The following is a 57,671-nucleotide window of genomic DNA, read 5'->3' as shown; positions in this document are numbered from 1 at the left end:
CTTGGCCTTCCAAAGCGGGTAAAATCCTTTGTGCTCCGCCAGTCCGGCTGGGCGAGGATCGCCACCTTGTATCCGAAACGCTCCAGCACTCTGCTGATAATTGCCGTTCCGAAGGACGGATGATCCACGTAAGCGTCCCCTGTCACCAGAACGAAGTCCACCTGCTCCCATCCTCTTTCCTGCATATCTTTTTTTGAAACCGGTAAAAACACGATTCCCTCCTTTTGAACTGCAAAATTCCCTATTGAGTTTTTCTCCAAATAGGGAATTCTGTCTGTCTGATGTTTTTTTCTTAATGTTTTTTTGTCTTACTCTGTCTTATGGTCAAAACTATTTCACCCTGGTCGTATAGGACAGCTTGATCCAATAGCCGTTGGTTTTCAGTTTGCCCCATCCGTTCTTTTTCTGCTTAATCACATAAGTTCCTTTTTTGATTTTGCCTTTGCTCTTATATTTGGTGCCCGGACCGCTTCGCATGTTCAGGCCGGAAACCTTGATTTTCACTTTATAGCTTGCCTTGGAAGCGGAACTGCTGGATGAGGATGCCTTTGTATATGCCAGACTGATCCAATAGCCGTTTTTCTTCAGCTTGCCCCAACCGTTTTTGGTCTGCACCACCTTGTAGGTTCCTTTTTTGATCTTGCCCTTGCTCTTATAATTCGTGCCCGGACCGCTCCGCATGTTCAGCGAAGTCACTGCTATTTTAACTTTGGTCTCTTTGGACCTGGTAATTTTTATCTGGTAATTCTTTACGGCCCCGTTCTGGGCGGTAACTTTTACGTTTTTCGTGTTGGTGCCTGTGGAAAGTTTCACTGTTCCCGTACCGGAAACCTTTGCCTTGGAGTCAGCCTTGGTCGCCTTAATTTTAACCGAGGAAACGTTGCTGGGCACGGTCAGCGAGTAGGATGTGGTTCCGGCTTTAAAGGCCGGTGACAGGGAATATCCGCTGACGCTGAGCGACTTGAGGCTGTTGCTGCCACTGTCGGAATTGGACACCCTTGTAGTATATTCCAGGCTGATCCAGTATCCGTTGTCTTTGAGCTGGCCCCACTCGCCGTCAGAGGTGACAGCTTTCAGCTGATAAGTGCCCTTGGCGATCTTTCCCATGTTGGAATAACCGGTTCCCGGACCGCTTCGCATGCGCAGATCCGACACATCGACCCTTACGCTGTAGTTTGCCGATACGCTGCCCTGGTTGCTGGGCGTTTTATCGGTAACGTATATGTATCCCTTTGGAGTTCCGTTGCTGCTCCATGGTTTACCATAATGGAAGAAGAAATCGTCTGTGGAGCTGGGTCCGTAGGTTCTGGTCTGCCATCCCGATTCCGAAACGTAGATCTGCCCGCCGACAACTTTTTCTATGAAAGCTACGTGCGTTCGATATACGACCAGCGCTCCTGCTTTTGGCGTTGAACCGTATGGATAGAATCCACCTTTTTTATTGCACTCCCACCAGTCTCCCGCATTTCCGCGCAGATCGGGATTGAGAGGCGCTCCCAGGACTTCACTGGCTCTGCTGTAAGCCCACCATGTACAATTTCCCCAGACATAGCCTCCTGTCTTTCCATCGTCCATGATGCCCTTGTAGTATTTGAAATCCGGGGCCAGTCTGCCCGCCTTCCAAAAGCGGTTCAGATCCGAATAATAAAATCTGGCGTTGGGATCGTTGAGCCTGGGCATGCTTGTCCGAATGGTAAAGCTGGCTGCCGCCGCTTCTTCCGGCTTTGCGCCCATAGGGGCCAGCATCGTCACTGCCAGAAACAGTATGAGCAGCGCAGACAGAAATCTTCGTTTCATAGTTGCCTCTCCTTTGTTTACATAAAATCTTTGTCTATTGTATCATTTGTTGTTATTTTTTGTCAAACTTTGTTTATCTGGTTGATTCTTCCTACGAATTTAATCCTGCACTTTTCTACGATTATATCTTTTTTTGCAAAAAAGAACAATATTTCCAACGCAAACTTTTTCCTCCAAAAGCTTGAAATTTCAATGTATGCAGTGTAACCTTCCCGATTGGCGCAATGGATAACAAGATATGGTGTAGTGAAAAATAAGATGGTACTAGGGTTGAAGAGAGGCTTTTGGCGATCAGGCGGCTTTTTCGCTCAGGCGATGGACTCTGCCGGAATCTGCTGGACTCTGCCGGACTCATAGCCTGAGCGCTCTTGGCGCTTTTTGATTTTAAATAAGGGCTGAGCGGACGAAAACAGTGGGTTTGCGGGATTTTAGCCCGCAGCTTTCATCAAATCCGGTATCTGAACAGGCTGAAATGGCGGGAAACGTTGAAAAAAGATCCGCTTTTAAACTTTTATTATGGGTAAAGCGCCGGAATCGCTTTATCAAATTAAATTGCGAAAGAAAAACGATGGCCGCCATCTGAGAAGTCATAGTGCATATCTTCATTTTCATGATAATGCGCCGCTTCTTTTCTTGAAAATCCGCATTTTAAAAAGATTTCATGGCAAAAAATAAAGATAAAAACACTTAAATTGACATATATGGTAAATTATGTTATATTCATTTTAAAGAGCAATCGTGTTGCAGGGTGGTGTTGGCCTTCATTCTAACTTACATAGAATGGAGGTGATGTCTATGAAACATTTCGATTTTAAAGATCTTATGGCTTTTGGAATGTTTATTTTAGCGTTGCTGACATTCATTTATTTGATTTGTCACTAACTTAACATAGAAAACCACCCCAAAACTTGACCGGTTGGAGGGTGGTTTTTCTAAACTCATAATCAGGTCAACCCACCTTATGGGCGGTTGCTCTTTTTGTATTTATATCATAGCAGGTTCCAGTATTTTATTCAAGAGTTTTTTAGCGCAGCGCCGGAATCTGCTGGGCTCAGAGCCTGAGCGCTTTTGGCGCTTTTTGATTTTAAATAAGGACTGAGCGGACGAAAACAGTGGGTTTGCGGAATTTCATCTTGCCACTTTCATCAAATCCGGCATCTGAACAGGCTGAAATGGCGGGAAACGTTGAAAAAAGATCCGCTTTTAAACTTTTATATCGGGCAAAGCGCCGGAATCGCTTTATCATATTAAATCACAAAAGAGGGACGATGGCCGCCATCTGAGAGGTCATAGTGCATATCTAGTGAAAAGTTAAAACTCCCCGCAGAACAGGAAGTTTTAATATAGACTTTTTTCATTTAAATTCTTGGCCTGCAGATTCTCTATCCCGGTCAACAGCTGAATATCTTCAAGTTTCCAATCTTCATTTTCATGATAATACGCCGCTTCCTTTCTTTTCTTAAAAATCCGGAAAGGGAAATCCGTATTATCATAGATGTGACAAATATCACAGCACTCAACTACACAGGATAAAAGAGCAAGAGATTTATCATAGCGTTCCATAATTTTTTCTGTTGGGACATCATGCCCACCCGTATACACTCGCATTTTTACTCTTTCAACATTAATCATGGGGTCTGCAGTGATGACATAGAACCCACGAATAAAATATCCGGCTGCTTTCGCTCTTTGCAGGAGCTTTAAATTTCTATCGGTAGATAAAACAGTTTCAAACGCAAAGTTCTCTGATTTTTCCAGATAGGACTCTCTTCGCGCTGTTGCCAGTTTAGCAGCTTCAATATCACTGCAATCGAGAATTTTTTTAATTTCATCCGCATTAATATATTTATATGGCGGACGAATCAAATCAGTAATTGTGCTTTTCCCTGATCCATTGGGACCGGCAAAAAACGTAATTTCCGGTTTCCTATTTCTTTCGTTCACTATATCTCCCCCGTTTTGATCGTGATCCGACTTTTACTAGTTCTCCACCGGACATTTCATGAAAAATCTCTCCTGTATCCCGATTATATCTTACGATTGGAGCTCTCATAGCCTTACGCCGTTCTAACTCAATAGCTACTGATCTTTTTACGCGCAGGTCTAATTCAGCATCATTAATAATATGTGTATTTTTTCCAGTCACTGTTTCACCAACTTTCTAAACTTCCAAATTTATTTATGCCTTATACCTATTATACACGAAATAGTTTAAAAAAGTTTAATCTCTTTCTTATCTTTAAAGGTTTCCAGTATTTTATTCAAGAGTTTTTTAGCTCAGAGCCGGGATCTGCTGGGCTCAGGGCCTGAGCGCTTTTGGCGCTTTTTGATTTTAAATAAGGACTGAGCGGACGAAAACAGTGGGTTTGCGGGATTTCATCTTGCCACTTTCATCAAATCCGGCATCTGAACAGGCTGAAATGGCGGGAAACGTTGAAAAAAGATCCGCTTTTAAACTTTTATATCGGGCAAAGCGCCGGAATCGCTTTATCATATTAAATCGCAAAAGAAAAATGGCGGCATTAAAGGCCCCATTTCTCTCGCTATCCCCTTAATCCTCCTAAAGAAGCATAAACAAAAGAGCCAGCCCCGCGGGGTCGGCTCCATTCCTTATATAAAGTGAGTTTTACAGCAATTCTTTTCTGGAAAGATTGATTCTGTTCTGGCTGTCGATTTCGGTTACTTTTACTTTCAGCTTGTCACCTACGCTCACCACATCTTCAACCTTTTCCACACGATGCTTGGCCATCTTGGAGATATGCAGCAGGCCTTCCTTGCCAGGCAGGATCTCAATGAAAGCACCAAAGTTCATCAGTCTGGTGACGGTACCTTCGTAGATTTCGCCCACTTCAACGTCCTTGGTCAGCATCTCCACTTCATTGAGGGCCGCATGGGCGCTTTCCATATCAGGAGCTGCGATATATACAAGGCCGGTATCGTCGATATCGATCTTAACACCTGTGTCTCCGATGATCTTGTTGATCGTCTTGCCTCCCGGTCCGATGACGGTTCTGATTTTATCCGGGTCGATCTGCAGCGAGATAATTCTCGGAGCATACGGTGACAGTTCTTTTCTCGGCTCAGGAATTTCTTCCAGCATTTCCTGCATGATGTGCATTCTGCCTTCGTAGGCCTGGGCCAGCGCGTCCTGCAGCACCTGCTTGGAAAGTCCGTGAACCTTGATATCCATCTGAATGGCAGTGACGCCCTTCTTGGTTCCCGCAACCTTAAAGTCCATATCGCCCAGGAAGTCTTCCATGCCCTGGATATCGGACAGAATAGCCATCTTGCTGCTGCCGTCTTCTTCTACCCGCTCAATCAGTCCCATAGCGATTCCCGCTACCGGAGCTTTGATGGGCACGCCGGCATCCATCAGAGCCAGACAGCTTCCGCATACGGACGCCTGGGAAGTGGAACCGTTGGAAGATAAAATTTCCGATACCACACGAATGGCATAAGGAAATTCTTCGACGCTTGGCAGCACCGGGATCAGCGCTCTTTCCGCCAGAGCTCCGTGGCCGATCTCTCTTCTTCCCGGGCTTCTCATCGGCCTTGCTTCACCTACGGAATACGGCGGGAAGTTGTAGTGATGCATATATCTCTTTTCCGTCTGCTCGGTAATGCCGTCGATAGTCTGGGCATCTCCCATAGCGCCCAGGGTAGCAACAGACAGAGCCTGAGTCTGACCTCTCTTGAACAGGCCGGAACCGTGAGTTCTCGGAAGAACGCCGGTCTCCACCCAGATCGGACGGATTTCATCCAGTTTCCGATTGTCGGGACGGATACCATCGTCCAGAATCATGCTTCTCACCTGTTCTTTGGTGATGGCATAGAGAACATTATTGATATCCTTTGCGTTCTCCGGATAGATTTCTTCGAAATGCTCCTTGGTTTCCGTTTCCACGGCATCCATGTTGTCCAGTCTTTCCATCTTATCGTAAGTCTGGATCGCAGCGCGCATTTTATCTTCCGCGTAAGCTCTTACAGCGGTGTTGATCTCTTCCGGAACTTCGTAAAGATCCAGTTCTTTTTTCGGTTTGCCCACTTCGGCTACAATGTCCTCGATAAAGGCAACAATCTTTTTAATTTCTTCATGAGCAAACATGATAGCGTCGAGGATATCCTCTTCCGCAACCTCATTGGCTCCTGCTTCTACCATCATGATGGCTTCCTTTGTACCGGAAACAACCAGATGCATATCGCTGTTTTCTCTCTGCTCCAGGCTCGGATTGACAACGAACTGTCCGTCCACTCTGCCGATGAGAACCGAACCGGTCGGTCCGTCCCACGGAATGTCGGAAATAGCCAGCGCTACGGATGATCCGATCATAGCCGCGATCTCCGACGGCGCATCGTTATCCATGCACATTACGGTGGCAACTACCTGTACATCATTGAAAAATCCTTTTGGAAACAGCGGGCGAAGCGGCCTGTCCATCAAGCGGCAATTCAGGATCGCTTTCTCGCTGGGTCTGCCCTCTCTTTTGATAAATCCCCCTGGAATCTTTCCTGCTGCGTACATCTTTTCTTCATAGTCGCAGCTGAGCGGGAAAAAGTCGATGTCCGGTCTCGGCTCTTTGGACATAACGGCGGTGACATTGACTACCGTATCTCCGTATTTTACCATAACCTGACCATTTGCCATCTCGCAGACTTTTCCTATCTCCAGCTCCAAAAGCTTGCCTCCGACAGCAGTTTTAAACGTTCTGTAATCTGTGAATTTCATTAACAACTACCTCCTGTTAATTTCTTCTCCTCAAAATCTAAAAAAATGCGTTTTTCGCATAAAAAAAGTAGAACCGACAAAATCCCCCTTCGGAACTCCGTCAATATCGTCTTGAGACGATATTTCCTACATATTAAAAAATCAAGCGGGAGCAGATCTCCCGCTTGTATTTCTTTCCTATTACTTTCTTAATCCTAAACGGGAAATCAGGGTTCTGTAACGTTCCAGATCCTTTTCCTTCAGGTAATTAAGAAGATTTCTTCTCTGACCTACCATCTTCAGAAGTCCTCTTCTGGAGTGGTGGTCCTTCTTGTGCACCTGCAGGTGCTCGTTGAGATCGTTGATTCTGTAAGTCAGAATGGCGATCTGCACTTCCGGGGAACCTGTATCCCCTTCTTTTAACTGATACTCTTTAATAATCTCTGCTTTTTTAGCCTGATTGATCATTCTTCTTTCTCCTTTTCTTTTATTCACCTTCAGCCGGGCCTCCGCCGGAGCGTCGTAAAACTCAGCAAAAGGTAATTTTTCTAACGATTTATGATACCATATAGTATAGAGGCTTTGCAAGTAGTTTCGGTTTTATTTTTTTATCAGCGCCGATTCCTTCATTTTGGCCACCAGCGGGATTTCCAGGGCCGTAAGGATCACGACGCCCAGCATCGGCACGGTGATGCCGCCAAAAGCTCCGCCTGCCAGCTCGAAGAGGAATACGAAAAGCACGCCTGAAATCTGGCCCATCAAAAGAATCATGCCCAGGGAAGTCCCCTCCTGTATCGGATAGGCCACCTCGGAGCCATGCTGAAAGAGGATCGGAGCTACGCCCATGATGGCAAAACCGGCTACAGCAGCGGTGACCGTCAGCAGTACAAAGCCCTGGAGCAGGGTCAGGCCCAGGTAAAGGGGAACCAGCAAAACGATCGCTGTAATCAGGAAAGGAATTCGTTTCCCCGCTTTATCGGAAATAATCGGAAGAATAATTGCACCCACAACGCCGGCCAGCACAAAGGCCGCGCCAATGATTCCCGCCTGGGCGGAAGTGATGCCCCGCGGCATGAGAATGCTTTCGATCAGAGTCAGCAGCGTATTGAAGATACCCATGGAAATAAACGCCACCAGCATAGCAATGATGTAAGCTCTATTGCGGAAAAGCTCTTTCAGCGTGGAAAGGCTGAAATCTTCTTTCTCCGCTGCCGGTCCCGGAGGCGCAACCGCCGGCCTCTCTCTGGAAAAGATGAGTGCCAGAGCGCAGGCGATAACCCCTACGACTGAAAATACCTTTAATGTTCCCGGCAGTCCGTACTGCTCCGAGAGCATTGGTGAAAGGACCATGGGCAGCGCGAATCCCAGATACTGCGCCATTGTCAAAAGCCCTGCCGCTGTCGCCCGTTCATCAAAGGGAAACCAATTGGCCGCCACCTTTGTTGTGATATTCAAAAGAAACGGCTGCCCGGCCGCAATGAGAAACTGGGAAACGATTACCGCAGTAAACGAGTCTGCCAGCAAGCCGCGGGTCAGGCCGAAGATCCCGGTCAAAAGCGCGCCGATCCACAGCGAAGCCCGAAAGCCAAAACGGTCGATCACATAGGCTGCCGGTATGCAGAAAACAATGAACATGAGCATATAGCTTGTGGCCAGCATCGTCACAGCTAAAGAGCTGACCCCGTAAAATTTCTCGGCAATGCTGGAGATCGGGGAAAATGTCAGCCACATCATCTCGGTGGCAATGATCGCGGGAATCGTGGTAAAAAGAACAACCCAGCGATAAGGGGATACGTTTTGCGCTTTCATATTCATCAGCTCCTTTTATTCATCCTGCCAAAGTTCCTGCGGTTCTTTTTATACAGCTCCTGAAAGACCTCAAACAGCTCTTCATATACAGCAGTGTTCTCCGGCCGGGGTTCATACACTCCGTTGACCGGAATCATCTGCTCGATCTCTTCAATGGAGGAAATCACGTTCAGCCCCACAGCCATGACCGCGGCCGCACCTACGGCCCCTGCGTTCTGGGGATTATCCACAGTCTCTACCCTCCGCCCCAGAACATCGGCCAGAATCCGGCAGGTCAGCTGCGCCAGCGCGCCTCCGCCCGCGAAACGGATCGTTTCCGAAGTCTTTGTATGTTTTTCCATTGCCCGAAGCTGCCATTTCAGGTGCAGGCAGACGCCTTCGATCACAGCATGGATCATGTCGGGAGCCGTAGTCTCGATTCCCAGATTGAAGAACATGCCTCTGGCATCGGGATCTTCAAAAGGACAACGGTTTCCATGGAGCCATGGAGTAAACAGGACGCCGTTGCTTCCGGCCGGAACATCGGAAATTTTTTCCATAATGTACCCGTAAATGTTTTTCTGCCGGCTTTCCGAATCCTCATAGGCGAACTTTTTCTCTTTAAAAATGCCCAACTCATCCAGACCGATATGGTCCCTTGCCCATTCCAGGCATTTTCCTGCGGTTTCCAGTTCCGCAAAACAGTTGAACCGCTTTGGATCCGCCCCGACAATGGAAGCGATCATGGAACTCACGTCCAGCCTCTGTTTTTCCACCACGGTCGACACCCACCCGGAGGTTCCCATATAGATATGCGTCGCCCCGGCAGCTACGGCTCCCGCACCCACTCCTATGAGCGAAGCGTCTCCGCCTCCGGAGAACACCGGAGTTCCCGCTGCCAGTCCCAGCTCTTCCGCCGCCTTCTCAGTGACAGCGCCCGCCTGATCCGAGCATTCGCAGATCTCCGGCAAATGCGCCATATCCACGCCCATCATGGAACAGATCTCCCGGCTGAAGCCTTCCCTGCCTCTCCTGGTATCGTACAGCAGTGTAGCAAATGCGCTATCCCTGGACATGACAAAGCTTCCGGTGGCCCTGCAGACCAGATAGTCCTTCACGTCCAGCCACTTATGCACCCTCGCAAAGACCTCCGGCTCATTTTCCTGCACCCATTTATATTTCCAGAGCGGATCTTTGACGCTGGCGGAAACCGCTCCGCTGATCATAACCGAACGCAGCAGCTTGCGGACGTTCATGCCCATGACTTTAAGGCCCCTTTGCAGTCCCTGCTCCATTTGCTTTTTACCCCGGTTATCCATATAGCTCATGGCGTTTCTCACCGGCTGACCGTCCTGGTCCACCAGAACCACGGCCTGCATTTGGGCGCAGAAAGAGATTCCCCGGATCTCCTCTTTGGGGATTCCGGTTCTTTTCAGCAGAACTCCGGTGGTATCGCACATCGCCTGCCACCACTGATAAGGGTCCTGTTCCACCCCGCCGTTTTCCAGAACATACAGATCGTAATCCGCCAGTTCTCCGGCAACAAGCTTTATGCGCTGCCCCGCGGATAGGGAAAAGAGACAGCATTTTACACCGGTGGTTCCCACATCGTATGCGATCACATACATAGGCGTCACTCTCCTAACTTTGAATACTTTCTCAGATAGAACTGGCGCATCGCCAGGCACTCCCAAAACTTGATGGGCTTTCCGCCGCCCGCCCTGGCCGCGAAATATGCTTTACAATTCTTTTCTACCAGCATGGAAAGCGCCTCCGCATCGCTGACGTTTCTTCCCACACAGAGGGCGCCCCGTCCTTTTATCAGCATGGACTTCCCGCCTTTGACAGCTGACTCGATCGCTTCGGGGCCGGCCAGCTTCATGCTGGTTCCCGCCATCTGCGCAAAATCGTCCAGATAAGGTTTCAGACTGATGCCTTCCCGGAGAAATGCCTTCACCACCGGGCTGCAGTTCCAGATAACCGCCTTTTCGTGCTGATTCTGAATGAACTCTTTGCTGGTCGTATGACGGGTGATTTCCGGGTGGAGCTGCTCCAGATACCGGCCGCAGGCCTCTTCCAGGTTCTTGGCGATCTGAAAAGCCTCCTCATAGCTGCTGCCATAGCATACGGCTCCGTGATGCTTGAGGATCACTGCGTTTCCCTCCGAAGCCTCCACCGCCTTAACCGTATTGGCGCACAGCTTATCGGTTCCCGGCAGCCCGTACTCCGCGCAGATCACCCGGTCTCCGATCCCCTCATATCCCTGATCGAATTTCACTTCCGCAAGTCCCATGGCGGAAATCGCCGAAGCGTTCTCCTGGTGGGTATGTATGACAAACCGCACATCCTTTTTCAGACGGTAGATCGCCCGATGTATCTTTTTTTCAGAGGAAGGCTTGATATCTCCCCCATAGCTCAGGTCAGCGATTTTAACTTCCACCACTTCATCTTCGGTCAGGGTAAGATAGCTGCGGCCGCTGGCCGTGATGGCAAAAGTCTCATCATCCAGCCTGCAGCTGACGTTCCCCCAGGTTCTGGCGATGAGGCCCGTCTGGGACAGCTCTTTTCCCGCCCGGATCACTTGTTTTTTCGCTTCTTTTTTCTCCATTATCCTAACTCCTCAACATTGGAAAGTACCCGGTCAAAACGGCTGAGAATATCCGGGAGCATATCTTCTTCGTAGGCCCCGCTGGTATAAAGCCGGCTGCCGGCCAGCGTCACGATTCCCTCCGCCATGTAAGCAGCGCCCATATGTTCCATTTCCTGCTTTCTGGCGGAAGTTGCTTTCAGCACCTCCGGAATCTGCCACGGTCTGTGCCAGTTGATGGCGTAATGCATGGCCCCCGTGGTGTCCAGATGGCAGATGGACCCCTGATTAAAGGCCACAAAAGGCAGCCTGTATTTGTCGATCATCTGATTCAGGCCCTCTGTCAGCCGGTCGGCAAACTTTCCGGCTTTTGGTATGGCGCCCGACTCTTCGATCTCGCACAGCGTGTAATACCCTGCCACACAGCTGATGGGCGCCGCGGCCATAGTTCCGCCGACCAATGCCTTGGGATGCTTGGCTTCGCCGCCGATTCCCGAGGACAGATACTTCATGTATTCCCGCTTGCCGCCCAGGCCGCCCGCGCCCGGATAGCCGCCGGCGATGACCTTGCCGAAAATCGTCAGATCCGGAGAAATGCCGAAATACCCCTGGGCACCTCCCATACCGATACGGAAACCGCAGACCACTTCATCGCAGATGAGCAGCGCACCGTACTGTCTGCACAGTTTTTCAACGCCTTTGCAGAAATCGTAATCCAGCGGTCTGGTCCCGCTCTCCGGTCCCACCGGCTCCAGCATGACGGCGGCAGTGCCGCCCTTCATTTTATTGCGGCGCAGTTTCTTTGCCAAATCGCCCAGATCATTGGGGAAAAATTCATCCGTGTATTTGAACATGCCCCTGGGCACGCCTTTTGCCTGGGTCCATTTGGAGCCCGGTATGCGGATTCCATACGCCAGCTGGTCGCTCCATCCGTGATAGGCGCCTCCCATTTTGAGAATCCGCTTGTTTTTCGTAGCCAGCCGGGCCACCCGAATCGCTCCCATGCAGGCCTCTGTTCCCGATCCCATCATGCGGAACATTTCCACCGACTCCACGCTGTCACAGATTTTCTTTGCCAGCTTATATTCATATTCGTGGAAGAGACCGGTGGACGGACCGCAGTTTTCCAAAAGCTCTATGACCTTCCGGCGGACGGAAGGGGGATTGCTGCCCAGCACAGTGGGGCCTCCCGCCTGGAGAAAGTCGTAATACTTGTTGCCGTCCACATCGTACAGATACGCGCCCTCCGCCTTGTTGAACGCCAGCGGAAAGGGATGGTTAAAGGCCAGATTGTGCTGCACGCCTCCGGGAATAATATTCATGGCTTCATCGATCATAGCCTTGGATTTCTTGCACTTTTTTTCAAAATACTCTTCTTCGTATGCCTTCAGCGCCGATGGTTTTATGGAATAGATGGGCTGTTTAATCAGCTCATCCAGTTTTTCCGTTACTTTCGCCGCGTCCGGATAGTTTGTGATTGCATATTGTTCTTCCATGTCTTCCTACCTCTCTATCTGATATACTCCTGCCAACGCCAGGTCTAAAATATGATTTACTTTCTGTTGGCACATCTCCTTTGTATAGGATTCGATGCCTTTCCACTGGAACTGGGAGTTGAGATAAACGCCCATCAGGATATCCAGAATATCCTCGCCGGAGACCTCCTCTTTGAAAACGCCGTCCTGCTGGGCCTGTTCCACCAGCTCGCCGAAAAGGGAGCGGATCGGCTCCGTTTTCTCGTACAGAGGGCTGCTCTCGCAGGAGTTGAGATACAAAATTTTTCTGGTAACTCCGATAAAGGGAATACTGTCTGAAATCAGAAAAGCCAGGGCCTTTCGAATCCTTTCTCCGCTTTCCGTCTGTGCCAGCTCCTTATCCACGTAGCGTTTAAACGTCTCCGCTTCCTCCTCCGCAGTACCCGCCAGCAGGCTTTCTTTATTGGGGAAATAATTATATAAAGTGGCCTTGGAAATTTCCGCCTTTTCCGCCACGTCTTCGATCATCGTGTCTTCATACCCCTTTGCTCTGAAAAGCCGCCGGGACGCTTTGAGGATCTTTTCCCTGCATTTGATTTTATTGGCTGCTCTGCGGGATTCTATCATGCGCTCACCTCTTTTCCTCTTGTACTTACAGGATACTCCGTTCCTGTCAGAATTGCAAGTATTTTTATACCCGGATATAAATTTAGAGGCGTGTTTACAAATTCAGGTGCTGCGCGGCGGCACAATAAAAAAGAGCCAAATGTATCAGCTCTTTGTAAATTCGTGTTTTAATATTTTTTTCCTGCCCGCTGCCTGTGATAGGATCTGGCCGTGATGCAGTCATCGGTAATCTGTTTTGACAGGGCCTCCACGCTTTCAAACTTCCGTTCATCTCTGGTTTTTTCCAGGAATTCCACGCGAATGTTCTTTCCGTAAAGCTCCTTGTCAAAATTGAAAATATGGGTTTCCACATTTTTGTGATAGGTTCCGATGGTTGGTTTGACGCCTACGTTGGTGACGCTGGGATAGCGCACGCCGTTATAGGTACAGTAGGTGACGTAAACACCGTTGGACGGTGTTACCATGGTCTCGTCGATCATGATGTTGGATGTGGGAAATCCGATGGTTCTGCCCAGCTTATTTCCTACCACCACTTCTCCCCCGATGGAATAGAGGCGGCCCATATATTTCATACACTGATCCACTCTTCCTTCCTGAATGAGATTTCTGATAAAGGTACTGCTGACCAGATTGCCGTCGATCTCATAGGGCTCCTGAATATGGATTCCAAAACCTTTTTTCATCCCTTCCTTCATCAAAATCTCCGCGTTCCCCGCCGCTTTATAACCGAACCGGTAGTTAAAACCACAGTATGCCTGCCGCATACGGAAGGTGTCGATTAAAAGGCCGTCGATAAAATCAATGGGATCCATGGTCAGGATATGCCTGTCAAAAGGAATGTTGAACATGTAGTCCACGCCCAGGCTTTCGATGATCTTCGCTTTTTCATCCGCATAGAGAATGTTTTTCACCACGATTTTATCAGCCATCAGGTTCTTGGGATGGTTGGAAAAGGTGAATACGGCGCTTTTATAGCCTGCCGCCTCCGCGCTTTTCACGGTGCGGGAAATGATCTGCTGATGGCCTTTGTGGACACCGTCAAAGTTCCCCAGGGCTACCACCGTTTCCTCTATATTCTCGATTTCATCCAGTGAATTAAAAATTTTCATATGCTAACCTCTAAAAAATACTTTATCCGCTACTAGTTTTTTATATTTGCTGCTGTAAAAGGCGACTCCCAGAAATGTTTCCTGCGCACCGTCTTTTCGATAAAGGTTATAAGCCTGCCGGTATTCCGGCCGCAGCTGAATATGGGGCTGCTTTTCTTTGTAAGCCGGTTCCCGCCCAATGGTGACATCCCTTGGCGAAATGTGGCCACCGTTGCAGAAATATGCCGCCTGCTCCTGATCCAGGAGGACTTTTCCAAAGTGAATCAGCGGAAAATCCGGCGGCAGCAGCAGTGCCCGCGCTTCTTCCTGGTCCATGTTCCTCAGACGCTCCATATCCACGGCATCTTCCAGAGAAAAAGCGCCGCTGGCCGTCCGCACAAGGCCGGACATGACCGCGCCGCAGCCCAGGTTCTCGCCCACGTCCCGGCAGATGCTCCTTATGTAAGTACCCTTGGAGCAAGTGACCTGCCAGAGGATCTTTTTTTCCGCAAGGTCGATCTTTTCTACGGAAAGGTCCCGGATAAAGACCTCTCTCGGTTTGATCTCCACGGACTCGCCGGCCCTGGCGTACTGATACAGCTTTTTGCCGTCAACCTTTATGGCCGAATATTTTGGCGGAATCTGTGAAATGTTTCCGCAAAAAGGTTCGAATGCCTTGCGAATCTGTTCTTCCGTAACTGCGGAAGCATCGGCCCTGCCCGTTATCTCTCCCCAGATGTCCAGCGTATCCGAGGTGAGTCCCAGCTGCATTTCACACCGATAGGTTTTAAAGTCCAGATCCAGATATTCCATGATTCTGGTAGCGCTGCCCACACAGATGGGGAGAACCCCCGTGGCCATGGGGTCCAGCGTTCCGGTATGGCCCACTTTTTTAATGCCCAGCACCCTGCGCATCACCGCCACGCAGTCGTGGGACGTCCAGTCAGCCGGTTTATTCACATTTATTATGCCGGTCAAATTCATGCTTTCGCTTTCCTCAGACTTTCTTCAATTGCTTCTTTTAATTCTGCCTGGGCTTCCGCGAGCCCTTTGCGTATCGTGCATCCGGCTGCCTTTACATGACCGCCGCCGCCGAACAGGGCTGCGATATCCGCCACGTTTCCGGAAGTCTTCGCACGCATACTGACTTTAATCAGATTTTCATCCTGCTCCTTAACAAAAGCAGCGACTTCTACGCCCTTGATGTTTCTAAGGGTTTCCACCACGCCTTCCGTCTCTTCCATTTTGGCGCCTACCTGCCTCAGCATGTCCTGTGTGACATAGGCCGCGGCTGCTTTGCCTCCGGCAAAGACCTCCAGGGTGTCCAGAATTTTGGACGTAATGCGTATCTTTTCCACTCTGGTATTCTGATAAATCTCCACCGCGATCCGTGAATGGTCGATTCCTGCGTCATACAGGGCCGCCGTAATGAGGTGGCTCTCCTTGGTAGCGTTGGAATACTGAAAATTACCGGTGTCCGTACAGATACCGGTAAAAATCGCTTCTCCGATCTCTTTGTCAATGGGCAGTCCCATGGCCGACAGAATCTTATAGATAATTTCCGCGGTGGCTGCGCTGCTGCCATCGATGTAATTGTAATCGGCAAAAGGCTCCGAGGTGGTGTGATGATCCACACAGATGGTTGTTTTTCCTTTGAAAAACGCCTGCTCCCGTCCGGGAAAGCGGGAGGTTTCGCCGCAGTCTATACAGATACAGACATCGGGATCCTCTATGCAGTCCTGATCTTTTGTGCAGTACCCGTTATCCAGGAAACTGAGAAACTCCGGCACTTCATCTTCAATAAGAATAAAGGCTTTTTTGCCTGCGTTTCTCAACGCTTTGCAAAGCGCTGCGGAAGAGCCCAGAGCATCGCCGTCCATCTGAACATGGGGAAACAGCAGTACGGAACTGGCTTCCGCCAGCTTTCCGCCTATTTGCTCTAATGATTGATTTTCCTTCTTCATAGTATCCACACTTCCGCTATTTATCCAATCCTTGAATGATTTCTTCAATATGACGTCCATATTCCAGGGAGGTGTCCATTTTAAAGATCAATTCCGGAATATGGCGCAGCTTAACCTGTCTGCCGATTTCCCGTTTGATCAGTCCCTTGGCGCTGCCCAGCGCGGCCAGCGTATCCTCCTGAATTTTCTTGCTGTCCTCGTGCTTTAGATCCAGGCCTAAAACCGTGATATATACGGTAGCGTAACTGCCGTCAGAAGTAACCTCCACGGCAGAAACGCTCACCATTCCCGATTTCAGTCTGGGATCTTTCAGCTCTCTCAGGAGCAGGTCGCTGATGATCCTTCGGATTTCTTCACCAAGCCGCCCCTGTCTGTGTCCTTTTCCCATATTTATTATTTATCTCCTAATCTCGTTTGATCTCTTCCATCTGGAAGCATTCTATGATATCGCCCTCTTTGATGTCGTTGTAGCTTTCGATTCCAATACCGCATTCATATCCCTGGGCCACTTCTCTGGCATCGTCTTTGAATCTCTTGAGGGAAGCGATTTTCCCCTCGTGGATCACGATACCGTCGCGAACCAGACGAATCTGCGCATTGCGGACCGCTTTACCGTCAGTAACATAGGCTCCGCCTACGATGCCGACGCCCGGCACCTTAAAGGTATTCCTTATTTCTACTGTTCCCAGAACCACTTCTTTAAATTCAGGATCCAGCATACCCTTCATGGCATTTTCCACATCATCGATAATATCGTAGATGACTCTGTAAGTTCTGATCTGAACATTATCCCGCTCGGCCATGGCGGAAACCGCTGTGCTCGGTCTTACATTGAAGCCGATAATGATGGCATCGGAAGTTCCGGCCAGCATGACGTCGGACTCGGTCACGGCGCCGACACCAGTGTGAACGATCTTGACTCTCACGTTTTCTGTGGACAGCTTTTCCAGAGAGGATACAACGGCGCCGACAGAACCCTGTACATCGCCCTTGACGATCAGGTTCAGTTCCTTCACTTCGCCTTCCTGTATCTGGGAGAACAGTTCCTCCAGCGTTGTACTGGAATTTCTCGCCAGCACTTCTTCTCTCTTCTTTTCCTGTCTGTGTTCGGCGATTTCTCTGGCAATCCGGTCTTCCTTAACCGCATTGAATTCGTCGCCTGCGTGAGGCACCTCGGTCAGACCCAGGATCTCCACGGCTGTAGCCGGTCCTGCCATTCTGATCTTTTCGCCCTTGTGATTGGTCATGAGACGGATCTTACCGGAACAGGTTCCGGCAACGACGCTCATGCCTGCCTTCAGGGTACCGTTGAGTACCAGCAGGCTGGCTACCGGTCCCTTGGCCTTATCCAGCCTTGCTTCCAGTACGGAACCCATGGCCAGGCGATTCGGGTTGGCTTTCAGCTCCAATACTTCCGCCTGCAGCAGAATCATTTCCAGCAGGTTGACAATGCCGTCTCCAGTCTTTGCGGAAACAGGAACGCTGATTACATCGCCGCCCCATTCTTCCACCAGTACGCCCTGATCGGCCAGGTCCTTCTTTACCATATCCGGATTAGCACCCGGTTTATCCATCTTATTGATAGCAACGATAATCGGAACTCCCGCAGCCTTAGCATGGCTGATGGATTCGATGGTCTGAGGCTTTACACTGTCGTCAGCGGCAACCACCAGAACGGCGATATCCGTAGTATGAGCGCCTCTGGCTCTCATCGCGGTAAACGCTTCATGTCCCGGCGTATCCAAAAATACGATTTTCTGACCGTTGATCTCTACTTCGGAAGCACCGATGTGCTGGGTGATTCCGCCTGATTCGGAAGCCGTAACATTTGTCTTACGGATCGCGTCCAGCAGAGAAGTCTTACCGTGGTCTACGTGACCCATTACCGTAATGATCGGCGCTCTCGGCTGCAGGTCTTCTTCCTTGTCTTCAAAGGTTTCCAGACCTTCCTCTTCTTCCTCGTCCTCTACTTTTCCGATAACGATGCTTGCGCCCAGCTCTTCGGCCAGCAGCAGCACGGTATCTTCATCCACGTTCTGGTTTACGTTGGCCATAACGCCCATTTTCATCAGGGTCATGATAATCTGGGAAACCGATACCTGAATCTGCTCTGCCAGTCCGGCTACGGTAATCGGTACATTGATTACCGTAGTTCCTGCTGGAATCTCAGCTACTTCAACTTCCGGTTCCGGAGCAGGCTTTGGTTTATTCTGCTTTTTCGGACGGACTTTCTTTTCCAGAGAACGGGTTGGCTGCGGCTTGCCGCCTTTTCTTCCGCCTCTCTCCAGCTTGGCGAACTTATCTCTTTCTTTTTCCTTCTTTTCCTTGGTCTTATCGACTTTTTTATGAGCGGACGGCTTTTCCAGCACCGTATCCACGGTCTTTTCTTTTCTGGCAGGCCGGTTTCCGCCCTGTCCCTGCGCATTATCGCGGTCGCGGTTATCTCTTCTTGGAGGTCTTGCTCCATCGCGTTTCGGGCCCTTGTTGTTATCTCTGCTGCTATCTCTGCCGTTGTCTCTTCTCTGGTTCCGTTCTTTATCGGCAGCGATCTTCTTTTCTTTTTCAGCCGCTTTTCTTTCCGCTGCGGCTTTTTCCTTTTTCTCCCGTGCAATACGCTCTTCTTCATGGACTTCCGAAGCTTTTTTAATAATCTTCAGTCTTTCCTGGCGAATTACCGGTCTTGGCTCTTTCTTGGCTGCCGGCTGCGCGTCCTTGGCCTTTTCAGGCTTGGCTGCCGGTTTGGTCTGTTCAGGCTGCTTTGGCTGAACCGGCTCTTTTTTCTCCGGTTTCACAGCGGCAGTCTGATCGGCCGCCTGGTTTCCTTTTCCCCGCTCCGCCAGCTCTTTGGGAACTACCGGCTTGCCCATGGGCGGCTTCGGCCGTTTTTCCAGATCCTTCGGCACAACCGGCTTTCCTACCGGCGGTTTTTGTGTCATGGATTTATCCTGGGTCTTTGTCTGCTGACGTTTTGCCGCTTTCGGCTGGACCGGTATGGCAATTTTCGCTGCCTTTACCGTTACCTTGGGCTCATCAATTTCCGCCTTCTTGGCGGCCGGCTTTTCCGCTGTCTTGGGCTTCGCTTTGACGATTTTCGTTTCCGCTCCGCTCTTGCTTCTCTTTATTGTATTCTTTACCGCTGTGGCGTCAATATCCTCCAGCGTGCTGTTTTTGTCCTTGGCTTCGATACCCATGGATCTGGCTTTTTCCAGAACCTCCTTGGCATCCATATCAAGTTCTTTGGCTAGTTCATGTATTTTCATATTTGAACTCCTCCTTTTCTGTTCATCCATCCTTGTCGATTTCCTTTGATATAACTTCTGCAAAGTTTTGATCCGTGATCCCAAAGATGGATCTTCCTTCGGTCCCCGCCATCTGCGATAGTTCCTCGCTCTTACCGTACACCCGGCAGTCGACCTGATATTTCTTTGCTTCTTTTTCTATTTTTTTACCGGTGTTTTCCGAAATATCCTCGGCAACGATGAGCAGCTTTACCTTGCCTTTCTTCATGGCGAAAACGCAAGTGTTATATCCTGTTGCCAGATTCCCTGATTTTTTCGCAAATCCCAGGTAACTGTGAAGTTTACTTCTCATAAGCTTCTATATCCTTAAAAAGCTGTGACAGCTGTTCTTCTGACAGCTCCATTCCCAGGCTCCTTGCCAGCGCTTTTTTCTTTTTTGCCTTTTCCAGGCATTCGCTGCTGGGGCAGAGATACACGCCTCTGCCTTTGGCCTTTCCCGTCGGGTCCAGGGTCACGGTCCCCTCGTATCCGGCGATCCGAATCAGCTCTTTCTTGGGTTTTGATTCCATGCAGCCCACGCATCTCCTCATTGGTACCTTCCTGGTCGGTTTTGAAGGGTTACTCGTCAATTTCCACGATCTCCTCTTCTTCATCGTCCAGGTATTCGATCGACTCTTCCGTCTCGTCGCCAAAATACTGAGTATGGCTCTTGATGTCGATCTTCCATCCGCACAGCTTGGCGGCCAGCCTTACGTTCTGGCCCTCCTTGCCGATGGCCAGCGATAACTGATAATCGGGCACAATTACCGTTGCCGCCTTTTCGTCCTCGTCGATGATAACTTTTTCCACCTTGGCCGGACTCAGCACATTGCTGATGAGGATCTCAGGATCATCGCTCCAGGTAATGATGTCGATCTTTTCTCCGAACAGTTCATCGACAATGCTCTGTACCCTGCTGCCTCTGGTACCGACGCATGCTCCCACCGGATCCACGTTATCGTCCTCCGTATAAACAGCGATTTTTGTTCTGGACCCCGCTTCTCTGGCGATGCTTTTGATCTCCACCGTACCGTCTTCAATTTCCGGCACCTCCAGCTCAAAGAGCCGTTTGACCAGACCCGGATGGGATCTGGAAAGGAATACCTGCGGTCCTTTGGTGGTCTTTTTTACATCCATGATATAGACCTTGATGCGGTCGTTGATGTCATATTTTTCTCCCGGAACCCGTTCTGTCGCAGCCAGGATGCCTTCGGCTTTTCCCATATTGACAAAAATGGTCTCATTGCTGATTCTCTGTACGGTTCCTGTGATGATCTCTCCCTGTCTTGTGATGTAGTCGTCGAAGATCATGCCTCTTTCCGCTTCCCTGATCCGCTGCACCACGACCTGCTTTGCCGTCTGGGCCGCGATTCTTCCGAAATCTCTGGGCGTAACCTGATACTCTACCACGTCGCCGATTTCATAGCGGGGGTCGATCTCAAGAGCCTCCTCCAGGGAAATCTCCACCATATCGTCATATACTTCCTCAACTACGTCTTTTCTCATGAAAACGTCGATATCTCCCTCTTCACGGTCAATATTAACTCTGACGTTCTGGGATGTTCCGTAATTCTTTTTATAAGCTGAAACCAGCGCTGATTCGATAGCCTCGATCAAAATATCCTTGGAAATATCTTTTTCTTTCTCAAGCGCATCGATGGCTTCGATAAATTCTCTGTTCATTTTTCTGTAATCCTCCTTGTTTTAGAAAACCACTGCCAGGTTTGTCTTTGCTACCTGTTCAAGCGGCAGTTCCCATCTTTGGCCTTTATCATCTATAATGATAACGTTTCCGTCTGTCAATCCCTCTAAAGTGCCTTCGATCTGTTTGCGACCGTCGACCGGTCTGTAGAGTTTCACCTCCACCGCGCTCCCTGCGAACCGTTCATAATGGGCTTCTGTCAAAAGCTCTCTGTCCATGCCCGGTGAGGAGACTTCGAGGTAGTAGTTCTGCTGGATCGGATCAGTCTCATCCAGCCTGTCGCTGAGAAAGCGGCTGATCTTCTCGCAGTCCTCGGTACTGATAAAGGATTCCTCCCTGTCGCGCGCCATATCTACATAGACTCTCAGGAACCAATCCCTGCCCTCTTTTATAAACTCTACATTATATAGTTCATAGCCGTTTTCAGCTAAAAACGTCTCTAATTCTTGTGCTACGATATCCTTGATTTTCTGCTTTGCCATCTGTTCTCCCCTAACACAAAACGAAAGAGTGGGTTCTGCCCACTCTTACTACTTACCGTCTAGTTTTATGATACATGATTATACTACCACAATTCCCGTTCAACTTCAAGGGGAAAAGTCGATGTTTCTTCGTTTTCTTCCATTTCTTTGTCTTTTTCCCGCATTTCAGAAAGAATCTCTCTCAGGCTTTCAAGGCCGCGTTTATGTCTGCTCTTGACAGCGCTCTCAGAATCGCCGGTGATCTGAGCGACTTCTTTCAGTTTGTAGCCTTCAAAGTAATACAGGCGGAACAGAATCAGTGTCTTTTCGTTGAGTTTACGCAGCGCCGCTGTCAGTTCGCTCCGCTCGCAGAAGTGTTCCAGCTCCTCTGCCAGAGCGCGGTAATGGTCGTCATCGATCTCCGCTGCCAGAGAGTAAGAGGTCTCCGCATCCAGGGACTTGACCATCTCACGGTTTTTCATAATATCGCGCCAATAGCGATTGACTTCATTTCTGGTGATGCTCCACAGCCACGCATCCATCTTCTCCACATCTCTCAGCTGTCCAAGTTTACGAAGCGCCTTGATAAAGATTTCGTGAAGGAGATCTTCCCTATCCTGACGTTCAACATTATGTATAGCCAGCAGTCTGTTTATACTGTTATACTTGCTGCACAGCAGTGCTTCTTTTTCTTTGATATCCAACGCTTCTTTCCTTTCTACACAGTTGGTTTTCATTTCATCTATTTAAACCGGTTCTAAGTCCGTTTTTTGACACCGGCAAAATGTTCTGGCAGGAGCCGCGCTTATATCTTTCAGGGGAATTTCTACATAAATTTATGGTTTTCAGCAATTCCTGCGTCCTTTTTGAGCAAAAAATCCTCTATTACGAATAGAGAAATCGTTTTTTGCTTAAAGTCAAGGAGACACGTTTATTATGAAAATGGAACTTCAGCAGCGGGTTGCGCATAACCTGGCTGTCCTTCGCCAAAATACCAAGCTGAGTCAAAGTGCCCTCTCTGCAAAGATTTCAATCTGCAGGTCCACTTATTGTCAATATGAGCAGGGCGAGAGACTTCCTGATGTAAATACGCTGTACAATCTCTGTAAATACTATCATGTCAGCATGGACACGATTCTCAACTGCGATGTTCAGACTGTCCTGCAGGAGTATTTTCTGTATCAGGAATATACTCGCGATGAAACCAAACTGCTCGCACTGTATAACTCATTATCCGATTTTTCGAAGGGACGACTGGTGGAAAGAGCCGAAGAATTGGCTCAGCTTGATCGGCTGAAAAGAGAGGATGCTTTGCGTATGAACGGCTGAGGGCCGTTCATTTATTTTCCCTGTAATCCTAATTCACGTTCTGCTAACCTCATTTCCATACCCATATTTTAGCCTGAGTTCTCCTTCTTCAGTCTATAATATGCGTATGTCCATGAACCTGTTTGGATAGCTCCTCCACCCGTTCTTATACGGGACCCCTCCCGCAGAAACTTCTGAATCCGCAGGTGCGCTTACTCTTCCTCTCGTATCAGCCCTTTCATAAAATATATGGACTTTACGATCATCCTCAGCTCCCGCAGATCACAGTCGTCGGTAGCCTCCTCCAGCTCTTTGAGAAGGGTCGGCTCAGCCGTATCCACATAATCACAGAAAAGCTCGTTGGGTGAAATGCCCAGTTCATTCATGATATCAATAATGACCTTCAGGCTGGGAACCGTAGCGCTTGTCTCGATATGGCTGATATGCGTATTTCCGACGCCAATTCTTTCCGCCAGCTGCGCCTGAGTCAGGTGTGCTTTTTTACGCGCCGCCTTAATTCTCTGCCCCAAATCTTTATAATTTATTTGCATATGCGATCTCCGTCTTTTTGATAACAGTATTATATGTTTTATTAGGAGAGATTATAATGATCTGATTATGCGATATAGATTTATAGATTAATTTTTTTGGTTTTTCTTGAAGAAATTGTACCTTTTTTGACCCAAATGCAGAAAATATGTTGAAAATCGCAACTGTTAACTTCGCATCCCCTGCGCAGTCCCGGCTGTCCTGAGATGCTTTGCGTCCATTGAGTACCGGAAACAAAAAAATCGCGCCCTTTTGTCTCAATGGCACAAAATGGCGCGATTTTTATTTTCTCACTTGCTTCTCTTTTAAAACAGGCACAGCTGATCCGTTTCCGGCAGGCCTTCAAGAACACCGTGTTCACGCAGTTCTTCGATGGCTGTCTTATTGATTCTGGCCCTGTCCCGAATCTCATCCACTGTCTCATAGGGCCGCTTCTTGTATTCCTCTGCCAGGGACCTGGCTGCGTTTTCGCCCACTCCGGTGACTGCCACAAAGGGCAGTGTTACTTTGCCGTCTTCCGTGCCGAACTTGGTTCCGTCGGAACGCCCCAGGCGGGCCGGCAGAAATTCGTATCCTCTGGCGTACATTTCGTAAGCCACCTCGTAGACAGTCATCTCCGCCTCTTCTTTTTTCGAGGCATTGTTGCCTTTATTATTGATTTCCTCCATCTTTTCCTGGATGGCAAGGGATCCCTTCAGGATGACTTTCTCATTGAAGTCTGCGGCTTTGGTGGTGAAATAGACCGCGTAAAACTCCGGCGGATAGTAGACCTTGTAATAAGCGATTCGGTAAGACATCATTACATAGGCCACCGCATGGGCTCTCGGGAACATGTATTTGATCTTTTTACAGGAATCAATGTACCAGTCGGGTACGTTGTTCTCCCGCATCAGATCTTCCTGTTCCTGGGTAAGGCCCTTGCCCTTTCTGACCTTTTCCATGATTGTAAAGGCGTCTTTATTGGGCAGGCCCTTGAGCCGCAGATAGTTCATAATGTCGTCTCGGGTGGAAATCGCGTTGTCCATGGTGGCGATCCCCTTTACGATCAGTTCCTGCGCGTTATTGAGCCACACGTCGGTACCGTGGGAAAATCCGGAAATCCGCACCAGATCGGCAAATCTGGTGGGCTGGGTATCGTCCAGCATCTTACGGGTAAAGGATGTTCCGAATTCCGGTATGCCGTAGCTTCCGTGAGTAAATTTGTAGTCCGGGTCCTTAATGTCCAGTCCGTCGGTTCCGATGAAAATGCTGTTTACCTTTTCATCTTTCAGCGGCACCTTCAGCGGGTCTACTCCTGTCATGTCCTGGAGCTGACGGATCATGGACGGCACATCGTGGCCCAGAATATCCAGCTTCAAAAGGTTCTGGTCGATGGAGTGGTAATCAAAGTGGGTGGTTACGATATCCGAATTCACATCGTTGGCCGGATGCTGCACGGGACAAAACTCGTAGATCTCGTGGCCCCGGGGCACGATGATAATTCCCCCCGGATGCTGGCCGGAAGTCCTTCGCACGCCCTCACAGCAGCCGGTGAGACGGTCAGCCTCAAATTTGTTGATTGGCTGCTCCCTCTCTTCGAAATATTTCATAACGTATCCGTAAGCGGTTTTTCCCTGGATGGTGCCGATGGTTCCGGCTTTGTACACGTTCTCGGCGCCAAAGATTTCATCCACGTATTTGTGGGCCGTGGCCTGATATTCTCCGGCAAAGTTCAGGTCGATATCCGGCTCCTTGTCCGCTTCGAATCCAAGGAATGTCTCAAAGGGAATGGAAAACCCTTCCTGATTATACTTCGTACCGCACACCGGACAATTTTTTTCCGGCATATCCACGCCGCAGTCGTACTTTTCTTTATCTCCCCATTCCAGGTGCTTGCAGTTGGGGCACAGGTAATGAGGTTCCAGAGGGTTTACCTCTGTGATCCCGGACATGGTGGCAACAAAGGAGGATCCTACCGAACCCCGGGAGCCTACCAGATAACCATCGCTCATGGATTTGTTTACCAGCATTTCGGCGGCCATGTACATAACCGAATAGCCGTTATTGATAATGGAGTTCAACTCCTTGTCAAGGCGTGCCCGGATCTCTGGCGGTACCGGATCGCCATACATCGCCACGACCCGTTCCTCGCATTTCTCCCGCAGGATTTCGTCGGAGCGGTCGATCTTGGGAGGAAACTTGCCTTCGGGTACCGGCATCATGCGCTCGATTTGATCGGCGATGGCGTTGGGCGCTTCGATGACAACTTTGTGGGCCATTTCCTTTCCCAGATAGGAGAACTCCTCCAGCATTTCTTCCGTAGTCCTGAAATAAAGGCCTTTATCGCCTTCTACGTCTTTAAAGCCCTGGCCTGCCATGAGGATCCGGCGGTACAAAGCCTCTTCTTCGTCAAAATAATGGGAGTCGCAGGTCGCCACTACCGGTTTTCCGTATTTTTCACCCAAAGCAATAATTTCCCGGTTAATGTCCATCAGCTGTTCTTTATCTTTGACCGTACCGTTGTTAATCAGGAACTGATTGTTTATCAGCGGCTGAATTTCCAGATAGTCATAAAAGCTGACCAGCCGCTCGATCTCTTCGGGGCTTTCTTTGTTGAGGACCGCCCGGTAAATTTCTCCGGCTTCACAGGCCGAGCCGATAATCAGTCCTTCTCTGTGGGCAGTAACCACGGATTTGGGCATTCTTGGGCGCTTGTAAAAATAGTTCAGGTGCGAATAGGATACCAGCTTGTACAGGTTCTTAAGGCCGGTCCTGTTCTTGGCCAGGATGATCACATGATGGGTATTCTTTTTTTTGTAATCGATGGTTCCGTCTTCCTGGATGCAGTCCTTATCCTCCAGAAGATAGCCTTCCACGCCGTAAAGAATTTTGATGTCCTTGCCCGCATGGGAGGCGTCAGGGAAAGCCTGAACTACGCCGTGGTCTGTGATGGCGATGGCTTTGTGGCCCCAGCTTTCCGCTGTTTTAACCAGATTCTTCACATCGTTGAGACCGTCCATGGCGCTCATCTTGGTATGTACGTGCAGTTCCACACGCTTTTCTTCACTGTTGTCCTGGCGGAACTGCTTTTCGCCCTTCTCAATGCTTTTGGCCTTGACGGTGAGAACATTATCGAAGGTGTCCCATTCCGCTTCACCGCCGATTTTGACAACATCTCCGTTTTTCAGATGCTCGTCCACGTCCAGCCATTTTTGTTCCGGTGCGAAGAATTTGACGCAGAGAGAAGTTTTTTTATCCGTAATCAGCAGAGTGATCAGTTTGGAACCGCTCTTGATGGTTCGTTCGGCTTTTTTGAAGAGGATTCCTTCCACCACCACATGTCCGCTTTCCGGCGTGATTTCTCCCAAAGACACAGGCTCTCCGAAGATGGCCTTTCCCATGATGCGGTTTCCTGAAACCGGCTCGTACTGATCCCTCTTTCTGCCCCAGGATTTTTTCTCGCCCCATGGGGCTCCGCCGCCGTTTCCTCCGCCTCCGCCAAAGCCTCCGCTCTCGGCGGATTCCCGCCTCGGTTTGCTCTGCGCCTGCAGCTGGCGTTTTTTATTCTCTTCCGCGTCCTTCTTCTCTTGTTCCTTTATTTCCTGGTGTGCCTGCTGGTAGATTTCCTGGTGATTCTGGAAGTCTACGGAAGCCCGGATGCCAAAATTCTGTTCAAGGAGCCGTTCGAATTTGCTGGCCACCTGCTTATTGAGCAGTGCCACGGAAACTTCCCCCAAAGCAAAAATCGTCAGTCTGTCGTCCTTATATTGAAACTTTTCAGGGAAGATGGTCTTGGTAATAGACGCGTAGCTGCCATTGACGATGTGGATCATATGCTCGATGAAGAGGGCTATGATTTCTTCCGGCGTCTGGATCACATCTTCGTAGAGAAAGGTCAGCTCCACGCCGGAAAGTCCTTCCACCTCGCTTTTAACAATGGCCTGTATCTTTTCCACATCCGTAAACGGCATGACGAAATTGAGCCGTATCTGTACGGTGAGGATGTTATTGTACTTCCCCAACACCGCCCGCTCAATGGCAAATCGGTATTCTGTTTTTGGGTGCTTTCCCAGCTTTGTCCATGTAATGCTGTTTTCGATTAAGTTCTTCATTGCTTATGTCAGAATCCTTCCGTTTTTTATGTAGAGGCCAATAGAACCGGCAAAACCGGTTCTATTGGCGGGGTATCGTGTGGTTGTTTTATGGCCGTCAGCCTGTATCCAAGGTATCCAAAAAACAGACCCGGTAACTTTTCCTGTTTTTTTCGAAAAGTTACGCGTTTTGCAACGATCCTGCGGCCTTCAGACAAGCCTGCAGCACAAATTGTCATTTTTTACGGTTTCAAATAGCCGCAAACCCACAACTTTGCGTAACTTTTCCTGATTTTTTTGAAAAGTTACCGGGGTCCCCGGCTTTGCACCTCTTTTATACCTTTTCCTTTTGCACCAGCTTTATGAGTTCTTCTGCGATTTTGTCCTCCGGGACGGTCTTGATAACGGTTCCTCTGGCAAAGATCACGCCTTTTCCGTCACCGCAGGCAACGCCCAGATCCGCGTCTTTTGCTTCACCGGGTCCGTTTACCGCGCAGCCCATGACCGCGACCTTTATCTTTCGCCCGCTCAGCTTTTCTTCTATGGGTGCCAGGCTGCGTTCCACCTGCAGCGCAATGGACTCCAAGTCCACCTTCGTTCTGCCGCAGGTCGGACAGGATACCAGGTCAATGCCGCTTTCTCTGAGCCCGAGGGCAGCGAGCAGTTCTCTGGCGAAGATCACTTCTTCCACCGGATCTGCCGTGAGGGAAACCCGCATCGTATCCCCGATGCCTTCCAACAGCAGTGCTCCGATGCCTGCCGCGGATTTAACTTTTCCCCGGGAAACGGTTCCCGCCTCGGTAACGCCGATGTGCAGAGGATATTCCGTATTGGCTGCTACGATTTTGTATGCGTCATAGTTCATCTTCACATTGGAGGACTTCAGTGAGATTACAATATCGCTGAAATTCATGTCTTCAAGGATCTCCACATTGCGCAATGCGCTTTCAGCCAGACCTTCGGCGGTGGGTCCGCCGTTTTTCTCCAGAATGTCCTTTTCCAGCGATCCCGAATTAACCCCGACCCGAATGGGAATTCCGGCGGCTTTCGCCGCATCCGCCACTTGGCGCACCTTCTCTTTTTCCCCGATGTTTCCCGGATTGATACGAATTTTATCCACTCCGGAGCGGATGGCGGCCAGGGCCAGCCGGTAATCAAAATGAATGTCCGCCACCAGCGGCACGTTCGCCTGTTTTTTCAGTTCCTTTAATGCTTCCGCTGCTTCCATGTCAGGCACTGCCAGCCTGACGATCTGACAGCCCGCATCGGCAAGGCGCCGAATCTGTTTTCCCGCTGCCGCGATGTCAGCCGTATTGACATTGGTCATGGATTGGATGGAAAGGGGCGCTCCCCCTCCTATTTTTACGCTTCCGCAGTTTACTTGCTTTGTCATGCCTGGCCTCCTAATTAAAAATCGGCACAATGAACCGGACAATATCGTTCCAGGTCACGTAGATCATCAGGGCAAAGAGCAGCATGATACCGACAAAATGGATCTTTCCTTCCATCTCATCCGTTATGGCCTTGCCGGTAATTTTTCTTACGATGATAAAGAGCAACCGGCCTCCGTCCAGCGCGGGAAGCGGCAGCATATTGACAATCGCCAGGTTAAGGCTGATGAGCGCTGTCAAGTACAGCAGATAGACAAATCCGTATTTGGCAGTGTCATTGACCGCATAGACGATGCCCACCGGCCCGGTCAGCTCCTTAGTGGAAACTTCCCCGGTGAACAGCTGTTTGAGAGTGGTCCCCATCATTTTGGTCATGTTCCATGTATTGGCAGTACCTGTGACAATGGCCGTGCCAACGTTGTGCTGGCGCATGGGCACGATACCGATGACTTGACGATTGGTTCCGTCGTCCGATTTGCTCAGCTCCGAGGTCAGAGTCAGGTCCTGACCCTGGCGGTTAACCTGCACCTCTACCTGTCCTTTGGCCGCACCGATTCCTTCAATGATATCGGTCCATTCATCCACCGGCTTGCTGTCGATAGCTACGATTTCATCGCCTGACCGTATACCGGCTTTCGCTGCCGGGCCGCCGTCAGTCACCTGGTCGATGGTAGTAGTGACCGTACCGGTGTACAGCGCGATAATGATCAGAACGATGATACACAAAATCAGATTCATAGCAGCTCCCGCCACTACGATGATGGCCTTTTTCCAGGCCGGTTTGTTGTTGAAGGCTCTGGCGTCGTCCGATTCCTCGTCCTCGCCTTCCATGGCGCAGTAGCCTCCGATAGGAATGGCCCTCAGCGCGTACAGCGTCTCACCCTTTTGTTTTTTGAAAAGCGCCGGGCCCATACCCAGTGCGAATTCATTTACTTTTACGCCGCATGCTTTGGCTGCCATAAAGTGTCCAAGTTCATGGATAAAGATCAGCAGACAGAACATGATAATGGCATATATGATTGTCATAATTATCTCTTCCTCCCCTTACAGAAACGACAGCGCAGCCTCCCTCGCCTGTCTGTCCATCTCTAAAATTCCCTCTAATTCTAAATTATATTTTGGTTTGTGGGCATTTAACACCTTTTCAATGGTATTCTGGATGTCGATGAAGCGGATCTTGCCCTCTAAAAACAGCTGGACAAGAACTTCATTGGCTCCGTTGAGCACCACCGGATAGCTGCCGCCCATCAGCGAAGCGTCATAGGCAAGCTGAATGTTTTTAAACACCTTCGGATCCGGTTTTTCGAAGGTCAGATTAGCTCCCTCCGTAAAGAGATCCAGCGAATCAAAATCATTTGCCAGCCGGTCCGGATAGCTGAACGCATAACTGATAGGAATGCGCATATCCGGTTTTCCCATCTGAGCGATCACCGCTCCGTCATGGTACTCCACTGCCGAATGGACGATGCTCTGAGGATGAACGATCACCTCGATCTGATCCAGATGCACGCCGAAGAGCCACTTGGCTTCGATTACTTCCAGGCCCTTGTTCATCAGGGTCGCAGAATCAATGGTAATTTTGCTGCCCATATTCCATTTTGGATGGCGCAGAGCCTGTTCGAGCGTCACCTGTTCAAGCTGCTCTAAGCTATAACCCCGGAAAGGGCCTCCCGAGGCTGTAAGCAGTATCCGGCGCAGCGCTTTTTCCGGGTTTCCCTGCAGACACTGGAAAATGGCGCTGTGTTCGCTGTCCACCGGCAGCAGCCTGGCGCCGGTCTCTTCTGCCATCTGAGTAATCAGTTCGCCGCCGGCTACCAGCGTTTCCTTGTTGGCAAAGGCGATGTCGTTGCCTGCTTTCAAACCGTAATAGGTGGGAATCAGGCCCCGAATTCCCATCAGGGAATTGAGCACCATATCGCATTTGCTGGCAGCTGCGCGAATCAGCCCCTTTTCACCGAAGTCTACCTGTGTTCCCGGATATTTTTCAGACAGTATGATGGCGTCCTTTTCTTTTTCCACCACCACCAGCTCCGGGTTGAATTCCTCGATTTGACTGCAAAGCTGTTCAATTCTCCGGCTGCAGGAAAGCACCGATACGGAAAAGCGGTTGCGATTCCTTGCGATAACATCCAGCGCCTGCGTACCGATGGAGCCGGTACTTCCTAATATTGCGATCTTCTTCATTTTAACCTAAACCTCTTGATACGATCTTCCACTGCGAATCTTCCGTTTCTTTTATCAGATAAAAGCGCTCCTGATAGTTTCCGTCGGCATAGCCCGGGCTTTCTCCGCCTTCAAAGGCGATGTCAAAGTCCGTGTCCACGTAAGCAAAATCATACGGGTCCGGATACAGTTCCGGGTCCCACTCTTCTTTCAGCTCATCGGCTACTTCCATACAGCTGTTGAGCGTCAGGGATGTAACCAGCGTTATGTCGGGATCGTCTTCCTCAGGTTTCTGGTCATCCACGACCAGCCTGTCCATAGAATCCTGATCTCTGTTGGCCCAATAGGCAAAATACTGACGCACTACCTGATCGGGCGTATTTTCTTTCTCCGCCTCATTCTCCTTTTGGGCGCTTTTTTCTCCGCAGGCCGCAAAGACCAGCAAAGCGCACAAAATCACCCCTGTCAGCGTTATAAGTTTTTTCATCTCTTACCCCAGTATCAGTATAATGTAATAGTATACCATCGGTGCTGTGAACAGCACGCTGTCAAAGCGGTCCAAAATACCGCCGTGTCCCGGAATCAAATTTCCATAATCCTTGATGCCCATTTTCCTCTTGAATATGGATGCGGTCAGATCTCCGAACTGAGAAATGATACCGCCCAAAAGCCCGATAATCAAGCAGTGAATCAGGAGCCTCGGAATGAAGATCCAACTGAACAGTCCGCAGAGAATCACGCTGCCCAGGATTCCTCCTATGGAACCTTCAATGGTCTTTTTAGGGCTGATCTTGGGGCACAGCTTATGTTTTCCAAGGAATACGCCTGTGAAGTAAGCCATCACATCGGTTCCAAAGGCAGTAAGCACGATCAGCCACACCAGAATGGAATATTCTCCTGTCTGATCCACCAGCAGCACGTGGTAGGAAAAAAAGACAATGTAGAAAATACCGGTGATCGTCGCCAGGCCGTCCTCCAGCTTTCTCTCCTCAATTTTAAACAGATACAGCAGGCTGATCAGCACACAGCCAAAGAACCATATCATATACCAATGATAATCCTTCGTAAACATATTGATGGCATACAGCCCCAGTATGGCCGCATAAGCGGCATTGTAGCACGGCTTTATACCCATAGCTTCAAAGCCGTGATAGAATTCTCTCACAGCCATGACGCCGATGAGAAAACAGGCTAGCATCAGAACGTATCCGCCGAAATACAGAACGGCCAGAAGCGGCACCATGATCAGTCCGGATAAAATTCTTGTCTTCATAAATTACCTCCCGCCGAACCGTCTGTCACGGCTCTGATATTCTTCGATCGCCTTTTCATATTCGGCCGGCGAAAAGTCCGGCCAGAGTACATCCGAAAATACCAGCTCACTGTAAGCGGTCTGCCACAGCAGATAGTTGGAAAGTCTCATCTCTCCGCTGGTACGGATCACCAGTTCGGGGTCAGGTGAGTCGGCCTCGTATTTACCGGTGAACAAACGGTCACTGATGGTTTCTTCTGTGATCGCTTCCGGTTCCAGGCGCCCCTCTTTGATCTCCTGCCCAATGGCGCGGACGGCACGTCTGATTTCGTCTCTTCCCCCATAATTCAAGGCTATGTTAAACTGGAGCCCCGTATTATTTTTAGTCGCTTCCAGTGTTTTCTCCAAACTTTTTTTGGCGTCTTCCGGTATCTGCGAATAATCTCCCAGGACTTTCACTCTCACATTGTTTTCGATCAGCCCTTTAAGATCGCTGTTAACATAAGCCACAAGCAGCTTGAAGATTCCCGATACTTCCGCCAGCGACCGTTTCCAGTTTTCCGTAGAAAAGGCGTAGACGGTCAGATATTTGATTCCCAGTTTGTCGGAGTGATCCACGATCTTTTTCATGGCCTTCATTCCGGCGTTGTGCCCCATCACCCGGGGCAGGTTTTTCTGTTTTGCCCAGCGGCCGTTTCCATCCATGATGATGGCCACATGGACAGGCATGCGCTCTTTGTCTAACATATAATATCCTCTGAAATCCGTTTTTTATCATACAGGCGGTCTGCGGTGTCCGCCGCTTCCTGTATTCGGGATTCCGTCATTCATACTTTCTTTATATTTAAGAAACAGATGTGGTTAATTTTTAACCACATCTGACAATTTTCTATCTGAAGATCATTTCCGGCTGAAACTAAACTTCCATGATCTCTTTTTCTTTCTCCGCTACCAGTGCGTCGATATCCTTGATGGCCTTGTCCACAGCTTTCTGAACGTCTTCCATTTCGCCCTTCAGGTCGTCTTCTGTCAGTTCGCCGTTCTTCTGTTCTTTTTTCAGCTCATCGTTTGCTTCTCTTCTCAGGTTTCTCACCGCCACTTTCGTTTCTTCGCCGATTTTCTTTACAGTCTTGGTCAGCTCTTTTCTTCGTTCCTCCGTTACCTGAGGGATCGTCAGACGGATCACTTTTCCATCGTTGGCAGGAGTAATTCCGATATCCGCGATATTGATTCCCTTCTCCACCTCCGGAATGGACTTGGGATCAAAGGGTGAAATCAGCAGCGTCCTTGGGTCCGGCACTGAAATATTTGCAAGGTTTTTCAGCGGTGTAGGGGTACCGTAGTAATCTACCATTACCCGATCTACGAGGGCCGCATTGGCTTTTCCCGCTCTTACGGTAGCCAGTTCTTCTTTTAAAAGGGATAAACTTTTGGTAACTTTCGTTCCCAGAATTTCCTGTACGTCGATACTCATTTTCTTTCCTCCTGTTTGTTATTTGATAATCGTTCCTATTTTTTCGCCGCATACGGCCCGCATTACGTTGCCTTCCTGCGCGATTCCGAATACGTGGATGTCGATGTGATTGTCCCTGCAGAGTGATGCAGCCGTGGAATCCATAACTCCCAGGCCCTTTTCCAGAATCTCCTGATGGGTCAGTTCATCGTATTTGACTGCCTTTGGATCTACTTCCGGATCTGCCGAATATACGGCATCGACCTTCTTCGCCAGCAGAATAACCTCGGCGTCGATCTCGGCGGCACGGAGAGCTGCTGTCGTATCGGTTGAGAAGAACGGATTTCCGGTCCCTGCCCCGAAGATAACGACTCTTCCCTTTTCCAGATGGCTCATGGCTTTGCGCCTTACATAAGGCTCCGCCACTTCTCTCATTTCAATGGCTGTCTGCACTCTGGTGGGAATCCCTTCCGCTTCACAGGCGTCCTGCATAGCCATAGCGTTCATGACTGTAGCCAGCATACCGATGTAGTCGGCAGTGGCCCGGTCCATGTTCTTGCTGGTTCTTCCTCTCCAAAAGTTGCCGCCGCCCACAACAACGGCTACCTGTACGCCCATATCGCGGACTTCTTTGATCTGAAGAGCTACTTTTTTCAGCATCTCCTCGTTCAGTCCGAATTTATCTTCCCCAGCCAGGGCTTCTCCGCTGATCTTCAAAAGGACTCTCTTGTATTTTGATTCCATACGTGTCTCCTCTGTTTTTTCTTAAGTATACTTCTATGTTTCCAACGGCGGAACCGCCATAACGCGCAAGCTGCATCGCTGCGCGATTCAATGAACGCTTCCCAGATGGTTGCGTTCATTATACTGCGCAAGCCATGTCGCAGCGCAATTCAATGGTTCCTTCCTTGCGGCAACGCCGCTTTCAAACGATGGAACCATTATACCGCGCAAGCCGTGTCGCTGCGCGATTCAATGAACGCTTCCTTGCGGCAACGCCGTTTTCCAGATGGTTGCGTTCATTATACCACAAACCCCATCTGCCGGGCAACTGTCTGCGGCGGTTTTCACACGGCCTACACAGGAGAAATTCCATGGGCGCATCCCTGTCAGAGCGCAATATCAATCAGGTCAGAAAAAAAGCGAAGGCATGACATTTTCATCCGGATTTTCACCGGAACCCACGGCAGAATATCATAATACGCGCTCATTTAAACAGTAAACGATATTTTAAGAAATAAAAACGGCGGAGATTCCGTAAAACTATCCAAATAGCGCAACTAAATCTCTCCCATTGATATTCAGCCTCTTTCAGTTTTCCGAATTGCTGCGAAACTGTCAAAATCACGCTGTTTCTTTATGTTTAGTGACATTTTGGGGTATGGGCCACAGTTCAATGTTGACCGCGGTCCATCCCACGCTTATACTCAAAGCAGATAAACGCTTAAGGAGGACCTGTTATGCTGCCGAAAGATTCACGGGTTTTAAAAGAAAACGCTTTCCATCCCACCCAGCTGAAGGTGTTTTTCGTAATGATCACCCTGTACACCTTTTATTTTACCTGCAACAACAATCTGGGCGTCGCCACCAGCCACATTCAGCAGGACTTTGACCTCAACAATGCCCAGTTCGGCATCCTGTTTACCATCTTTACGCTGGGCTTCGGATTGGGACAGTTTTTCTCCGGTTACCTGGGAGACCGATACAGCCCTAAAATGCTGATGTTTATCGGGGCGCTTGGCGCGATTATCGGCAATATCGGCTTTGGGTTATCCGGCAGCATGGCGGCGTTTTCCGTCTTTTGGGCGATCAACGCCGTATCGCTGGCCATGGGCTGGTCTCCCGGATGCAGCATTTTGTTCCGATGGATTCCTCAAAAGCGCTGGGGACTGTTCATGGGATTTTTCGATGCCTTTGCCTTTTTGGGCGGCATCATCATTTACCCCATCGCCGGGTTTGCCATCACCTATTTCAGCTGGCGGGCTGCCTTCTTCGTTCCGTCCGCGTTTCTGGCAATTTGGGCGGTTATCTTTTGGGTCCATGTGAAAGATACGCCGCAGCAGGCCGGTTTTTCCGTGGAATGGAGCGAATCGGACAACCAGGAACAGGTTTGTCTGAAGGATTATTGGATGATCATTAAGGACCCGATTATCATTCTGGTTTCCCTCTCCACCATTTGCAGTCAGTTCGTCCGGTGGGGACTGGTCAACTGGATTATAAAAATTCTCTCCACTTCCCCGCAGCAAGGCGGGTTTGGCGTAGTGCTCATCACCGCCACCCTCATTGCTTCCGCCATGCACTGGGGAGGCGCGCTTTTCTCCATTGCGCTGGGGCATCTTTCCGACACAGTATTTAAAGGAAGCCGCTGGCAGACCATTTTGCTGGGATTTCTCGTCAGCTGCGTCAGCCTGCTGCTCATCTATTGGAAAGGGCCGGAGCTTCTGGAGCTGCGGGGCGGCATCCTGCTGCTGGCCGCGCTGCTGTTTCTGGCCGGAGGCTGCGTGCAGGGCGTACAGGCTCCTCTTTTCAACCTGCCCGGCGACCTTTTGGGAACCAGGCTGGGCGGTACGGGCGTAGGCATCGTCAACGGCTGGTCCTACATCGGCGCTTCCTTCGCCGGAGTCACGCTTGGTTTCGTTATGGACCGGTTCGGGCTCACTTCCTGTCTGCTGCTGATGGCCGGAATTTCGTTTCTGGGCGCGCTGGTAATCGCAATCGTACGGAAATAGCAATTGAAAAACGCAGCGTGTCCGGCCCCAGAAAGGGAATGCTGTGGGAAAGGCTAAAGATCTGGCGAAGGGGAGGGAGCTTTCGAAGGAGATCTTGGCGGCAGCAGCGGACGCGGGCGGGCGCCACCTGCGTTTAGCCGTATAAAACAAAAGTTATCCATATTCTCCTTACAAGAAGAGAATATGGATAACTTTGCAACGGTCTGGACGGTTCGTTTTTTTAAATCAGGCCATTTAGCGAAAAATACTCCAAAACAGGCTCCTGCGGGCCACAACTTTTATCCATAAAGAAGTATTTTTCGCTGAATATGGGTAAAGGCTCCCGGATATGGACCATCCAAACCAATCCGGCTAAAAGTCCACATCTTCCCCGTAATAAATACAGGTCAGCAGTTTTTCCATGGACGGCGTGTCGATCGCCCGCGGGTTGGACCCGGTACAGGCATCTTCCACCGCGTTTGCCGCCAGCTCAGGCAGCTTTTCCTTGAACTCGGTCTCATCAATGCCGAATTCTTTCAGGCTGGCCGGGATGCCCATATAGCGGTTCATTTCACCGATGCGGCCACACAGCTTCTCAATGCTTTCTTTTCTCGTTCCTTCGATACCCATGATTTCGGCAATGTCCACATAACGCTTAAAAGCCTCTTCCACTCTGGCGTTGTAGCGGATCACGTAAGGCAGATACATGGCGTTGGCTATGCCGTGGGTAATATGGCCCTTGGAGAAGGCCGCGCCTGTTTTATGGGCCATTGAGTGAACGATGCCCAGCAGCGCGTTGGAGAAAGCCATTCCTGCCAGACACTGGGCATAATGGATTTCTTCCCGTTCTTTCATATCGCCGTCATAGGATTTAATCAGGCTGCTGTTAATCATATCGATCGCTTTCAATGCCAGAGGATCGGTAAACGCCGAATGGGCGGCGGAAACATACGCCTCAATAGCATGTGTCAGGGCATCCATCCCGGTGCAGGCTGTCAGATCCTTTGGCATTGCCTCGGCCAGAGCCGGATCGACGATCGCCAGATCGGGGGTAATGTTAAAGTCTGCGAGGGGATACTTAATTCCCTTTTTATAGTCTGTGATTACGGAAAAGGCGGTCACCTCGGTAGCCGTTCCGGAAGTGGACGGGATCGCCGCGAATCTGGCTTTTTTCCTCAGCTCCGGAAAGCTGAACGGAACCAGCAGATCTTCAAAAGAAACCTGCGGATGTTCGTAAAACACCCACATGGCCTTAGCTGCGTCAATCGGTGAACCGCCGCCCATGGCAACGATCCAGTCCGGCTGGAATTCCTCCATGGCCTTGGCGCCCTTCATAACCGTCTCCACAGACGGATCCGGCTCCACGCCTTCAAAGACGGAAGTCTCCATTCCCCCTTCTTTCAGCAGAGAGAGGACCCGGTCCACAAAACCCAGACGCTTCATAGTGCCTCCGCCCAGCACCAGCATCGCCTTTTTCCCGCTGATCGTTCTTAACGCTTCCAGAGAATTCTCTCCATAGTAGATATCCCGCGGTAAAGTAAATCTTTTCATAACACGTTTCTCCTTTTGTATAATAGCCTTCTTGTTATTAGTATAAAAGGATTGGGAAGAACTATTCGTTTTCCTGCAAAGTGCTCATAAAGGCCGGGATCAACTGTTTTTTCCGCGAAACAACGCCTTCCAGCAGATAGCTTTCCTGATCGCTCTCAATGCCAAAGGACTCTTTCACCAATTGATGGCTTCCCTCCCCAAAACAGAGCAGACGCGTGCTTTCCTCCAGAATATTGGTCAGCATGTAAAAGACCATGGTCATATTGTTCTTGCCGCACTGCGTTTCCATGAACGGCTCCAGCCGCGCGCCCAGAAGTTCCAGTTCTTCCGCGTCAAAGGAACTGATCTGGCCCACGCCAAAGCTTTCTTCACCGGCGATAAACTTTTTAAAATCCTGAAAGAAGACTTCTTCTGCCGATTTGTCCAGCAGATTGCTCCCCGCATGAAACATCTCTCTGGCAAAGGGCTCAATATGAATATTGGCGATCCGGGCCAGCGATTCGGCCGCTGCCTGATCGGCGGGCGTACAGGTGGGCGAACGGAACATCAAAGTATCGGAGAGAATGGACGCGCACAGCAGCCCTGCGATCTCCGGCTGGACATCCAGTCTTTTTTCCCCATAAATCTGATAGAGAATCGTCGCCGTGCATCCCACCGGCTGATTGCGGAAATAGATCGGCTCAATCGTTTCCAGGGAACCCAGGCGATGGTGGTCGATAATTTCCAGAACCTGAGCGTCCTCCACATTATCCACGGTCTGGCTCTTTTCATTGTGATCCACCAGAATCAGCTGTTTTTTCTGCATACCCAGGAAGTTACGTCTGGATATGGTTCCCACATAAGCGCCGTTTTTATCCAGCACCGGAAAGGCTCTGTGTCTGGTGTTGGCCATGATTTCTTTGATATCGTCCGTATAGTCTTCCGTGCGGAAGGTAAGAAGCTCCCCTTTATTCATAATATGGCTGACGGGAATGCTCTGGTCGATCAGTCTGGCGACCGTAAAGGTGTCCAGCGGTGTGCTGATGATCACGCAGCCTGTCTTCTGGGCGATTTTGCGGATACTGCGGCCCACTTTGGCATTGACACAGACAATCATGCAGCCCGCGCCCTGTTCCACTGCCCGCAGGTGGTCTTCGTAACGATTTCCAAGAAGGATCAGGTCACCCTGCTCCAGGTACGTTTCCATGGTGTCCGGATGGGCCGCCCCAATGATGACCTTTCCCTTTGAAAACACATCGTTTCCGTCACCCACCAGGATCGTTCCTTCTACGGTTTCGGCAATGCTGGAAAATCGGGTCCCGGCTTTGGAAAGAAAGCGGCTGTCCCGTCCGTCGATATAGGATTTTGCGATGTCTCCCTTGGTAACGAGTCCTTCCAGACGACCGTCCTCTCCGGTGACCGGAAGCGTTACCGCCTCGGATTCGGTCATGATCCTCCAGGCGTCGCGGATGGAAATTTCCCGGTCAACGCCGGGCGTTCTGCGGATCTCCATATCCTTAACCTGCGTACCCACATCGGAAAGATAGACAGGCGGTTCCATGCCAAAGCGCTTCAGCACGTATTCCGTCTCCTCGTTGATCTGCCCTGCCCTGGCGGCGATATAAGTTTCTTCCTCCGTACGGTTTTTAATGTCCGCATAGGCAATAGCCGATGAAATCGAATCCGTATCCGGGTTCTTGTGGCCCACTATATAAATTGGCTGTTTTTTCACTGTTCTCCCCCTTTTTATTGAGAAAAGATATCGCCGTTTGACGATATCCGCAGGCAGTTGCGAAAATCCGGACTGCCTGACGCAAGCCGCTGTAGTTTCCTACTATTGTAATCGTTCCTCTCTGCCGGCGCAAGCGATGTTTTGTTAAAAATTTTTTAATTTACCGCATTGTGTATGCAATATGATATGCTATACTGTCAAGGTGCGAAAAGGAGGCATTAAAGTTGAAATATCTGGCTCAATTCGGAATTATCATCGCAATAACCTTTGCAGGGGAACTTTTGAACCGTTTGATTCCCGCTCCCGTCCCCGCCAGCATCTACGGACTGGTGATTCTGCTGATCCTGCTTCTTTCGGGGCTGCTGAAAGTATCACAGGTTAAAGAAACCAGCGATTTTCTGATTGCCGTCATGCCCATCATGTTCGTCCCTCCTGCCGTGGGACTAATGGAAAGCTGGGGCATTCTCTCGGGAAACCTGATAGCGATTCTGGTCATTCTGGTGGTCTCGACGATTCTGGTCATGGCGGTTACCGGTATGGTGATTCAGGCTCTGGCAAAGAAATCAGGGGGTGAAAGCAAATGAAAGAAGTTTTTATAGATTCTGCTGTTTTGGGCGTCCTGATTACCATTGGGGCGTTCCAGCTGGGCATGTTTTTGAAGAGGAAGCTCAAATGGTCACTTCTCAACCCGGTCCTCGTGGCCACGGCTTTAATCATCCCTGCCCTGCTGCTTTTGGACATCGACTATCGAGTATATGAAGAAGGAGCCAAATATATCACTTATCTACTGACTCCTGCTACCATATGTCTTGCTGTCCCGCTGTATGAACAGATCGAAGTGCTGAAGAAAAACGCGCTGGCCATACTGGCCGGAATCTTTTCCGGGGTTCTCACCAGTATGCTGTGCATTCTCGGATTTGCGCTGCTGTTCAAATTGGATCACCAGTTGTACGTCACTCTGCTGCCCAAGTCCATCACCACGGCCATGGGCATCGGTGTTTCTCAGGAGCTGGGCGGCATCGTTACAATCACCGTTATGACGATCATCGTAACCGGCATCATTGGGAACATCCTCGCGGACGCCATCTTCAAAGTTTTTCGCATCCGGCACCCTGTAGCAAAAGGCGCGTCCATCGGAACAGCCGCCCATGTGATCGGTACTTCACGGGCAGTCGAACTGGGTGAAATCGAAGGAGCCATGAGCGGTCTGGCAATCGCTGTGGCCGGTCTCATGACTGTAGGCGCCTCAGCTGTTTTTTCACTGTTTCTCTAAGCGCTTTCAGGGGGAGGAAACGCAATGCGCCGGGAACCTCTAAAGAAAACTTAAATTTCCCTTTTTCTGTAGTTTCCCGGAAAAAGCTATTATATAATAAGCGACGAGGTGAGGATTATGGATTCAGACAAAAAGAAAATTTTATTTGCCGATGATGACCCGGAGATCCGCGAGGTTGTCCGCATTTTACTGGAGAGCGAAGGCTATGAGGTCGTGGAAGCAACCAACGGAAACGAGGCCGTATCCATGGCTGACAGCAGCATTGATCTGGTCATCCTGGATGTGATGATGCCCGGCTGCTCAGGCGTGACAGCATGTGCGGAGATCCGGAAAAATTCCACAGTGCCGATTCTGTTCCTGACAGCAAAAACGCAGGATTCGGACAAAACAGTGGGCTTTTCCGCAGGCGGCGATGACTACCTGGCCAAGCCGTTTTCCTATTCGGAACTGATCGCGCGGGTCAAGGCCATGCTCCGCCGATACTATGTCTACTGTGGAAAACAGACCACCGAGGATAGGGAAAAGCTGCAGGTCAAGGATCTGCAGATCGACACGGGAATCAATGAAGTCCGAAAAAACGGCACCAAGATTGCTCTGACGGACCTGGAGTACCGAATTTTGTATCTGCTGGCCAGCAACAGGAAAAAAATCTTTACCATACAGAATATATACGAAAGCGTTTGGAACGAGCCTTATTTTTATAATTCCAACAATACGGTCATGGTACATATCCGAAATCTCCGCAAAAAGCTGGAGGACGACCCTCAGAATCCGAAATACATAACCAATGTCTGGGGAAAGGGGTATCGAATTGAGTAAAAAAACGCGTGGGAGACGGCTCAGTATCGAGCTGACTGTGCTGACAGCCTGCAGCGCGGCCCTGGCGATTCTCCTGCTCTTCCTTTTGCATACGGCATCCTGGAAGGTTCTGGATTATGTTCTGGACAATCCCGAAATGGTAACGAAACAGGAAGAAAAATGCGTATCGCGTCTACAGAATTACATCGATGAAAACAAGCTTTCTTCTACGGACTCGGATAAGCTGAAGGATTGGGTTTCAAGGCAGCGTAACCTGATTTTAACCATATATCGTGATAATCAGCCTCTTTTCAGCAGCGACGAAAACATCGTAGTCGCACCGTCCGATGTGGACAGTTCCCTTGTGAGCGAAGACGAGGTCTACGGTTCCAAGCAATATGACCTGCGATTCGCAGATGGAAAAGCCGAAGCCACCATGACCTATATGTTTGAAAACCGTTACTATTTATTTGCCGACGTGTGCGCGGGCCTCATCTCCTTTGGGCTGTTCATGTTGGTTCTCTTCCTGTTCATCCGTCATAAAATGAAATATATCGCACTGATTGAAAGCGAACTGAAGATTCTCAAGGGCGGTGACCTGGACTACTTTGTAACAGAGCGGGGAACCGATGAGCTGGCTTCGCTGGCCCATGAGATCAACGCCATGCGCTGCGCGATCAAAGAGCGGCAGGAGGCGGAGGAGAGCTATCAACAGTCGAGTCGTGAGCTGGTGACCGCCATGTCCCACGACCTGCGAACGCCCCTGACCGCTCTCATCGGTTACATCGATATTCTCTATATGGGAAAATATCAGGACGCAGAGCAGAAGCGGCAGTATTTTGAAGCTTTACGCCACAAAGCTTATCAGATCAAGGACATGTCCGACAAACTCTTTGAATATTTCATCGTATTCGGTAAGGAGTCCGATGGCCCGGACATGCAGACCGCCGGCGCCGCGGAGTTCATCGGCCAGGTTGTGGAGGAAAGTCTCTTTGATCTGGAAAGCAGGGGTTTTACCATTATCCGCAGCTCCAATGAGGTCAATTGCAGCCTGACCATTGACGTGGATTCCATCCGCAGGGTCTTTGGCAATATTTTTTCCAACCTGATTAAATATGCCGACCCTGATACGCCGATCAGGGTCGAATATGAACAGCAGCCAGATAAACTGCTGATCCGCTTTGAAAATCGCATCAACAGCAGCCTTACCAATAGAGAGAGCAGTAATATCGGCCTCAAAACCTGCGAAAAGATTATGGCGGAGCATAAGGGAACGTTCCGATATAAAAAGCAGGAAGAGATGTTCCTTGTGGAGATTTCCCTTCCTGCGTGGCAGTAGAAAATATGTAATTATGAAAAAATTCAGTTGGAAACGCCTCAACTATTTTTGATAGAAAATCCTGTACTTTTCCATTTCAGAACGATTGGCATCTGTAGCAGGCCGAATGCTTTTATCAAAGAGCGATTCATAAACTCTGCCGCCCAGACGCTTGTGCAGTTCTTCTTTCGCCGCATCGATTAATTCAGGCTGTTCGATCAGTTCGATTGCCGTACATGCCAGTATTTTAGATGCTGTAGAAACTGTATTCCTTCCGGCATCGCTCCCGGCAAACCTGGTAACGATCCAGTTGTGCCATCCGATGCCGTCGGGAACCAGTTCTACCAGCGCAATATCCATAGGTGCAAACCAGCTATATTCCGAGGAGTCATTGACTGGCATATTGGTGCGGGTAAAAGGCTCAGGTTCTTTTCCCATTTTTGTAACCGCAACACCCATCCTCTCCTGTATTTCAGCAGCGCTCTTCCGATCTTCATTCGAAAACTCAGGATTCCCCACATATTCGAAATTACGCTGCATTGCTTTTGAAATCACTTCGTTAGGTATTTTTTCATGTATAACAGTGATTAGTTCTTTTGTGACCTGAGTTTCCGTCGCCAAAGCAATGCCGTCGGCACAGTTGTCTACCCGGCGTTTGAGTTCTTTAATTTCTTCGGCTTTCCCCATTCTTCCGACACACCATAAAGTCGCCTTTTCCGGTACAACGTTTGGCGTTCCTCCGACATTTTCAAAATTGTAATTTAATGTAGTTTCCCCGCCTGTTTTTCCCGGTAAAAGATGTTCCCTTAAAAACTCCAGCGCATTGCTCATAAGTATGGCCGCATCCAAAGCACTCCTTCCAAACCAGGGGGCATTCCCATGTGCGGTTTTGCCTGTAAAATGATACTTGCAGTTAAAGTATGCGGTGCTCTCCGTATACCCCGCTTTGCTGTATTCCATGGGATGCCAGTCAAGAAGGCAATCCAAATTTTCAAAATATCCTTCACGGGCCATGAAGGGTTTACCGATGCACAGTTCTTCGGCAGGAGTTCCAAATATTTTCAGGCGGGCCTTTAATCTGCCTGAATCGATTAGTGCTTTTACCGCACCGGCAGCCATTGCTCCGCCTATAGCCATTAGATTGTGGCCGCAGCCGTGACCGGGCGCGCCTTCTATCAGACTGCACCTTTCATTTTTCCTCCTGTCCTGAGATAGCGTCGGAAGTGCGTCATATTCACAGCTAAACCCAATTACAGGTCCCTCCACACCATAGGAAGCGATAAACGCAGTCGGCATGCCCGCAACCCCTTTTTCAACCGCATACCCTTCCTTGGAAAGAAACTCGGTTAAAAGTCCAGAGGCATAATGCTCCTGCATACTCAACTCCGGATTTTCCCAAAGGGCATCCGAAATTTCAAAGTATCTGCAGCAGTTATCTTCAATCCATCTTATAGCTTGTTCTTTTAAATTCTCCATTTTACTTCTCCTTCTGTTAATACGTATACTTTTTTCTCAGAGCAAAGGCAATGATACGAAAGACAACTACCAAGGCCATCATTGCCGCGGCAATACACCAGAACGCCACGTAGCTTCCGGTAACATCATAGATTACACCGGCAATGGTCCCGCCTACCGCGCCTCCCAGATTGGTGGCCATATTCATAGCGGCAACGATGTTTCCATAATCCTTTTCTCCAAAAAGAGCATTTACAAGAAGAGGCGGGCAAACGGTGATTCCACCGCCGCCAATGCCGTAGCAGATCACTGCGCCAAAGACAAATAATCCTGGATTCATCGGCATCAGAGCTAATGACACAAAGGCTAAACCAAAAATTGCGCCGGAAAGAATTGAGGCAAATTTTGTTCCCAGTCTGTCGCTCAAAAAACCGATAAATATTTTTCCAACCGCAAGCATTCCCAGATTAAAGGAAGCGATCAAAGCCGCCTTCTGTGCATTAAATCCACATTCAATAAAGAATGGTGCCGAATTAAATAAAATTGCGCTGGAGCCGAATACCATTAAAGTGGCGGTGGCCAGAATCAGCCAGAACATAGGCGTTTTCATAGCTTCTTTGATATTCATTCCTGCGGCGTTTTCTGCGGCCTTTACCTCTTCCGCAGTTTCTCCCATTCTTATAAATTTTCTTTCCTCCGGTGTTTTAACAAGGAAAAGCAGTGATAACAAAGCTACAACTCCAAACATGCCGGCCAGAGCGACGTAGCCGCTTCTCCAGCCTGAGTTGATAATAACGGAGTTTAGTATAGGCAGGATCACCAGTCCGCCGACTCCGCTTCCCACAAAGCAAAATCCCATAACCGTGCCTCTCACTTTACCGCCAAACCAGTTGTTAAGAATAATGGACATCGGCAGCACCGTACAGTTGGTAAATCCCACACCGATCAGGACAGCGCCAAAATAAAACCAATAGACGGACTTTGCTGCCGCAAAAAGCAGGTAGCCCCCAGCCGCGACCAATGCGGAGATTACAACGATCAGCTTCAGCCTTCCCTTTGCCATTCTCTTGCCAAAGTAAGCTGTCACGACAACCGCCGTCAGCGTCAGAACTGTCTGATAGAGCAGAAATGAGCCTCTGTCTATTCCAAAATCTTCTGTCACTGGAACGACAAAGACACTGGTTACCGAGATCGAACCGGTATAGGCCAAAGACATCAGGACAAACCCAATCAGCATCAGAACCCAACCATAATAGAACCTTCCATTTTGTTTCAAACCCACTTTGTTCATAATAAGCTCCCTCCTAATAAATATTTTTTTAATAAAACGAATTTGTACTATAGCAAACGCAAATATCGTGCCAGCGGAAAGGATCGGTTTATCAGGCAAATCCGTAAAATTTACAAAAAAAAATCAAAATATTAAATATTTTGATCCAAATCGAGGCCGTCAGAAAATCATATTTATGCAAATATGCATATGTCATCCGTCCTTTTTGCGGCAAACAATTGTTTTTTTGACGAAAATATGCTAAAATGCAGAAAATATGCATTTTAGCATATTTTCTGCAATAAAAGGAGTTTCCCAATGAATCATAAACAAAAAAAATTTGCCGAAAACAGTGATCTGCTTCAATTTATTATCGATCAATCTTCCTGTGCGATCATAGTTATAGACAAGGATGAGGAAGTTATTATAACCAATCGCGAACACGAAAGAATGACGGGTTATTCCACAAAATATCTTGTAGGTATGACTCTGAGTGAAATGATCCAGGAAAAAATCATTCACGATGCCACTACAAGGAAAGTCATGCAGAGGAAAGAAACAGTTGTACTGGAGCAGCTATCCTACAGAAATGACGGCGAAAGCATTTCCCGTATGGTAAAGGGTGTTCCGTATTTTAATGAGATGGGCGAAATTGAATACGTAATTTGTTATATCTTTGACACTGGCGAAAAAAGAAAGCTCATCGAAGAACTGACCTCCAGCAATTTAAAATATAGTATGGAGCTGCTGCAGTTAAAAAACGATGTCACAAAAAAACTTGGAATCGTCTATAGAAGCCCTTCAATGAAAACGGTCATAGAAAAAGCGGAGATTGTTGCAAAAACCGATTCCACTGTTTTGATTCTAGGTGAATCCGGTGTGGGTAAAAGCCTGATCGCAAGATTTCTTCACAGCAATAGTAACAGAAAAAACGGCACCTTCCTGACCGTTAACTGTGGCGCAGTTCCTGACTCCCTGATAGAATCGGAACTGTTTGGCTATGAAAAAGGCGCCTTTACCGGAGCCCTCGCACGCGGAAAGCAAGGTCTTGTGGAATTGGCGGATGGCGGAACACTTTTTCTGGATGAGATTGGCGATATGCCCTATAATTTGCAGGTCAAGCTGCTGCGACTTTTGCAGGAAAAAGAGTTTTTCAGAGTTGGCGGAACCACGCCTATCAAGGTAAACACCCGAATTATCGCAGCGACCAATGTAAATTTGAAGGAAAAAATCAAGGAGAAGACATTTCGCGAAGATCTGTACTATCGTTTGAATGTATTGGAATTGACAATTCCGCCGCTGAGGGAACGCCCGGAAGACATTCCTCTGCTGGTAGAAACCTTCAGGCAGAAATTTAATGAGACTTATCAGCTGAAAAAAGAAATCAGCAGCGAAGCGCTTGTATTTCTCTCAGGTCTTGAATTAAAGGGAAATGTCAGAGAACTGGAAAATCTCATAGAGCGCTTAATCCTGTTCTCTGACAAAAAAAACATTACACTGAGTGATCTATATGAAATTATTGATTTTAATATAGATCACAATTCTAAAATGGATTTCAAACTAAAAAACCGCAGTTATAAAGAAGTTTTTGAGGAGATCGATAAACAAATATTCACTGAAGCCAAGAGGCTCTACAAGTCGACAACTGAAATCGGAAAACACCTGAAAATTAATCAATCTACAGTTTCACGCAAACTGCGGAAATACGGAATTTGACTGCAGCATGATGGAATTCGCGGTGCATTCCAATTCACACTAACAACTTTATCCATTGATCTGCATCAGTTTTTGTTTCAGCTCGTTCTCCATTTTTATGAGCGCGGCTTCGGCACTTTCTCTCTTTTGTCTGCCCTCTTCCTGAATCTGCATCACTTCGTCAATGGTAGAAATGAGGAGTTCATTGGTATGCTCCAGCGTTTCCACATCCACCACGCCCCGCTCCATCTGACGGGCGGTTTCCACGGTGGCGCTTTTCAGCGTTTCTGCGTTCTTGGTTAAAAGCTCATTGGTCATATCGGCCACTGCCTTCTGCGCCTGAGCCGCCTTGTTGGAATGTTCGATTCCCAGAGCGATAACCATCTGACTCTTCCACAGCGGTACCGTATTTACCAGCATGGACTGAATCTTTTCCGACATGAGCACGTCGTTGTTCTGGATCAGTCGGATCTGCGGACCGGTCTGCAGTGCTATGGTTCTGGTCAGCTCCAGGTCATAAATCTTTTTCTCAAAACGGGCGATCAGCGATGCGTAATCGTTGGCTGCGTTCATGTCCTCACCGCGGCCGGAAGCCTTGGCCTTTTCCAACATCTGCGGCAGCTCCACGTTCTTGGCATGCTCCAGCTTCTTTTTGCCGGCAATGATATACATGGTCAGCTGTTTGAAATAATCCTGATTCATATCGTACATCTGATCCAGCATGGCTGAATCCTTCATCAGCTGAATCTGATGTCCTTCCAGCACCTTACAGATGTTCTCGATGTTTGTCTCCGCTTTTTCATATCTGGTCTTGAGGGCGGCCACCTTATTGGCGCTCTTTTTGAAAAACCCGAAGATGCCCTTCTGTTCCTCCTGCGCGTCAAAATTTTTCAGCTCCCCGATGACCCGTGTAAGGGTTTCGCCCACTTCACCGAAATCCTTTGTCTTCACATTGTCCAACGCCTGCTCCGAGAAATCCGCAATCTGTTTCTGCGTTCCCGATGCGTACTGCAGCACGGTCTGACTGTCGTAAAGATCGATCCTCTCAACGAAAGCCTCAACCTGTTCTTTCTCCGTATCACTCAAAGGATATTGCGCCAGCTCCTCCTGAACGGTCAGCGTATTGGGTGCTGCCGGTGTCTCGGTTTCGGTTTTGACCGGTTCCATCTTCGGCGCGTCCCCCAGATTGAAATCCGTATTGAAATCACTCATTATTTTTTACCTCCGTTAATTTCATCTCCTGCAAGCCCCTCCTGGGCGAAGAGTGTTTTGAGTACTGCGATATCGCTGGAAACGTCCATAGCCACATCAACATACATGCTGTCGTAGAGCTTTTCATACGCTTCATTGATCGTGTCCAGGGTCCTTGCGATCTCACCCTTCGCCTTTGTTATATTTTCACCCTGTATCGTCTGTTCATCCATTTCCCGGTAAGCGTTCACCAGCTTTTCCGTGGTCGGCATATAATAGCTCATGAACTTTCTCAGCTGTCCCACCTGCTCAGGATTTTCCCTCACATAAGCAAAGATCTTTTTTACGATGCTTTCCATGCGGTAAAGCTTCTGTGAAATGTCAGGGTTATAGATAGCGTCATTGGCTTCCCGGATGGACTTGATGTAGTCCTGGCCTTCGGCAATGACCTGTTCCAGCTGCGCGTCGGTTTCTCCAGAGGCTGCGGCTGTCCGCTGCTCTTTTTCCCTTTCTGCCGCCGCTTTCGCGCTTTCAGCAGCGCTGTCCCTTGCCAGAGCATACTGGCGATAAAGTTCGTTTGTGCCGATAAAGCAGGTTTTCTGATCGTCGATGTGGCCTTCCGGGAAAAAGCCCTTATCAATCATTTTCTGAAGGTCCCTGCAGACAAACTTGACGCTCCTGCCGGATTTCGCCGCCAGATCCCTGATTGAACAGAAAGCCTGTCCCTTCATGAGGGAAACATATTTTTTGAATCTGTTTGTCAGGCCATATTTCTTTGTTCCCACGATCGCTATAACAAGTCCCGCAAGAAACAGCGGCGCAAAGCCGCCTGCGGCAGCACCCAGAATACCGGCAGGCACGCTGCCTACTGAACTCATGGTAGCGCTGAGGATTCCCAGCACAATCGCCGCGATTCCGCAGCCTCCTGCCAGAGCGCAGCCGATCACCATCATCAGTACGCCCGATACCCGCCCCGGAAGCTTTCTCAGAACAGGAAATCCCGCAGCATTCTCCATAGCAGGAGATCCTGAATTTTCCCGGTACAGCCGAAAGTCCGCGGCACTGCCCGCTGTCGACGCATTCGGCCCGCTGTCCTTCACCGGACCGTCTGTTTCCGGTCCGCGATACAGCTTACCGTTGATACCGCCAAATCCGCTGCTGCCTGTTCCTGCCGTCGGTCCCCCATAAAAAGCCTGGTCCACCTTATCCCGGATATCCCGGTTCAGCTGATCGAAATTCATATTATTAATGGCATCGTTTACCCGTCTGCCAATATCATTTCCCAAATCCGTAAAATCTTTTAAGTCCATATACCCTCCCCTCCTTGCTTTCGCACGGCTGTCTTTGTCAAGTATATCATTTTTTATATGTTTGGACAACAAAGAAAGCCTGCCCTTTTGCAGAATCCAATTCTGTAAAAAGCAGGCTTTCTTATCTTGTCGTTTTATCTCAGTTCCAATAGTTTCGGATTGGGATATTTTGTGCCGTCCTCATTGTAAACGTAGAATCCCACATTGGTCTTTCTTCCCAGAAATCCGGAGTCTACCATTCTTCTCAAAGATACGGCAGGTCTGTATTTCGGATCGCCGATCTCTTCGTGCAGAACTTCCATTACGGCCAGCTCTACATCGATACCGATCATATCCATCAGTTCCAGCGGCCCCATCGGATGGTTGAGACCCTTTTTCATTCCCATGTCGATTTCCTCAATGGTTCCGATTTTTCTTTCTACCAGAATGCAGGCTTCATTGAGCATGGGGATGAGCATTCTGTTGACGATAAATCCGGCTTCGTCCTGAGCCAGAATGCAGGTCTTGCCCAGGTATTCGCCCAGCTCGCTGGCAATGGCGATGGCCCGCTGACCGGTCTGGTAGCCTCTGACGATTTCCATGAGCGGAATTCTCGGCACCGGGCTGAAAAAGTGCATGCCGACAAAACGTTCCGGATCCTCAAATACACTGCCCAGAGTGGTAATGGAGATGGAAGAGGTATTGCTGGCGATGACCGCGTCTTCCCTCGCATACTTTTCGACTTCCTTCATGATGCTGACTTTAATGTCCTTATTCTCTGCTACCGCCTCGATAACGACATCCGCGTCTTTGCATTCAGACATGTCGGTAACATATTGGATTCTGGAAAGGATGGCGTCCTTATCCTCCTGGGATAGCTTGCCTTTTTTAACCTGTTTGTCCAGATTCCTCACAATCCCTTTTTTGCTTCTTTCAAGCTGCTGTTGGGAAATATCGTAAGCAACAGCCTCTAACCCTTTGCTTGCCACATTCTCAACGATACCGGACCCCATAAAACCGGCACCTACCACAAATACTTTTTTTACATTCATGTCCTTATTTCCTTTCTGTATCTATTCTATCGCTATCAGGCGCATGAATCACATTTTACTTTATTGGCAAGGTTTTTGCAAGAGGGTAAAAAATATACGGAAAATTCAAGGTTTTCTTATATCCGGTATCGCGGCGGAGACAGTTGGAAATTCAAGGTTTCCCCAAGGTCATATCTGCCGCGCCAGCGTCATGATCTTGTAGCCGTAATTGCGGCTTGCGGCCCAGCCTCCTTTTTTGGGATTCTCTTTGATTCCCAGCCATTCGGCATAAACCGCCGAGCCCCGTTTCACATATCGAAAGCGCGGATCAACGCAGGCGTTTTTCAGCGGCGATTTGCAGGCATAGGCTTTCAAATGCTGCACATGGGCCCGGATGCCGGTGCGAATATCGGGAAAGCTGCCGCCGCTTCTTCCCTTTTTGGTGGCACCGATACCGGCAAAATTGAACTGGGATATCCTGACATCGCCGTTAAAACTCAGCCAGCCGGTTTCCTGCATCGCCTGACAAAAGGCAATATCGGCCCGCACGCCTTCTGCCTGACATTCGTCGATATAGATCTGGCAGAAAGCTTCCAAGGTATCGGCGCTCTGGTCCTTCTGATTGGACGCATAGTAGGATGGGTAAACGGCATGCTCCTGAAAATAGGCGGCCAGCCGCGAGGCTGTTACACCACTGTTTCCCATGATCCTGCTCTTGACGCAGACGCTCTTTTTCGCTGTGTACGGACTGCTGTACGTTTTCTTCCCGGCCTTTTTCACAGCCCGGACTCTGTAGTAATAAACCGCTCCTTTTTTGCGGCTTTTATCCCAGTAAACGTTCTTATTCTTTGACAGCGTTTTAATCAGCTTGTATTTTCCGTTCTTGCTGGCTGCCCGATAGACCTTATAAGAAGTAACCCCTGCGCTCTTGTTCCAGGAAAGCCCCGCCTGATCGCTGGCAGAGCCTGTGCGGACGCTGAAATTCTGAGGTTTTGTCACAGCTCCTTTGGCTCTCTTTACCTTCGTATAGGCGCTGTAATACACGTTTCCCTGTGATTTAAGGTATGCCCGCAGCTTGTAATAATAGGCGCGCTTTGGTTTTCGCTTTTTATCGGTAAAACCAGCCGCTGACGCGGGCAGCGTCTTGATTGCTTTGTACCTGCCTTTCTTCTTGTCGGCCCGGTACAGCTTGTATCCTGTAGCGCCGGAAACCGGCTTCCATTTTAGTTGAATGCTGTTATAGGTGTATCCTGACGCGCTGAAGCCTTCGGGCGCGCGAAGCTTTGTTGCTGCTGCGACCCGCATCGGGGCCAGCCCTGCGGTCAATGCGGTAATTAGTAATGCGATGATGGCTGTTTTTACTGCTCTGTTCATGGGCAATTCTCCTTGTCTGCGATTGCGGCTTACGGCGCTATTCTACCACAGCACAAAGGTAAAATCATCCTTATTTTACTTTTTCCGCAAAATCGGCCATTGCCTGGGAAATGTTCAGCTGCTGCGGGCAGACGGCCTCGCAGCTCTTGCAGCCGATACATGCGCCGGGGTGCTTTTCTTTCGGCATAGCGGACAGGGCCATAGGCGCTATGAAACCAAAGCCTTTCGCGGTGGAACGATGTTCATTGTAAAGCTCCAGAAGCTTGGGAATGTCCAGTTCCTGCGGGCAGTGGCTGACACAGTACTTGCACGCTGTACAGGGAAGGCCGATTTCACGGATCATGCCGTCCGCGATATCCATCAGCGTATCCATCTCCTTGCGGTTCAGAGGCTTTTCCTCCGCAAAGGTCTCGATGTTGGCTTTCAGCTGCTGAAAATCGGACATGCCGGAAAGCACCATCTTTACGCCGGGCACGGTTTCCAGGAAACGAAATGCCCAGGCCGGAATGCTCTCTTCCGGGCGCAAAGCGTTGAGCTTGCCAGTATTCTCTTCGGAAAGGGACGCCAGCGCTCCGCCCCTCAGCGGCTCCATCACCCAAATGGGCAGATGATATTGCCTCAGCAGATCGACCTTTGCTTTGGCGTTCTGGAATTCCCAGTCCAGATAGTTCAGCTGGATCTGACAGAATTCCATCTGATCACCATAGGCCTCCAAAAAACGCTCCATCACTTCATAACTCCCATGGGCGGAAAATCCCAGGTGACGGATTCTTCCCGCCTTTTTCTGTTGCAGCAGATAATCTAAAATACCGTATTTCTCATCCAGGTATTCATTTATATTCATCTCGCAGACATTATGGAACATGTAAAAATCGAAGTAATCGACGTTGCAGCGCCGGAGTTGTTCTTCGAAAATTTCTTCCACTTTATCCATGTTGGCAAGATCGTACCCCGGAAATTTATCAGCCAGATAATAGCTCTCTCTGGGATATTTGCTCAGGATTTTGCCGACAGCCTTTTCCGATTCCCCCTCGTGATAGCCAAAGGCAGTATCGTAATAATTGATTCCCTGTTCCATGGCGTAGGCGATCATTTCTGCTGTGGCGGCTTCGTCTACAGGCGTATCCCCCTGGCCTTTTACCGGAAGACGCATCATGCCCATGCCCAGAGCCGACAGTTTTAAATTCTCAAATTCTTTTGTTATCATATATCTCTCACCTCTCCTTTTGGATAGTTTACCAGTTCTTTACAGTTATGTCCAATACTTAAGTTTCATAGCCAGCCATGCCTTTTCAGCATGTTTTGCCTTCGGCCGCAACAATTCTTCTATGGAAAGCCGCTTGCAATAATTTGCCGCCGTAATAACCGACGCAGGCGATAAAGACCATAATAGCCAGATAATCCGCCAGAAAAACTGCCAGCGGTTCGCTGAAATCGAAAAAGACAAACTGATTCTGTAAAAATAAATACGACCCAAGCTGACGGCCTGCAAAGGCAAAGATGCCATATATGGAAATCAGGATGGCTGCGGCCCGCAGGCAAGTGATGCGGAGCAGGGATTGCTCTGAGGCCGGAAACACTTTTCGCATTGCCGCCAGTACCAGATTCCAGTGAAGCCCCAGGTGCAGGCTCATGAGCACAAAGCCCCAGTAAGAACCCAACATATGAAGGGTTCGGGCAAAAGCCGCACCCCCTGTAATGGGCAGAAACGCAAATACATGTTTTGACAGAATGATGCCGCTCACAGCCATAGAAATCATCACCAGCCCCAAAAGCCCGTTGACTGCGGTCCCCGCAATACGAACCGCCGGATAGAGGCCTTTAGCAAGACCTTTTATCCACGACCTGTTTAATATGAGATGGCCGATCCACAAACAGAACATGGATGCTCCCAGCCATTCGTGGATCGTCTCTCCCAGCAGCGCATAACCCATCAGACACGGCAGCAGCGCTGTCATGGCCAGATCCACCGCTATTTTCACTTTCTGTTTAGCGCGCATATTACATACTCCTTTTTTATTCAGCCAACTCAATCCGTACATCGTAGTCGCCTTCAAGCTGGCGTATCTCCGACAGATCGCAGTCGATGACCCCGATATTTACCTGATAACCGTACTGCTCGGAAGTGTCTTCATCTTCAAAGAGAATGGTAAAATAGTCAGCATCCGTAGCAAAGTCAATATCTCCGTTGAGCCAGCCGTAGTGAACATTATCCTCGCTGTAAGGCAGCGGCTCGTCCATCACGCCGCAGAAATCGTGGGAATAACGGCTTACATGCACCGTGTACGGGAGCCTGTCGATCAGCGCCTTTGCAGTCTCGCTGTCATTGAGGATGCCGGGAATTACCACATCGCCAAAGTGCATATTGATCCGTGTTCCGTTCTCAAGGATACGGGTGGACCTGTTTTTATTCTCTGTCTGCATCTGTGCTCCGTCGGAGGCCACTCTTTTGGCGGCTTCTTTGGCGGTTTCCTCCTGGGTCTGCCCGCTGCTCTGCGGTTCCGCATCGCTATCCTTATTTTCGCAGGCCGCCAAGCTGAAAATAAGCAAAACGGCCAGTATTACTGTAATTATTTTCTTCATCAATTATATCCTCTCTTTCATCAATTGTCTGGGCTGAAAGTCACTTTCACACTTCCGTCTCCCAGTGCCTTCTCAAGCCCCAAAACGTCTTCAATACGCCCTAGCCTGGTATAGCTGTAGGAGGTCTGAAAATCCTTGTAAAACAGGACCAGGCAGTCAGAGCCAAAGAGCATCAGATCGCCGGCGCGGATACTTCCCACCTGTTCTTCCTTTGCAGGCAGCTGCTCCTGTAAATTGTAATATTTCTCATTTCCATTGAGCTCACTCATATCAACGGTCAGCGGCAGCAGCTCTTCCAATGCCCGCACGGAAGCATTGTCCTCCACCCGGGCTGTGAAATGCTCCGTTCCTACTTGTATCCGGATTGTCATTTTTCTATCTCCTTCTGTTTGTTTTGTCTCGCTTTCAGAAGCAGCCGCTTTATCCGCAGAGGACCCGGCGGCCGAGTCGGCAGACCCTCCGCATCCTGCCAGAACGACGGCACAGATCAGGGCAGCCAGCAGTACGCCAATGCTCCTTCTCCTCCTCATAGCAACCTCCTTTTCTATTTGCTAAACCCCAGTTCCCGCAGCCACTCATTCACCGAATCCTGTGACTGTGGCGCATCATCGCCCGGAATCTCCAGGCCCTTCATTAACTTAATATTTGGTTCCAAATCTTCAATGGTATCCAGCGTGTCGGAAAATCCGCTGCCGCCGCTGGTGCAGAAGGGTATTACCGTCTTGCCGGATAAATCGTACTCTTCCAGAAAGCTGTACACGGCCATGGGCATATCGTACCACCAGTTGGGAAAGCCCAGAAAGACAGTGTCATAGCTCTCCATATTTTCCACCTTGGATGCCAGCTTTGGCCGTGCGTTCTCATCCTTTTCCTGCTGCCCCCGCTCTACGGTCTGATCGTAGTCGGCCGAATAAGGCTCTGCCACCTGAATCAGGGACAGCTCACCGCCCACTTCCTCCTGAATCCAGCGGGCCAGCAGTTCGGTGTTGCCAACATATTTTCCATCCCTCAGATTGATGCTGGCGCTGGTGGTGGCATCCACATCTCCCGTTTCTTCAATATTTCCGGCTCTGGTAAAATAAGCGATTAAAACGGAACCTCCGCTGCCTTCTATCTTTTCCGCCGTTTCCTGATTTGAGCCGGAGCCTGTGTCCCCTTGGTCTGTTCCTCCGCCGCAGGCAGCCAGCGATACGATAAGCAATAGCGTGCAAAGACACAATAAGATCTTTTTCATCTACATTCCCTGTCCTTTCTATTTTTCAATACTCCTGAGCACCTTAGCCGGAACGCCGCCTGCGATTGTATTTTCCGGCACGTCTTTTGTCACTACCGCGCCGGCGGCCACCACGGCATTGTCCCCGATGGTAACGCCCGGCACTACCGTAGCGTTGGCGCCGATCCATACGTTCTTTCCGATCACGATGGGCGCGGGATGCATGGTTTTCCGGTTTTCCGGCGCAAAGTCGTGGTTTAATGTCGCCAGTACCACATTATGCCCGATCAGCACCCCGTCGCCGATACGGATGCCGCCCTGGTCCTGAAAGCGGCAGCCGGTGTTAATGAACACGTCCTTACCTACTGTGATGTTCTTACCGCAGTCCGTATAGAAGGGCGGAAACATTCGAAAGGATTCATCTACCGGGCGTCCGATCAATTGGGAAAACAGGCTGCGAATCTCCTCCGGTTCATGATAGCTGCCGTTCAGCTCCGCAGTAATCCGCATGGCTTCATGCCCTAGCTTAGTCATCATCTTATGGGTTTCCGATCCTCCAATAACCGCCTCACCCCGATTGAGATGATCTAAAAACTCTGTTATATTCATCTATTTCACTCCCTTTCTGATTTTATAAATAAGATAATCCAGGCAATCCAATTTCTTTTGATTTTCGTGTATCTGTTCTAGCAGGAATTTTCTGTGTCCCGACAGCAGCCTGAGAAGTTCTTCGACCGAACCCTCCTCATAGCAATGACAGCATTGTTCAATATTTTGAGGGGAGCATCCGGCATCCTCCAGGTTCTGGACGATTTTATTTCCTTTTGTAAAATAGTCAGTCATCGCATTACCTCTTTCACGTTCACGCTATTGGGATTACATTTCTTATCCTTATCTGTATCATATATCGGCAGAATCCGAATAGCAAATACCTATACAATATGTTTCATCATGCTTTACAAGCATGGTTATAAAATGATATACTGTTTTCAGGTTAATTGAGGTTCGTTGAATAAGGAGGGCACACTATGGAACTTCGGGTTTTACGCTATTTTCTCGCGGTTGCGCGGGAGGAAACCATATCGGGAGCAGCAGAAGCGCTGCACGTTACCCAGCCAACCCTTTCGCGGCAGCTTATGGATTTGGAAGAGGAGCTGGGGAAAAAATTGTTTATCCGCGGGAATCGGAAAGTGACCTTAACAGAAGAAGGCATGTTTCTTCGGAAACGTGCCCAGGAGATTACGGATCTGGTGGATAAAACCGCATCGGACTTTCAGATGTCCGATGAACTGATCAGCGGCGATGTTTATATCGGCGGCGGTGAAACGGATGCCATGCGTCTTGTGGCCCGCGCTGTAAAAGAGCTGCGGAAAACTCAGCCCAACATCCAGTACCATATTTTCAGCGGCAACGGCGATGATGTGGCGGAGCGGCTGGAGACTGGGCTTTTGGATTTCGGTGTTCTGATCGAACCTGCGGATATTAAAAAATATGATTATCTCAAGCTGCCTTATACCGATACGTGGGGGCTGCTGATGCGCAAGGACAGCCCT

Annotated in this window: 53 protein-coding genes (2 of these 53 cut by a window edge); 8 read left to right on the top strand and 45 right to left on the bottom strand. The window is 49.3% G+C overall.

The features are described from left to right. The 20 genes from NE619_RS07330 to NE619_RS07235 form a co-directional block, all read right to left on the bottom strand. A protein-coding gene (locus NE619_RS07330) for a YgiQ family radical SAM protein (protein ID WP_256131752.1) crosses the window boundary here: on the bottom strand, positions 1-212 show its 5' portion. 1,588 nt of this gene lie to the left of the window's left edge; 212 of the gene's 1,800 nt are visible here — the first part of the coding sequence; the start codon lies at positions 210-212; its stop codon lies off the left edge, out of view. Between the two features lie 118 nt (positions 213-330). Next, positions 331-1,797 (bottom strand): CHAP domain-containing protein, encoded by a 1,467-nt coding sequence (locus NE619_RS07325; RefSeq protein WP_256131751.1) that lies wholly within the window; start codon positions 1,795-1,797, stop codon positions 331-333. Positions 1,798-3,135: 1,338 nt separating this feature from the next. Then, entirely contained in the window at positions 3,136-3,741 is a 606-nt protein-coding gene (locus NE619_RS07320) for a zeta toxin family protein (protein WP_256131750.1), read from the bottom strand. Between the two features lie 682 nt (positions 3,742-4,423). Beyond that, positions 4,424-6,523, bottom strand: a complete 2,100-nt coding sequence (locus NE619_RS07315) for a polyribonucleotide nucleotidyltransferase (RefSeq protein WP_256131749.1) — start codon at positions 6,521-6,523, stop codon at positions 4,424-4,426. Between the two features lie 180 nt (positions 6,524-6,703). Continuing rightward, positions 6,704-6,970 (bottom strand): 30S ribosomal protein S15, encoded by a 267-nt coding sequence (rpsO, locus tag NE619_RS07310; protein WP_256131771.1) that lies wholly within the window; start codon positions 6,968-6,970, stop codon positions 6,704-6,706. A gap of 132 nt (positions 6,971-7,102) precedes the next feature. Next, complete coding sequence (locus NE619_RS07305; protein ID WP_256131748.1) at positions 7,103-8,311, bottom strand: MFS transporter; 1,209 nt, start codon at positions 8,309-8,311, stop codon at positions 7,103-7,105. A gap of 5 nt (positions 8,312-8,316) precedes the next feature. Continuing rightward, positions 8,317-9,918: a xylulokinase gene (locus NE619_RS07300; RefSeq protein WP_256131747.1), complete on the bottom strand. Its 1,602-nt coding sequence runs from the start codon at positions 9,916-9,918 to the stop codon at positions 8,317-8,319. A 5-nt stretch (positions 9,919-9,923) separates the two neighbouring features. Beyond that, positions 9,924-10,898, bottom strand: a complete 975-nt coding sequence (locus NE619_RS07295; RefSeq protein WP_256131746.1) for a class II aldolase/adducin family protein — start codon at positions 10,896-10,898, stop codon at positions 9,924-9,926. After that, positions 10,898-12,373 carry an aspartate aminotransferase family protein gene (locus NE619_RS07290; protein ID WP_256131745.1) on the bottom strand — a complete coding sequence of 492 codons (1,476 nt, stop codon included), beginning with the start codon at positions 12,371-12,373 and terminating at the stop codon, positions 10,898-10,900. The genes NE619_RS07295 and NE619_RS07290 overlap by 1 nt, the downstream gene beginning before the upstream one ends. A gap of 6 nt (positions 12,374-12,379) precedes the next feature. Beyond that, positions 12,380-12,979, bottom strand: coding sequence for a TetR/AcrR family transcriptional regulator (locus tag NE619_RS07285; protein WP_256131744.1), 600 nt, complete (start codon positions 12,977-12,979; stop codon positions 12,380-12,382). A 167-nt stretch (positions 12,980-13,146) separates the two neighbouring features. Next, positions 13,147-14,088 carry a bifunctional riboflavin kinase/FAD synthetase gene (locus tag NE619_RS07280; RefSeq protein ID WP_256131743.1) on the bottom strand — a complete coding sequence of 314 codons (942 nt, stop codon included), beginning with the start codon at positions 14,086-14,088 and terminating at the stop codon, positions 13,147-13,149. A 3-nt stretch (positions 14,089-14,091) separates the two neighbouring features. Further along, on the bottom strand, positions 14,092-15,051 hold the full coding sequence (gene truB / locus NE619_RS07275) for a tRNA pseudouridine(55) synthase TruB (RefSeq protein WP_256131742.1): 960 nt from the start codon (positions 15,049-15,051) through the stop codon (positions 14,092-14,094). Beyond that, positions 15,048-16,031, bottom strand: a complete 984-nt coding sequence (locus NE619_RS07270; protein WP_256131741.1) for a DHH family phosphoesterase — start codon at positions 16,029-16,031, stop codon at positions 15,048-15,050. The genes truB and NE619_RS07270 overlap by 4 nt, the downstream gene beginning before the upstream one ends. Positions 16,032-16,047: 16 nt before the next feature. Next, positions 16,048-16,419, bottom strand: coding sequence for a 30S ribosome-binding factor RbfA (gene rbfA, locus NE619_RS07265; protein ID WP_256131740.1), 372 nt, complete (start codon positions 16,417-16,419; stop codon positions 16,048-16,050). A gap of 16 nt (positions 16,420-16,435) precedes the next feature. Continuing rightward, positions 16,436-19,291, bottom strand: a complete 2,856-nt coding sequence (gene infB, locus NE619_RS07260) for a translation initiation factor IF-2 (protein WP_256131739.1) — start codon at positions 19,289-19,291, stop codon at positions 16,436-16,438. A gap of 22 nt (positions 19,292-19,313) precedes the next feature. Then, the gene (locus NE619_RS07255; RefSeq protein ID WP_256131738.1) at positions 19,314-19,622 is read right to left on the bottom strand and encodes a L7Ae/L30e/S12e/Gadd45 family ribosomal protein; all 309 of its coding nucleotides are present in this window, start codon (positions 19,620-19,622) and stop codon (positions 19,314-19,316) included. Then, positions 19,612-19,860 (bottom strand): RNase P modulator RnpM, encoded by a 249-nt coding sequence (gene rnpM, locus NE619_RS07250; protein WP_256131737.1) that lies wholly within the window; start codon positions 19,858-19,860, stop codon positions 19,612-19,614. The genes NE619_RS07255 and rnpM overlap by 11 nt, the downstream gene beginning before the upstream one ends. A gap of 28 nt (positions 19,861-19,888) precedes the next feature. Then, entirely contained in the window at positions 19,889-20,992 is a 1,104-nt protein-coding gene (nusA, locus tag NE619_RS07245; RefSeq protein WP_256131736.1) for a transcription termination factor NusA, read from the bottom strand. 21 nt (positions 20,993-21,013) lie between these two features. Next, a complete protein-coding gene (rimP, locus tag NE619_RS07240) occupies positions 21,014-21,493 on the bottom strand; it encodes a ribosome maturation factor RimP (protein WP_256131735.1) in 480 nt (159 codons plus the stop codon). Between the two features lie 83 nt (positions 21,494-21,576). Next, positions 21,577-22,176 (bottom strand): RNA polymerase sigma factor, encoded by a 600-nt coding sequence (locus NE619_RS07235; RefSeq protein WP_256131734.1) that lies wholly within the window; start codon positions 22,174-22,176, stop codon positions 21,577-21,579. A 232-nt stretch (positions 22,177-22,408) separates the two neighbouring features. On the opposite strand from NE619_RS07235, the gene NE619_RS07230 reads away from it, so the two are divergent. Next, entirely contained in the window at positions 22,409-22,801 is a 393-nt protein-coding gene (locus tag NE619_RS07230; protein ID WP_256131733.1) for a helix-turn-helix domain-containing protein, read from the top strand. Positions 22,802-22,992: 191 nt separating this feature from the next. On the opposite strand, the gene NE619_RS07225 is transcribed toward NE619_RS07230, so the two are convergent. The 10 genes from NE619_RS07225 to pyrH all read right to left on the bottom strand — a co-directional run bounded on the left by NE619_RS07225 (position 22,993) and on the right by pyrH (position 34,402). Further along, positions 22,993-23,331, bottom strand: coding sequence for a helix-turn-helix domain-containing protein (locus tag NE619_RS07225; protein WP_256131732.1), 339 nt, complete (start codon positions 23,329-23,331; stop codon positions 22,993-22,995). 303 nt (positions 23,332-23,634) lie between these two features. Continuing rightward, entirely contained in the window at positions 23,635-27,420 is a 3,786-nt protein-coding gene (locus NE619_RS07220) for a PolC-type DNA polymerase III (RefSeq protein WP_256131731.1), read from the bottom strand. A gap of 313 nt (positions 27,421-27,733) precedes the next feature. Further along, positions 27,734-28,792: a flavodoxin-dependent (E)-4-hydroxy-3-methylbut-2-enyl-diphosphate synthase gene (gene ispG, locus NE619_RS07215; protein WP_256131730.1), complete on the bottom strand. Its 1,059-nt coding sequence runs from the start codon at positions 28,790-28,792 to the stop codon at positions 27,734-27,736. Positions 28,793-28,802: 10 nt separating this feature from the next. Continuing rightward, a complete protein-coding gene (gene rseP, locus NE619_RS07210) occupies positions 28,803-29,816 on the bottom strand; it encodes an RIP metalloprotease RseP (protein WP_256131729.1) in 1,014 nt (337 codons plus the stop codon). A gap of 18 nt (positions 29,817-29,834) precedes the next feature. Further along, positions 29,835-30,974 carry a 1-deoxy-D-xylulose-5-phosphate reductoisomerase gene (locus NE619_RS07205; protein WP_256131728.1) on the bottom strand — a complete coding sequence of 380 codons (1,140 nt, stop codon included), beginning with the start codon at positions 30,972-30,974 and terminating at the stop codon, positions 29,835-29,837. Position 30,975: 1 nt separating this feature from the next. Beyond that, a complete protein-coding gene (locus NE619_RS07200) occupies positions 30,976-31,440 on the bottom strand; it encodes a DUF4829 domain-containing protein (protein WP_256131727.1) in 465 nt (154 codons plus the stop codon). Positions 31,441-31,443: 3 nt separating this feature from the next. Further along, positions 31,444-32,226, bottom strand: a complete 783-nt coding sequence (locus NE619_RS07195) for a phosphatidate cytidylyltransferase (RefSeq protein ID WP_256131726.1) — start codon at positions 32,224-32,226, stop codon at positions 31,444-31,446. A 3-nt stretch (positions 32,227-32,229) separates the two neighbouring features. After that, positions 32,230-32,952 carry an isoprenyl transferase gene (locus NE619_RS07190; RefSeq protein WP_256131725.1) on the bottom strand — a complete coding sequence of 241 codons (723 nt, stop codon included), beginning with the start codon at positions 32,950-32,952 and terminating at the stop codon, positions 32,230-32,232. 169 nt (positions 32,953-33,121) lie between these two features. Next, positions 33,122-33,679, bottom strand: coding sequence for a ribosome recycling factor (gene frr / locus NE619_RS07185; RefSeq protein WP_256131724.1), 558 nt, complete (start codon positions 33,677-33,679; stop codon positions 33,122-33,124). An 18-nt stretch (positions 33,680-33,697) separates the two neighbouring features. Beyond that, positions 33,698-34,402: a UMP kinase gene (gene pyrH, locus NE619_RS07180; RefSeq protein WP_256131723.1), complete on the bottom strand. Its 705-nt coding sequence runs from the start codon at positions 34,400-34,402 to the stop codon at positions 33,698-33,700. 716 nt (positions 34,403-35,118) lie between these two features. Here pyrH and NE619_RS07175 point away from each other — a divergent pair. Next, positions 35,119-36,387, top strand: a complete 1,269-nt coding sequence (locus NE619_RS07175) for an MFS transporter (protein WP_256131722.1) — start codon at positions 35,119-35,121, stop codon at positions 36,385-36,387. Positions 36,388-36,738: 351 nt separating this feature from the next. Here NE619_RS07175 and NE619_RS07170 read toward each other — a convergent pair whose 3' ends face one another. Further along, a complete protein-coding gene (locus NE619_RS07170; protein WP_256131721.1) occupies positions 36,739-37,917 on the bottom strand; it encodes an iron-containing alcohol dehydrogenase in 1,179 nt (392 codons plus the stop codon). Between the two features lie 61 nt (positions 37,918-37,978). Next, on the bottom strand, positions 37,979-39,628 hold the full coding sequence (locus tag NE619_RS07165) for a putative manganese-dependent inorganic diphosphatase (protein WP_256131720.1): 1,650 nt from the start codon (positions 39,626-39,628) through the stop codon (positions 37,979-37,981). 224 nt (positions 39,629-39,852) lie between these two features. On the opposite strand from NE619_RS07165, the gene NE619_RS07160 reads away from it, so the two are divergent. The 4 genes from NE619_RS07160 (at position 39,853) to NE619_RS07145 (ending at position 43,038) form a co-directional block, all read left to right on the top strand. Continuing rightward, positions 39,853-40,212, top strand: coding sequence for a CidA/LrgA family protein (locus NE619_RS07160; protein ID WP_256131719.1), 360 nt, complete (start codon positions 39,853-39,855; stop codon positions 40,210-40,212). Further along, a complete protein-coding gene (locus NE619_RS07155; RefSeq protein WP_256131718.1) occupies positions 40,209-40,901 on the top strand; it encodes an LrgB family protein in 693 nt (230 codons plus the stop codon). The genes NE619_RS07160 and NE619_RS07155 overlap by 4 nt, the downstream gene beginning before the upstream one ends. Before the next feature lie 117 nt (positions 40,902-41,018). Continuing rightward, on the top strand, positions 41,019-41,720 hold the full coding sequence (locus NE619_RS07150; protein WP_256131717.1) for a response regulator transcription factor: 702 nt from the start codon (positions 41,019-41,021) through the stop codon (positions 41,718-41,720). Further along, positions 41,713-43,038, top strand: coding sequence for a sensor histidine kinase (locus NE619_RS07145; RefSeq protein WP_256131716.1), 1,326 nt, complete (start codon positions 41,713-41,715; stop codon positions 43,036-43,038). The genes NE619_RS07150 and NE619_RS07145 overlap by 8 nt, the downstream gene beginning before the upstream one ends. A gap of 42 nt (positions 43,039-43,080) precedes the next feature. Here NE619_RS07145 and NE619_RS07140 read toward each other — a convergent pair whose 3' ends face one another. Both NE619_RS07140 and NE619_RS07135 read right to left on the bottom strand, forming a co-directional pair. Further along, positions 43,081-44,493, bottom strand: a complete 1,413-nt coding sequence (locus tag NE619_RS07140; protein WP_256131715.1) for an amidohydrolase — start codon at positions 44,491-44,493, stop codon at positions 43,081-43,083. A 16-nt stretch (positions 44,494-44,509) separates the two neighbouring features. After that, the gene (locus NE619_RS07135; protein WP_256131714.1) at positions 44,510-45,763 is read right to left on the bottom strand and encodes an MFS transporter; all 1,254 of its coding nucleotides are present in this window, start codon (positions 45,761-45,763) and stop codon (positions 44,510-44,512) included. A 297-nt stretch (positions 45,764-46,060) separates the two neighbouring features. Here NE619_RS07135 and NE619_RS07130 point away from each other — a divergent pair, with 297 nt between their 5' ends. After that, entirely contained in the window at positions 46,061-47,458 is a 1,398-nt protein-coding gene (locus NE619_RS07130) for a sigma-54 interaction domain-containing protein (RefSeq protein ID WP_256131713.1), read from the top strand. A gap of 48 nt (positions 47,459-47,506) precedes the next feature. Here the strand turns inward: NE619_RS07130 and NE619_RS07125 are convergent, their stop codons facing one another. From NE619_RS07125 to NE619_RS07075, 11 genes are all read right to left on the bottom strand, one after another. Further along, the gene (locus tag NE619_RS07125) at positions 47,507-48,649 is read right to left on the bottom strand and encodes a toxic anion resistance protein (RefSeq protein WP_256131712.1); all 1,143 of its coding nucleotides are present in this window, start codon (positions 48,647-48,649) and stop codon (positions 47,507-47,509) included. Further along, positions 48,649-49,938 carry a 5-bromo-4-chloroindolyl phosphate hydrolysis family protein gene (locus NE619_RS07120; RefSeq protein ID WP_256131711.1) on the bottom strand — a complete coding sequence of 430 codons (1,290 nt, stop codon included), beginning with the start codon at positions 49,936-49,938 and terminating at the stop codon, positions 48,649-48,651. Before NE619_RS07120 ends, NE619_RS07125 begins: the two co-directional genes overlap by 1 nt. A gap of 134 nt (positions 49,939-50,072) precedes the next feature. Further along, the gene (locus tag NE619_RS07115; RefSeq protein ID WP_256131710.1) at positions 50,073-50,969 is read right to left on the bottom strand and encodes a 3-hydroxyacyl-CoA dehydrogenase family protein; all 897 of its coding nucleotides are present in this window, start codon (positions 50,967-50,969) and stop codon (positions 50,073-50,075) included. Positions 50,970-51,137: 168 nt separating this feature from the next. Then, positions 51,138-52,322, bottom strand: coding sequence for a glucosaminidase domain-containing protein (locus NE619_RS07110; protein ID WP_256131709.1), 1,185 nt, complete (start codon positions 52,320-52,322; stop codon positions 51,138-51,140). Positions 52,323-52,392: 70 nt separating this feature from the next. Beyond that, entirely contained in the window at positions 52,393-53,529 is a 1,137-nt protein-coding gene (locus NE619_RS07105; protein WP_256131708.1) for an aldo/keto reductase, read from the bottom strand. Positions 53,530-53,614: 85 nt separating this feature from the next. Further along, positions 53,615-54,322 (bottom strand): DUF4405 domain-containing protein, encoded by a 708-nt coding sequence (locus NE619_RS07100; protein ID WP_256131707.1) that lies wholly within the window; start codon positions 54,320-54,322, stop codon positions 53,615-53,617. A gap of 16 nt (positions 54,323-54,338) precedes the next feature. After that, complete coding sequence (locus tag NE619_RS07095; protein ID WP_256131706.1) at positions 54,339-54,905, bottom strand: cyclophilin-like fold protein; 567 nt, start codon at positions 54,903-54,905, stop codon at positions 54,339-54,341. A gap of 20 nt (positions 54,906-54,925) precedes the next feature. Next, on the bottom strand, positions 54,926-55,435 hold the full coding sequence (locus NE619_RS07090) for a cyclophilin-like fold protein (protein ID WP_256131705.1): 510 nt from the start codon (positions 55,433-55,435) through the stop codon (positions 54,926-54,928). A gap of 14 nt (positions 55,436-55,449) precedes the next feature. Continuing rightward, on the bottom strand, positions 55,450-56,139 hold the full coding sequence (locus NE619_RS07085) for a flavodoxin (protein ID WP_256131704.1): 690 nt from the start codon (positions 56,137-56,139) through the stop codon (positions 55,450-55,452). 18 nt (positions 56,140-56,157) lie between these two features. After that, on the bottom strand, positions 56,158-56,727 hold the full coding sequence (locus tag NE619_RS07080; protein ID WP_256131703.1) for a DapH/DapD/GlmU-related protein: 570 nt from the start codon (positions 56,725-56,727) through the stop codon (positions 56,158-56,160). Then, positions 56,728-56,961 (bottom strand): hypothetical protein, encoded by a 234-nt coding sequence (locus tag NE619_RS07075; RefSeq protein WP_256131702.1) that lies wholly within the window; start codon positions 56,959-56,961, stop codon positions 56,728-56,730. It abuts the gene before it with no gap. A 185-nt stretch (positions 56,962-57,146) separates the two neighbouring features. Between NE619_RS07075 and NE619_RS07070 the strand changes: the two genes are divergently transcribed. Beyond that, positions 57,147-57,671, top strand: the 5' portion of a protein-coding gene (locus tag NE619_RS07070; protein WP_256131701.1) for a LysR family transcriptional regulator. It continues 372 nt past the right edge of the window; the window shows 525 of its 897 coding nt (coding positions 1-525); the start codon lies at positions 57,147-57,149; its stop codon lies beyond the right edge, outside the window.

The organism is Anaerovorax odorimutans (genome assembly GCF_024459955.1).
GTDB classification, from domain to species: domain Bacteria; phylum Bacillota; class Clostridia; order Peptostreptococcales; family Anaerovoracaceae; genus Hominibacterium; species Hominibacterium odorimutans_A.
The sequence above is the reverse complement of the archived record's forward strand: the minus strand, read 5'-3'. Positions and strand labels throughout refer to the sequence as shown.

What these genes read in the sequence shown, in the direction of transcription:
- NE619_RS07290 (WP_256131745.1), bottom strand. Translation starts at nt 12,373, where the DNA reads ATGGAAGAACAATATGCAATCACAAACTATCCGGACGCGGCGAAAGTA.
- ispG (WP_256131730.1), bottom strand. Translation starts at nt 28,792, where the DNA reads ATGACAAAGCAAGTAAACTGCGGAAGCGTAAAAATAGGAGGGGGAGCG.
- NE619_RS07295 (WP_256131746.1), bottom strand. Translation starts at nt 10,898, where the DNA reads ATGGAGAAAAAAGAAGCGAAAAAACAAGTGATCCGGGCGGGAAAAGAG.
- rimP (WP_256131735.1), bottom strand. Translation starts at nt 21,493, where the DNA reads ATGGCAAAGCAGAAAATCAAGGATATCGTAGCACAAGAATTAGAGACG.
- rbfA (WP_256131740.1), bottom strand. Translation starts at nt 16,419, where the DNA reads ATGGGAAAAGGACACAGACAGGGGCGGCTTGGTGAAGAAATCCGAAGG.
- NE619_RS07195 (WP_256131726.1), bottom strand. Translation starts at nt 32,226, where the DNA reads ATGAAGACAAGAATTTTATCCGGACTGATCATGGTGCCGCTTCTGGCC.
- NE619_RS07135 (WP_256131714.1), bottom strand. Translation starts at nt 45,763, where the DNA reads ATGAACAAAGTGGGTTTGAAACAAAATGGAAGGTTCTATTATGGTTGG.
- NE619_RS07125 (WP_256131712.1), bottom strand. Translation starts at nt 48,649, where the DNA reads ATGAGTGATTTCAATACGGATTTCAATCTGGGGGACGCGCCGAAGATG.
- infB (WP_256131739.1), bottom strand. Translation starts at nt 19,291, where the DNA reads ATGAAAATACATGAACTAGCCAAAGAACTTGATATGGATGCCAAGGAG.
- NE619_RS07305 (WP_256131748.1), bottom strand. Translation starts at nt 8,311, where the DNA reads ATGAAAGCGCAAAACGTATCCCCTTATCGCTGGGTTGTTCTTTTTACC.
- NE619_RS07280 (WP_256131743.1), bottom strand. Translation starts at nt 14,088, where the DNA reads ATGAAAATTTTTAATTCACTGGATGAAATCGAGAATATAGAGGAAACG.
- NE619_RS07220 (WP_256131731.1), bottom strand. Translation starts at nt 27,420, where the DNA reads ATGAAGAACTTAATCGAAAACAGCATTACATGGACAAAGCTGGGAAAG.
- NE619_RS07140 (WP_256131715.1), bottom strand. Translation starts at nt 44,493, where the DNA reads ATGGAGAATTTAAAAGAACAAGCTATAAGATGGATTGAAGATAACTGC.
- rseP (WP_256131729.1), bottom strand. Translation starts at nt 29,816, where the DNA reads ATGACAATCATATATGCCATTATCATGTTCTGTCTGCTGATCTTTATC.
- NE619_RS07120 (WP_256131711.1), bottom strand. Translation starts at nt 49,938, where the DNA reads ATGGACTTAAAAGATTTTACGGATTTGGGAAATGATATTGGCAGACGG.
- NE619_RS07110 (WP_256131709.1), bottom strand. Translation starts at nt 52,322, where the DNA reads ATGAACAGAGCAGTAAAAACAGCCATCATCGCATTACTAATTACCGCA.
- NE619_RS07230 (WP_256131733.1), top strand. Translation starts at nt 22,409, where the DNA reads ATGAAAATGGAACTTCAGCAGCGGGTTGCGCATAACCTGGCTGTCCTT.
- NE619_RS07270 (WP_256131741.1), bottom strand. Translation starts at nt 16,031, where the DNA reads ATGAAGAAGGAAAATCAATCATTAGAGCAAATAGGCGGAAAGCTGGCG.
- NE619_RS07315 (WP_256131749.1), bottom strand. Translation starts at nt 6,523, where the DNA reads ATGAAATTCACAGATTACAGAACGTTTAAAACTGCTGTCGGAGGCAAG.
- NE619_RS07100 (WP_256131707.1), bottom strand. Translation starts at nt 54,322, where the DNA reads ATGCGCGCTAAACAGAAAGTGAAAATAGCGGTGGATCTGGCCATGACA.
- truB (WP_256131742.1), bottom strand. Translation starts at nt 15,051, where the DNA reads ATGAATTTGACCGGCATAATAAATGTGAATAAACCGGCTGACTGGACG.
- pyrH (WP_256131723.1), bottom strand. Translation starts at nt 34,402, where the DNA reads ATGGAATCAAAATACAAGAGAGTCCTTTTGAAGATCAGCGGAGAAGCC.
- NE619_RS07150 (WP_256131717.1), top strand. Translation starts at nt 41,019, where the DNA reads ATGGATTCAGACAAAAAGAAAATTTTATTTGCCGATGATGACCCGGAG.
- NE619_RS07255 (WP_256131738.1), bottom strand. Translation starts at nt 19,622, where the DNA reads ATGAGAAGTAAACTTCACAGTTACCTGGGATTTGCGAAAAAATCAGGG.
- NE619_RS07130 (WP_256131713.1), top strand. Translation starts at nt 46,061, where the DNA reads ATGAATCATAAACAAAAAAAATTTGCCGAAAACAGTGATCTGCTTCAA.
- NE619_RS07170 (WP_256131721.1), bottom strand. Translation starts at nt 37,917, where the DNA reads ATGAAAAGATTTACTTTACCGCGGGATATCTACTATGGAGAGAATTCT.
- NE619_RS07095 (WP_256131706.1), bottom strand. Translation starts at nt 54,905, where the DNA reads ATGAAGAAAATAATTACAGTAATACTGGCCGTTTTGCTTATTTTCAGC.
- NE619_RS07300 (WP_256131747.1), bottom strand. Translation starts at nt 9,918, where the DNA reads ATGTATGTGATCGCATACGATGTGGGAACCACCGGTGTAAAATGCTGT.
- frr (WP_256131724.1), bottom strand. Translation starts at nt 33,679, where the DNA reads ATGAGTATCGACGTACAGGAAATTCTGGGAACGAAAGTTACCAAAAGT.
- NE619_RS07175 (WP_256131722.1), top strand. Translation starts at nt 35,119, where the DNA reads ATGCTGCCGAAAGATTCACGGGTTTTAAAAGAAAACGCTTTCCATCCC.
- NE619_RS07090 (WP_256131705.1), bottom strand. Translation starts at nt 55,435, where the DNA reads ATGAGGAGGAGAAGGAGCATTGGCGTACTGCTGGCTGCCCTGATCTGT.
- rpsO (WP_256131771.1), bottom strand. Translation starts at nt 6,970, where the DNA reads ATGATCAATCAGGCTAAAAAAGCAGAGATTATTAAAGAGTATCAGTTA.
- NE619_RS07075 (WP_256131702.1), bottom strand. Translation starts at nt 56,961, where the DNA reads ATGACTGACTATTTTACAAAAGGAAATAAAATCGTCCAGAACCTGGAG.
- nusA (WP_256131736.1), bottom strand. Translation starts at nt 20,992, where the DNA reads ATGAACAGAGAATTTATCGAAGCCATCGATGCGCTTGAGAAAGAAAAA.
- NE619_RS07200 (WP_256131727.1), bottom strand. Translation starts at nt 31,440, where the DNA reads ATGAAAAAACTTATAACGCTGACAGGGGTGATTTTGTGCGCTTTGCTG.
- NE619_RS07080 (WP_256131703.1), bottom strand. Translation starts at nt 56,727, where the DNA reads ATGAATATAACAGAGTTTTTAGATCATCTCAATCGGGGTGAGGCGGTT.
- rnpM (WP_256131737.1), bottom strand. Translation starts at nt 19,860, where the DNA reads ATGAGGAGATGCGTGGGCTGCATGGAATCAAAACCCAAGAAAGAGCTG.
- NE619_RS07205 (WP_256131728.1), bottom strand. Translation starts at nt 30,974, where the DNA reads ATGAAGAAGATCGCAATATTAGGAAGTACCGGCTCCATCGGTACGCAG.
- NE619_RS07285 (WP_256131744.1), bottom strand. Translation starts at nt 12,979, where the DNA reads ATGATAGAATCCCGCAGAGCAGCCAATAAAATCAAATGCAGGGAAAAG.
- NE619_RS07105 (WP_256131708.1), bottom strand. Translation starts at nt 53,529, where the DNA reads ATGATAACAAAAGAATTTGAGAATTTAAAACTGTCGGCTCTGGGCATG.
- NE619_RS07225 (WP_256131732.1), bottom strand. Translation starts at nt 23,331, where the DNA reads ATGCAAATAAATTATAAAGATTTGGGGCAGAGAATTAAGGCGGCGCGT.
- NE619_RS07115 (WP_256131710.1), bottom strand. Translation starts at nt 50,969, where the DNA reads ATGAATGTAAAAAAAGTATTTGTGGTAGGTGCCGGTTTTATGGGGTCC.
- NE619_RS07325 (WP_256131751.1), bottom strand. Translation starts at nt 1,797, where the DNA reads ATGAAACGAAGATTTCTGTCTGCGCTGCTCATACTGTTTCTGGCAGTG.
- NE619_RS07190 (WP_256131725.1), bottom strand. Translation starts at nt 32,952, where the DNA reads ATGTTAGACAAAGAGCGCATGCCTGTCCATGTGGCCATCATCATGGAT.
- NE619_RS07085 (WP_256131704.1), bottom strand. Translation starts at nt 56,139, where the DNA reads ATGAAAAAGATCTTATTGTGTCTTTGCACGCTATTGCTTATCGTATCG.
- NE619_RS07155 (WP_256131718.1), top strand. Translation starts at nt 40,209, where the DNA reads ATGAAAGAAGTTTTTATAGATTCTGCTGTTTTGGGCGTCCTGATTACC.